Here is a 57,671-nt window from a genome sequence, read left to right as displayed (position 1 = left end):
ATTCGAATTCAGCTCAATTTACAAGCTGGATACCGTAGTCGTTCCGACCAACCGTCCGATGATTCGTAAAGATTTGCCAGACCTGGTCTACATGACCGAAGCAGAAAAAATTCAGGCGATCATTGAAGATATCAAAGAACGTACTGCGAAAGGTCAGCCGGTGCTGGTGGGTACTATCTCCATCGAAAAATCGGAACTGGTGTCAAATGAGCTGACCAAAGCCGGTATCAAACACAACGTCCTCAACGCCAAATTCCACGCCAACGAAGCGGCGATTGTTGCTCAGGCAGGTTATCCGGCAGCGGTGACCATCGCGACCAACATGGCAGGTCGTGGTACTGACATTGTGCTTGGTGGTAGCTGGCAGGCAGAAGTTGCCGCGCTGGAAAACCCGACCGCAGAGCAAATTGAAAAAATTAAAGCCGACTGGCAGGTACGTCACGATGCGGTACTGGCAGCAGGTGGCCTGCATATCATCGGCACCGAACGTCACGAATCTCGTCGTATCGATAACCAGTTGCGCGGTCGTTCTGGTCGTCAGGGGGATGCTGGTTCTTCCCGTTTCTACCTGTCGATGGAAGATGCGCTGATGCGTATTTTTGCTTCCGACCGAGTATCCGGCATGATGCGTAAACTGGGTATGAAACCAGGCGAAGCCATTGAGCACCCGTGGGTGACCAAAGCGATTGCCAACGCCCAGCGTAAAGTTGAAAGCCGTAACTTCGATATTCGTAAGCAACTGCTGGAATATGATGACGTGGCTAACGACCAGCGTCGCGCCATTTACTCCCAGCGTAACGAACTGCTGGATGTTAGCGATGTGAGCGAAACCATCAACAGCATTCGTGAAGATGTGTTCAAAGCGACCATCGATGCCTACATTCCGCCACAGTCACTGGAAGAAATGTGGGATATTCCGGGTCTGCAGGAACGTCTGAAAAACGATTTCGACCTCGATTTGCCGATTGCCGAGTGGCTGGACAAAGAGCCTGAACTGCATGAAGAGACGCTGCGTGAGCGTATTCTGGCGCAGTCCATCGAAGTGTATCAGCGTAAAGAAGAAGTGGTTGGTGCTGAGATGATGCGTCACTTCGAGAAAGGCGTCATGCTGCAAACGCTTGACTCCCTGTGGAAAGAGCACCTGGCAGCGATGGACTATCTGCGTCAGGGTATCCACCTACGTGGCTATGCACAGAAAGATCCGAAGCAGGAATACAAACGTGAATCGTTCTCCATGTTTGCAGCGATGCTGGAGTCGTTGAAATATGAAGTTATCAGCACGCTGAGCAAAGTCCAGGTACGTATGCCTGAAGAGGTTGAGGAGCTGGAACAACAGCGTCGTATGGAAGCCGAGCGTTTAGCGCAAATGCAGCAGCTTAGCCATCAGGATGACGACTCTGCAGCCGCAGCGGCACTGGCGGCGCAAACCGGTGAGCGCAAAGTAGGACGTAACGATCCTTGCCCGTGCGGTTCTGGTAAAAAATACAAGCAGTGCCATGGTCGCCTGCAATAAAAGCTAACTGTTGAAATAAAAGGCGCAGGATTCTGCGCCTTTTTTATAGGTTTAAGACAATGAAAAAACTGCAAATTGCGGTGGGTATTATTCGCAACGAGAACAATGAAATTTTTATTACTCGTCGTGCCGCAGATGCGCACATGGCGAATAAACTGGAGTTTCCAGGCGGTAAAATTGAAATGGGCGAAACACCGGAACGAGCGGTGGTGCGTGAACTTCAGGAAGAAGTCGGGATTACCCCGCAACATTTTTATCTATTTGAAAAGCTGGAATATGAATTCCCGGACAGGCATATAACACTGTGGTTCTGGCTGGTCGAAAGCTGGGAAGGGGAGCCGTGGGGTAAAGAAGGGCAGCCCGGAGAGTGGATGACGCTGGCCAGCCTCAATGCAGATGATTTTCCGCCAGCCAATGAACCGGTAATTGCGAAGCTTAAGCGTCTGTAGGTCGGACAAGGCGTTTACGCCGCATCCGACATTTGCGCAAGATGCCTGATGCGATGCTGACCGCGTCTAATCAGGCCTACGTGCGGCATCAGACAAAATGTCACTGCTTTGGCTCTTCGCTCCAGTCATCACTCTCAGAAAGATCACCGCTGCTGGGGATTCGTTTTTCTTCAGCAGCCCATTCTCCGAGGTCGATCAGTTGACAACGTTTGCAACAAAATGGCCGAAACGGGCTGACTTCACCCCAAACCACCGTTTTCCCGCAGGTAGGGCAATTCACCGTAATAGTTTCTGACATTTTTACTCCTTAGCAACAGGCCAGTTCGAAATCCAGACGTTCCGGTACTTGTCCATTTTCACTGTCCAGTGGCATAAAACGAATCGCAAAACGGCTTTTATGACCGGAAATTTGCGGATAAAGCTGTGAATCGAGCGCCAGATTCAGGCGCAGCAAATCGGCATCGTCACCGTTATCCTGATAAAAACCATTCAGGCTGGTTTGTTTGCGGAAGGGGGCAGACTGGCGAATTAAATCAAGCACCATGGTAAGTGCCTGGGTGAGCGGGTTCAGGCTGGCAATCCAGGTTTCTACCTGGCTGTCGCGTTGTGACTGGGGTAAATGCAGCCAGATATGCAAAGTGGGCAAATCAAAGCTACAACAGCCGCCAGGGATGCTCAGACGCTGACGCACTAAGGCAATCAGCCTGTCTTCACGTAGAAATTGCCCGATACGCGGCGCGGAAATCAACACGCTACCCGCTGTTTTTAACTGCTGAATTAATGCTTCAATACGGCTCTGATCAACGCCTGGCACGCCAATCCAGGTCTGGAGTTTACGTTGCTGGCGGTCAAGCTCTTTCAACAGCTCAGTGCGCACTTCTCCGCGCTCGAAAACATCCAGCAATTCGCTGACATTACGGAAGAAATGCAGGGCGCCAGCGTAGTCAACGATGGGTAAATTTACGGTGAGTTGTTGAATTAAAAACTCAATGCGCAGCCATGTACGCATTTTTTCATTTAGTGGATGTTCAAAAAGGACCTGGGTCTGCATTACGGTTTTTCCTGTGAGACAAACTGCGACGCAAGCTGCAAATAGTGTGCGTGCAGGCGGGCAACATCCGATGCAATAGCATCCGGTGCGCCGTTATTATCAATGACGTCATCTGCCACGGCAAGACGGGCTTCGCGCGTTGCTTGGGCAGCAAGAATTTGTTCGACATGCTCGCGAGTAACATCATCGCGCTGCATGGTGCGCTTAAGTTGCGTTTCTGGGCTGACATCCACCACCAGCACACGATTCGCTTTTTTATACAGTGAGTTTTCTACCAGCAATGGCACAACCCACAGTATATAGGGAGAAGTTGCCTGCTGGATCTGACGTTGCGTCTCCTGCTGAATCAGCGGATGCAGCAGGGCGTTAAGCCAGTTTTTCTCTTCCGGGTTAGCGAAGATCCGCTCGCGCAAGACCCTGCGCTGCAATGACCCATCAGCAGCAATCATGTCAGCGCCAAAGTGTTCAGCAATGGCACGTAGCGCAGGTGCACCTGGTTCAACCACCTGACGCGCAATAATATCGGCATCAATGACGTTAATTCCGAGGTCTGCAAACGCATTTGCAACGGTACTCTTGCCACTGCCAATGCCTCCCGTTAAGGCAACTATATACCTCATAATTTATATTCCCGGGAATTCATCATGATTATCAAAATGTTAAAAATGAGCGTACAAAAGCGAAATTGATGGAACATTCGCTCATTATTTACCAGGTAAATTTATGGGATTGTAGCGTAAAAAAAGACAATTTCGCAGTCTTGCGCCACATCGATTAGTGCGTATGATAGCGTCACTGGAGTTGCGCTCTTATCCTTATAGCCATTAACCCCAGGAATCCGCACATGCGTATTGAAGAAGATCTGAAGTTAGGTTTTAAAGACGTCCTCATCCGTCCTAAACGTTCTACTCTTAAAAGTCGTTCCGATGTTGAACTGGAACGTCAATTCACCTTCAAACATTCAGGTCAGAGCTGGTCCGGCGTGCCGATTATCGCCGCGAATATGGACACCGTAGGCACTTTTTCCATGGCCTCTGCGCTGGCTTCTTTTGATATTCTGACTGCTGTGCATAAACACTATTCTGTCGAAGAGTGGCAAGCGTTTATCAACAATTCTTCCGCTGATGTGCTGAAACATGTGATGGTTTCTACCGGCACGTCTGATGCGGATTTCGAAAAAACCAAACAAATTCTCGACCTGAACCCGGCATTAAACTTCGTTTGTATTGATGTGGCGAATGGTTATTCCGAACACTTCGTGCAGTTCGTTGCGAAAGCGCGTGAAGCGTGGCCGACCAAAACCATTTGTGCTGGCAACGTAGTGACTGGTGAAATGTGTGAGGAGCTTATCCTCTCCGGTGCTGATATCGTTAAAGTTGGTATTGGCCCAGGTTCTGTCTGTACAACTCGCGTCAAAACAGGCGTCGGTTATCCGCAACTTTCTGCGGTAATCGAATGTGCCGATGCCGCGCACGGTCTGGGCGGGATGATCGTCAGCGATGGTGGCTGCACCACACCGGGCGATGTCGCGAAAGCCTTTGGCGGCGGTGCTGATTTCGTGATGCTCGGTGGTATGCTGGCAGGCCACGAAGAGAGCGGTGGTCGCATTGTTGAAGAGAACGGCGAGAAATTTATGCTGTTCTACGGCATGAGCTCCGAGTCTGCGATGAAACGCCACGTTGGCGGCGTTGCGGAATACCGCGCAGCAGAAGGTAAAACTGTTAAGCTGCCGCTGCGAGGCCCGGTTGAAAATACCGCGCGTGATATTTTGGGCGGCCTGCGTTCAGCTTGTACATACGTTGGGGCTTCACGCCTGAAAGAACTGACCAAGCGCACCACGTTTATTCGTGTGCAGGAACAAGAAAACCGCATCTTCAACAACCTGTAATCTCCCAACGCTGGCGTGGAGCAACACGCCAGCGTTATCCCATCCCACTCATCGCATCGCCTAAATGGAAAATTGGCAGATACATTGCCACCACCAGCGTACCGATAATTCCTCCCGTTATGATCAGCAACGCCGGTTCCAGTAAGGCTGCGAGGTTATCCGCCAGCGCCATTGTGTTATCTCGATGATGATGGGCGAGGTTGTCTAGCATGAGATCCAGCGAGCCGGATGCCTCTCCTGTTCTCACTAATTGCAAACAGAGCTGGCTAAACTCACCGGTATTTTTTAGCGCCAGCCAGATGGGATGACCGTTACTGATATCGTGCTGGATTTGTGTCAGAAGTTGCGCCCAGTACGGGCAGCGCATTGTTTCTCTGACGCTCTCAATCCCTTGTAAAAAAGTAATCCCTGCACTTTGTGTCAGCGCCAGAATCGTAAAAATCTGCGTGAGTTTTTGTCCCCGCATCAGGGAACCCATAATCGGGATGCGTAACAGCAACTTCTGCCGCGTGATAAGCCAGGTCGGGCGGCGTATCAGCAACTTATTAGCTATTGCCAGCAGAAAGCCGAACAACACCAGCAGCCAGCCCCATTCACCACTAAAATCTGCCAGCGTCATGATCCCCTGCGTTAGCGCCGGTAACGGGGTATTAAAGGTCCTATAGATAGCGGCAAACTCCGGCAGAACAAAATGCAGCATTGCCACAACCACCATGATTGCCATCGCTAAAATGATGATGGGATAGCGCAATGCTGATTTCACTTTGTCGGCCAGCTGTCGCTGGGCTTTTTGCTGACGAGCCAGTTCAAAACAGCATTCATCCAGCTTACCGGTCAGTTCACCCGTGCGGATCATCGCCTGATAGAGCGGCGGAAATACCTCTGACCAGGGTAATAAGGCATAGGAAAAAGCAATGCCCTGTTCGAGATCGTGCGCCAGCGATTGCAGCAATGCTTGCCATTGCTTACTGGGATGCTGTTCCGCCAACAGTGCCAGCCCTTCAGAAAGCGTCAACCCGGCTTTGAGTAGCGTCGCCAGTTGATGAATGACTTCCGCGTTTTTATCTCCTCGCCACTGCGCAGAATTGATGGCGATTCGCTTCAGGCTTAGTGGGGTAACCATCTGTTGCTGTAGTGCAATAAGCAGCAAAGCACGGCTCTCTGCCCATAGCATCCCATCTTGCGTATTGCCGTCGCCGGTTATGCCATGCCAGCGCCAGAGTTGTTTACTCGCCATGCGGCATCCCCAATACGCGGATTAACTCTTCAAAGGTGGTTAAGCCTTGCTTCACGGCCAGGCTGCCGTTTTCAAAAAGCGTGCGCATTCCCGCCTGTCGGGCGTGCGTTTCAAGCGATTCAATGTCGGTATTAGCGGAAATAAGCTGGCGTATGACCGGTGTTATGGGCAGAACTTCAAATAAGGCCGTGCGACCATAAAAACCGTGGTAGCAATGTACACAACCGGGTGCCTGCCAGTGGGGCAGCGGCGACGGCCATACATTGTCTGGAATATGGATGGGCTCCCCTTGCTGTCGGCGACAATGTGGGCAAAGTTTACGTACCAGACGCTGGGCTATTACCAGCGTAAGTGCCGATGAGAGCATCCAGCGAGCAACGCCCATTTGCTGTAAACGCACCAGCGTTTCGCAGGTGGAATTAGTGTGTAGCGTGGACAATACCAGATGACCCGTTTGCGCGGCTTTAATAGCGATTTCTGCCGTTTCGCCATCGCGGATCTCTCCGATCATGATGACGTCAGGATCCTGGCGCAATAACGCACGCAAAACGCCCTGAAAGGTGAGCCCGGCACGCGGATGTATTTGCGTCTGGTTTAGCCCGGCGATGGGGATCTCAACCGGATCTTCGACGCTACAAATATTAATATCAGCGGTATTCAGCGTTTGCAGGGCACTATAAAGCGTGACCGTTTTGCCGCTTCCGGTAGGGCCAGTTACCAGCACCAGTCCCTGTGGTTGCTGTAGGGCATGAGCAAAGTCCGCCAGTTGTAACGGCTGCATTCCCAGCGTGTTGACATCCAGCGCCTGGTTCACCTGCTGTAACAACCGTAATACCACCTTTTCACCGCCCCGACATGGCAAGGTCGCAATACGAAATGAGACGGCGTTCCCTGCCAGTTCGACAGTGAATTGCCCGTCCTGCGGCAGGCGATGTTCCGCAATATCCAGGCTTCCCAGCACTTTTAATCTGGCGGTTAATGCGACTCCGGCATCCGGTGAAACATCCGGTAAAGGATGCAATACGCCGTCGATACGCAGGCGGATACGGTATCCATTGTCTGCTGGTTCGATATGAATATCAGACGCGCGTTGTTCCAGCGCAGATTGTAACGTTTGGGTCAGCAACTCTGCTCTGGGCTGATGCTTCTCCTGAACGGCTAAGGGCAACGTTTGTTGTACGCGACTGGCGTGACCTTCCATCTGCTGGCGCGTCCAGCAGGTGATCTCAATGCGTTTAGTGGTGGCAAAATGTAAGGCGTCGAGGAATTCATGCGAAGGCGCATCGACCACCGCCACATGAACCACCTCTTCGCTGGCATCCAGCAAGACTCCCTGATAACGCAGACACAGGGCGGTGAGCTGTGAAATATTCATGGCCGCTCCTTAGTTAGCGTCATCAAAGCGGAAGACATCTTCGCAGGCTTGCTGCAACGCGCTGTCACTTTGAATATTGCAGTTGCGCGTCCAGCCGGTGACGCCGTTTGCGTTATCCCAACTCGGCGTCATGACGACGCTTAGCCCATTGAGGCTCTCCTGCCCGGTCAGCGACACCACGCCCTTTGCCACACTCATGGCTGAAACATAGCGAGTGGTGGTGGGCGAGGGGATGCCATTGCTACCGCCGTCACAGGTATCTAATCCACCATGTTCCAGCGCGCACAATTCTACGGCAGTACGGTAAGGCACAAAGGTTTGTAGCATGTCGGTGAGTGCGGCTTTGCGCAGGTAGTTCTGATAAGCGGGAATGCCGATGGCGCTTAAAATGGCAATGATGCCAATAACCACCATCAGTTCGATAAGTGTAAAACCGCGTTGCTTGTCCATCTGTTTTGCTCCTTGATTTCGTTGGCGCTACTTTGGCAAACGCCATCGGCACAAGCGAGGGGCAAAAAACAAAACGGGAAAGCAGCTTCCGGGGTTTTTTATTACGTTGCAGTGAAAGACAAGAAATTTGCGAGGCGTTACGAAGAAAGATGGGGGAAGGGAAGATTATCCGCCCGCTACGGAGCGGATAAATCTGTCAGCAATTAGCGAAAACGCATTGAAAGGTCGAGTGCCTGTACGTGTTTAGTTAGCGCACCGACGGAGATAAAGTCCACGCCCGTTTCGGCAAATTCGCGCAGAGTTTTGTCGGTGACGTTGCCAGACACTTCCAGTAGCGCCTTGCCGTTGGTGCGTTTGACGGCTTCGCGCATCTGGTCTGTTTCGAAGTTATCCAGCATGATGATATCGGCACCTGCTTTCAGGGCTTCATCAAGTTCTTCCAGATTTTCTACTTCGACTTCTACTGGCGCATCCGGGTGCAACCAGGACGCTTTTTCGACCGCCTGACGCACTGAGCCGGAGGCAATAATATGGTTTTCTTTGATAAGGAAGGCATCAGAAAGCCCCAGACGGTGATTCGCTCCGCCGCCGCAAAGTACCGCGTATTTCAGAGCTGAACGCAGGCCGGGTAAGGTTTTGCGCGTATCCAACAACTGCGTGTTGGTGCCTTCCAGTAATTCGACATAGTGGCGTACCTTACTGGCAACCCCTGAAAGGGTTTGCACAAAATTGAGCGCAGTGCGTTCGCCCGTTAACAGCACGCGGGATGGGCCTTCAAGTTCGAACAAGGGTTGATTGGCGTTGATGACATCGCCGTCATCGACATGCCAGATGATGGTGACATCGTCGCCTGCCAGCTGAATAAACACCTCTTCAACCCAGCGTTTGCCGCAAAATACGCCATTCTCGCGGGTGATCACCGTGGCATGAGAGCGAGAATTTTCCGGTAAAAGTTTTGCCGTAATGTCATTGTTGGCATCGACTGTTCCGCCTAAATCTTCCCGCAGCGCCTGAGCCACCGCGCCGGGGATATCGAGATTAATGCGTTCCAGCAGCTCGTCACGTCGGGTGTCAGGGTTATAGCGGCGAGGCGGCATGTTAAAACTCCAGATAGCTAACGAATCATAAGGTAGAAACATGCTACTCTGAACCGGGTATTAGCACCACATATAAGGAGATCCTGCATGTTGTTAGAACAGGGGTGGCTGGTCGGCGCGCGCCGCGTTCCCTCACCACATTACGATTGTCGCCCGGATGACGAAACACCCACCCTGCTGGTGGTGCACAATATTAGCCTGCCGCCAGGCGAGTTTGGCGGTCCGTGGATCGACGCATTATTCACCGGAACTATTGATCCGCAGGCACATCCTTTCTTTGCTGAGATCGCCCATTTGCGCGTTTCCGCTCATTGTTTGATTCGCCGTGATGGTGAAATTGTCCAGTATGTTCCTTTCGATAAACGCGCCTGGCACGCGGGAGTCTCTCAGTATCAAGGTCGCGAACGCTGTAATGATTTTTCTATTGGGATTGAGCTGGAAGGTACTGACACGCTGGCGTACACCGATGCGCAGTATCAACAGCTTGCGGCGGTTACGCGGGCGCTGATTGATCGCTATCCAGATATCGCTAAAAACATGACGGGGCATTGCGATATTGCGCCGGAGCGGAAAACCGATCCCGGTCCTGCATTTGATTGGGCACGGTTTCGTGCGCTGGTTAGCAAGGAGACAACATGACGCTATTTACAACCTTACTGGTGCTAATTTTTGAGCGCCTGTTTAAGTTGGGCGAGCACTGGCAGCTTGATCACCGTCTTGAAGCGTTCTTTCGGCGGGTGAAACATTTTTCGCTGGGGCGCACGTTAGGTATGACCATTATTGCGATGGGAGTGACTTTTTTGCTGTTGCGCGCGTTGCATGGGTTATTGTTCAACGTCCCTACGCTGCTGGTATGGCTGTTGCTTGGTTTACTGTGTATTGGCGCGGGTAAAGTGCGTCTCCATTATCATGCATATCTGACAGCCGCTTCACGTAACGATAACCATGCCCGTTCCACGATGGCTGGCGAATTAACCATGATTCACGGTGTTCCTGCAGGTTGTGATGAACGTGAGTTCTTGCGTGAGCTGCAAAATGCACTGCTGTGGATCAATTTCCGTTTTTACCTGGCGCCGCTGTTCTGGTTGATTGTAGGGGGAACCTGGGGGCCAGTTACGCTGATGGGGTATGCGTTTTTGCGTGCATGGCAATACTGGCTGGCGCGTTACCAGACGCCGCATCATCGTTTACAGTCCGGCATTGATGCCGTGCTTCATGTGCTGGATTGGGTGCCGGTTCGTCTTGCGGGTGTGGTATATGCCTTGATCGGTCACGGTGAGAAAGCATTACCTGCCTGGTTTGCTTCGCTGGGTGATTTCCATACTTCGCAATATCAGGTGTTAACGCGTCTGGCGCAGTTCTCTCTGGCGCGTGAACCGCATGTTGATAAGGTGGAGACGCCGAAAGCAGCGGTTTCAATGGCGAAGAAAACTTCGTTCGTGGTTGTGGTGGTGATTGCGCTACTGACGATTTACGGAGCGTTAGTGTAAAGATTGTAGCCCTCACCCAGCGAGGGTGAGGGCGTAGAGAGATTAATGCGCTTTTATGGCTTTTGCGGTTTTCTCTTTAAACAGATAACCGATGCCTAACACGAGCAGCCATACCGGGATCAGGTAAACCGAAATCGCCATTCCCGGCGTCATCAGCATAATCACCAGTACCGCCGCCATAAATAGCAGGCAGATCCAGTTACCCAGTGGATAGAGCAGGGCAGGGAAACGAGTTATCACACCTTGTTCTTGCTTAGCGCGGCGGAACTTCATATGTGCCAGGCTAATCATCGCCCAGTTGATCACCAGAGCGGAAACCACCAGCGCCATTAACAGGCCGAATGCGGACTCTGGGGCAAGGTAGTTAATCAGTACGCACAATGCCGTAACCAGCGCAGAGACCAGAATGGTGTTTACCGGTACGCCGCGTTTATCGACGGAAGCGAGCATTTTCGGTGCGTTTCCTTGTTGTGCCAGACCGAAAAGCATACGGCTGTTGCAGTAGACGCAACTGTTATAAACCGAAAGCGCCGCCGTCAACACCACGATATTCAGGGCGTTAGCTACAAAAGTATCGCCCAACTCGTGGAAGATCAGCACAAACGGACTGGTATCGGCGGTAACGCGCGTCCACGGCATCAGGGAGAGCAGAACGGCTAAGGAACCAATGTAGAAAATCAGGATGCGGTAGATAACCTGATTAGTCGCTTTGGGAATACTTTGCTCCGGGTTATCTGCTTCTGCTGCGGTGATGCCCACCAGTTCCAGACCGCCGAACGAGAACATGATAATCGCCATCATCATCACCAGCCCGGTGAAGCCGTGCGGCAGGAAGCCACCTTGATCCCACAGGTTGCTAACGCTCGCCTGCGGGCCACCGTTGCCGCTAAACAGCAGCCAGCCACCGAAGATGATCATCGCCACCACCGCGATAACTTTGATAATGGCAAACCAGAACTCCATCTCGCCAAACACTTTAACGTTGGTCAGGTTGATGGCGTTGATCACCACAAAGAATACGGCGGCCGAAGCCCAGGTGGGGATTTCCGGATACCAGAACTGAATGTATTTGCCGACGGCAGTAAGCTCTGCCATGGCAACTAAAACGTACAGTACCCAGTAGTTCCAGCCAGAGGCGAAACCAGCAAAGCTGCCCCAGTATTTATAAGCAAAGTGGCTGAAGGAGCCTGCTACCGGTTCTTCGACCACCATTTCACCTAACTGACGCATGATCAGAAAGGCGATAAACCCGGCAATAGCGTAACCCAGGATAATCCCTGGCCCTGCGGACTGTATTACGGAGGCGCTTCCCAGGAATAGCCCGGTTCCTATCGCGCCACCCAGCGCGATAAGCTGGATATGGCGGTTTTTAAGGCCGCGCTTTAGCTGCTCGCCGTGCTGTTGACCTTCCATCATGAAACCTCGTGCGGTGATTGTTTTTTTGATCTACGCAGTAATGCGTGTGTAAGTTTGCAATTCCGTTTGTTGTATTAATTTGTTTACATCAAAGGCGTTTGAATTGTTACAAAGGGACTTCCGTCAGATCAAGAATAATGGTATGCGGCAGCGAATGCACTCGCTTTATGCCAGGTTGAAGATGAGTTGCCTAAAAAGAAATCGTTTGTAAAGGGAAGCCCCGAAACACCCCCACCGCAATAAATGAATATAAATTCGTTTTAATAGCATTAAAAATCGAAAAATTGGTAAGTGAATCGGTTCAATTCGGATTTTTATAGTTTAATAAACGTTAAAAAAACCATTGCTCACGTAAAGTCTACATTTGTGCATAGTTACAACTTTGAAACGTCATATGTGTCAAGTTGTTAAAATGTGCACAGTTTCATGATTTCAATCAAAACCTGTATGGACATGAGGTGAATACTTTGTTACTTTAGCGTCACAGACATGAAATTGGTAAGACCAATTGACTTCGGCAAGTGGCTTAAGACAGGAACTCATGGCCTACAGCAAAATCCGCCAACCAAAACTCTCCGATGTGATTGAGCAGCAACTGGAGTTTTTGATCCTCGAAGGCACACTTCGTCCGGGCGAAAAACTCCCACCGGAACGCGAACTGGCGAAACAGTTCGACGTCTCCCGTCCCTCCTTGCGTGAGGCGATTCAACGTCTCGAAGCGAAGGGCTTGTTGCTTCGTCGCCAGGGTGGCGGCACTTTTGTCCAGAGCAGCCTCTGGCAAAGTTTCAGCGATCCGCTGGTGGAGCTGCTCTCCGACCATCCTGAATCACAGTATGACTTGCTCGAAACACGACACGCCCTGGAAGGTATCGCCGCTTATTACGCCGCGCTGCGTAGTACCGATGAAGACAAGGAACGCATCCGTGAACTCCATCACGCCATAGAGCTGGCGCAGCAGTCTGGCGATCTGGACGCGGAATCAAACGCCGTACTCCAGTATCAGATTGCCGTCACCGAAGCGGCCCACAATGTGGTTCTGCTTCATCTGCTAAGGTGTATGGAGCCGATGTTGGCTCAGAATGTCCGTCAGAACTTCGAATTGCTCTATTCGCGTCGCGAGATGCTGCCGCTGGTGAGTAGTCACCGCACCCGCATATTCGAAGCGATTATGGCCGGTAAGCCGGAAGAAGCGCGCGAAGCATCACATCGCCATCTGGCCTTTATCGAAGAAATTTTGCTCGACAGAAGCCGTGAAGAGAGTCGCCGTGAGCGTTCTCTGCGCCGTCTGGAGCAACGAAAGAATTAGTGATTTTTCTGGTGAAAATTAGCCAGAAGATGTTGTAAATCAAGCGCATATAAAAGCGCGGCAACTAAACGTAGAACCTGTCTTATTGAGCTTTCCGGTGAGAGTTCAATGGGACAGGTTCCAGAAAACTCAACGTTATTAGATAGATAAGGAATAACCCATGTCAGAACGTTTCCCAAATGACGTGGATCCGATCGAAACTCGCGACTGGCTCCAGGCGATCGAATCGGTCATCCGTGAAGAAGGTGTTGAGCGTGCTCAGTATCTGATCGACCAACTGCTTGCTGAAGCCCGCAAAGGCGGAGTCAACGTAGCCGCAGGCACCGGCGTCAGCAACTACATCAACACCATCCCCGTTGAAGAACAACCGGAGTATCCGGGTAATCTGGAACTGGAACGCCGTATTCGTTCAGCTATCCGCTGGAACGCCATCATGACGGTTCTGCGTGCATCCAAAAAAGATCTGGAACTGGGCGGCCACATGGCATCCTTCCAGTCTTCCGCAACCATTTATGATGTGTGCTTTAACCACTTCTTCCGTGCACGCAACGAGCAGGATGGCGGCGACCTGGTTTACTTCCAGGGTCACATCTCCCCGGGCGTTTACGCTCGTGCTTTCCTGGAGGGTCGTCTGACTCAGGAGCAGCTCGATAACTTCCGTCAGGAAGTTCACGGCAATGGCCTCTCTTCCTATCCGCACCCGAAACTGATGCCGGAATTCTGGCAGTTCCCGACCGTATCTATGGGTCTGGGTCCGATTGGTGCTATTTACCAGGCTAAATTCCTGAAATATCTGGAACACCGTGGCCTGAAAGATACCTCTAAACAGACCGTTTACGCGTTCCTCGGCGACGGTGAAATGGACGAACCGGAATCCAAAGGTGCGATCACCATCGCTACCCGTGAAAAACTGGATAACCTGGTCTTCGTTATCAACTGTAACCTGCAGCGTCTTGACGGCCCGGTAACTGGTAACGGCAAGATCATCAACGAACTGGAAGGCATCTTCGAAGGTGCTGGCTGGAACGTGATCAAAGTGATGTGGGGTAGCCGTTGGGATGAACTGCTGCGTAAAGATACCAGCGGTAAACTGATCCAGCTGATGAACGAAACCGTTGACGGCGACTATCAGACCTTCAAATCGAAAGATGGTGCGTACGTTCGTGAACACTTCTTCGGTAAATATCCTGAAACCGCAGCACTGGTTGCAGACTGGACTGACGAGCAGATCTGGGCACTGAACCGTGGTGGTCACGATCCGAAGAAAATCTACGCTGCATTTAAGAAAGCGCAGGAAACCAAAGGCAAAGCGACAGTAATCCTTGCTCATACCATTAAAGGTTACGGCATGGGCGACGCGGCTGAAGGTAAAAACATCGCGCACCAGGTTAAGAAAATGAACATGGACGGCGTGCGTCACATCCGCGACCGTTTCAATGTGCCGGTGTCTGATGCAGATATCGAAAAACTGCCGTACATCACCTTCCCGGAAGGTTCTGAAGAGCATACCTATCTGCACGCTCAGCGTCAGAAACTGCACGGTTATCTGCCAAGCCGTCAGCCGAACTTCACCGAGAAGCTTGAGCTGCCGAGCCTGCAAGACTTCGGCGCGCTGCTGGAAGAGCAGAGCAAAGAGATTTCTACCACTATCGCTTTCGTTCGTGCCCTGAACGTGATGCTGAAGAACAAGTCGATCAAAGACCGCCTGGTGCCGATCATCGCCGATGAAGCTCGTACTTTCGGTATGGAAGGTCTGTTCCGTCAGATTGGTATTTACAGCCCGAACGGTCAGCAGTACACCCCGCAGGACCGCGAGCAGGTTGCTTACTATAAAGAAGACGAGAAAGGTCAGATTCTGCAGGAAGGGATCAACGAGCTGGGCGCAGGTTGTTCCTGGCTGGCAGCGGCGACCTCTTACAGCACCAACAATCTGCCGATGATTCCGTTCTACATCTATTACTCGATGTTCGGCTTCCAGCGTATCGGCGATCTGTGCTGGGCGGCTGGCGACCAGCAAGCGCGTGGCTTCCTGATCGGCGGTACTTCCGGTCGTACCACCCTGAACGGTGAAGGTCTGCAGCACGAAGATGGTCACAGCCATATTCAGTCGCTGACTATCCCGAACTGTATCTCTTACGACCCGGCTTACGCTTACGAAGTTGCTGTCATTATGCATGACGGTCTGGAGCGTATGTACGGTGAAAAACAAGAGAACGTTTACTACTACATCACCACGCTGAACGAAAACTACCACATGCCGGCAATGCCGGAAGGTGCTGAGGAAGGTATCCGTAAAGGTATCTACAAACTCGAAACCATTGAAGGTAGCAAAGGTAAAGTTCAGCTGCTGGGCTCCGGTTCTATCCTGCGTCACGTCCGTGAAGCAGCACAGATCCTGGCGAAAGATTACGGCGTAGGTTCTGACGTCTATAGCGTGACCTCCTTCACCGAACTGGCGCGTGATGGTCAGGATTGTGAACGCTGGAACATGCTGCACCCGCTGGAAACTCCGCGCGTTCCGTACATCGCTCAGGTGATGAACGACGCTCCGGCAGTGGCATCTACCGACTATATGAAACTGTTCGCTGAGCAGGTCCGTACTTACGTACCGGCTGACGACTACCGCGTCCTGGGTACTGATGGCTTCGGTCGTTCCGACAGCCGTGAGAACCTGCGTCACCACTTCGAAGTTGATGCTTCCTACGTAGTGGTTGCGGCGCTGGGCGAACTGGCTAAACGTGGCGAAATCGATAAGAAAGTGGTTGCTGACGCAATCGCCAAATTCAACATCGATGCAGAAAAAGTTAACCCGCGTCTGGCGTAAGAGGTAAAAGAATAATGGCTATCGAAATCAAAGTACCGGACATCGGGGCTGATGAAGTTGAAATCACCGAGATCCTGGTCAAAGTGGGCGACAAAGTTGAAGCCGAACAGTCGCTGATCACCGTAGAAGGCGACAAAGCCTCTATGGAAGTACCGTCTCCGCAGGCGGGTATCGTTAAAGAGATCAAAGTCTCTGTTGGCGACAAAACCCAGACCGGCGCACTGATTATGATTTTCGATTCCGCCGACGGTGCAGCTGACGCTGCACCTGCTCAGGCAGAAGAGAAGAAAGAAGCCGCTCCGGCAGCAGCACCAGCGGCAGCGGCGGCAAAAGATGTTAACGTTCCGGATATCGGCAGCGACGAAGTCGAAGTGACCGAAATCCTGGTGAAAGTGGGCGATAAAGTTGAAGCTGAACAGTCGCTGATCACCGTTGAAGGCGACAAGGCTTCTATGGAAGTTCCGGCGCCGTTTGCAGGCACCGTGAAAGAGATCAAAGTGAACGTTGGCGACAAAGTGTCTACCGGCTCGCTGATTATGATCTTCGAAGTTGCGGGTGAAGCAGGTGCGGCAGCTCCGGCTCCGGCGGCTAAACAGGAAGCGGCTCCGGCAGCAGCACCTGCACCAGCGGCTGGCGTGAAAGAAGTTAACGTTCCGGATATCGGCGGTGACGAAGTTGAAGTGACCGAAGTGATGGTGAAAGTGGGCGACAAAGTTGCCGCTGAACAGTCACTGATCACCGTAGAAGGCGACAAAGCCTCTATGGAAGTTCCGGCTCCGTTCGCGGGCGTCGTGAAGGAACTGAAAGTCAACGTTGGCGATAAAGTGAAAACTGGCTCGCTGATTATGATCTTCGAAGTTGAAGGCGCAGCGCCTGCGGCAGCTCCGGTGAAACAGGAAGCGGCAGCTCCGGCTCCAGCAGCAAAAGCTGAAGCCCCGGCAGTAGCACCGGCTGCGAAAGCGGAAGGCAAATCTGAATTTGCTGAAAACGACGCTTACGTTCACGCGACTCCGCTGATCCGCCGTCTGGCACGTGAGTTTGGCGTTAACCTGGCGAAAGTGAAGGGCACTGGCCGTAAAGGTCGTATCCTGCGCGAAGACGTTCAGGCTTACGTGAAAGAAGCTATCAAACGTGCAGAAGCGGCTCCGGCAGCGACTGGCGGCGGTATCCCTGGCATGTTGCCGTGGCCGAAGGTGGACTTCAGCAAGTTTGGTGAAATTGAAGAAGTGGAACTGGGCCGCATTCAGAAAATCTCTGGTGCTAACCTGAGCCGTAACTGGGTGATGATCCCGCATGTTACTCACTTCGACAAAACCGATATCACCGAGCTGGAAGCGTTCCGTAAACAGCAGAACGAAGAAGCAGCGAAACGTAAGCTGGATGTGAAGATAACCCCAGTTGTCTTCATCATGAAAGCCGTTGCTGCGGCACTTGAGCAGATGCCTCGCTTCAACAGTTCGCTGTCGGAGGACGGTCAGCGTCTGACCCTGAAGAAATACATCAACATCGGTGTGGCGGTGGATACCCCGAACGGTCTGGTTGTTCCGGTATTCAAAGACGTCAACAAGAAAGGCATCATCGAGCTGTCTCGCGAGCTGATGACTATTTCTAAGAAAGCGCGTGACGGTAAGCTGACTGCGGGCGAAATGCAGGGCGGTTGCTTCACCATCTCCAGCATCGGCGGCCTGGGTACTACCCACTTCGCGCCGATTGTGAACGCGCCGGAAGTGGCTATCCTCGGCGTTTCTAAGTCCGCGATGGAGCCGGTGTGGAATGGTAAAGAGTTCGTGCCGCGTCTGATGCTGCCGATCTCTCTCTCCTTCGACCACCGCGTGATCGACGGTGCTGATGGTGCCCGTTTCATTACCATCATTAACAACACGCTGTCTGACATTCGCCGTCTGGTGATGTAAATAAAAGAGCCGGCCCATCGGCCGGCTTTTTTCTGGTAATCTCATGAATGTATTGAGATTATTAGCGAATAGACAAATCGGTTGCCGTTTGTTGTTTAAAAATTGTTAACAATTTTGTAAAATACCGACGGATAGAACGACCCGGTGGTGGTTAGGGTATTACTTCACATACCCTATGGATTTCTGGGTGCAGCAAGGTAGCAAGCGCCAGAATCCCCTGGAGCTTACATAAGTAAGTGACTGGGGTGAGGGCGTGAAGCTAACGCCGCTGCGGCCTGAAAGACGACGGGTATGACCGCCGGAGATAAATAAATAGAGGTCATGATGAGTACTGAAATCAAAACTCAGGTCGTGGTACTTGGGGCAGGCCCCGCAGGTTATTCTGCTGCCTTCCGTTGCGCTGATTTAGGTCTGGAAACCGTAATCGTAGAACGCTACAACACCCTCGGCGGTGTTTGCCTGAACGTCGGCTGTATCCCTTCTAAAGCACTGCTGCACGTAGCGAAAGTTATCGAAGAAGCCAAAGCTCTGGCTGAACACGGTATCGTCTTCGGTGAACCGAAAACCGATATCGACAAGATTCGTACCTGGAAAGAGAAAGTGATCAATCAGCTGACCGGTGGTCTGGCTGGTATGGCGAAAGGCCGCAAAGTCAAAGTGGTCAACGGTCTGGGTAAATTCACCGGGGCGAACACCCTGGAAGTTGAAGGTGAGAACGGTAAAACCGTGATCAACTTCGATAACGCGATCATCGCAGCGGGTTCTCGCCCGATCCAACTGCCGTTTATTCCGCATGAAGATCCGCGTATCTGGGACTCCACTGACGCGCTGGAACTGAAAGAAGTACCAGAACGCCTGCTGGTTATGGGTGGTGGTATCATCGGTCTGGAAATGGGAACCGTATACCACGCGCTGGGTTCACAGATTGACGTGGTTGAAATGTTCGACCAGGTTATCCCTGCGGCTGACAAAGACATCGTTAAAGTCTTCACCAAGCGTATCAGCAAGAAATTCAACCTGATGCTGGAAACCAAAGTTACTGCCGTTGAAGCGAAAGAAGACGGTATTTATGTGACGATGGAAGGCAAAAAAGCACCGGCTGAACCGCAGCGTTACGATGCCGTGCTGGTAGCGATTGGTCGTGTGCCGAACGGTAAAAACCTCGACGCAGGTAAAGCAGGCGTGGAAGTGGACGACCGTGGCTTCATCCGCGTTGATAAACAACTGCGTACCAACGTACCGCACATCTTTGCTATCGGCGATATCGTCGGTCAGCCGATGCTGGCACACAAAGGTGTTCACGAAGGTCACGTTGCTGCTGAAGTTATCGCAGGTAAGAAACACTACTTCGATCCGAAAGTTATCCCGTCTATCGCTTATACCGAACCAGAAGTTGCATGGGTAGGTCTGACTGAGAAAGAAGCGAAAGAGAAAGGCATCAGCTACGAAACCGCCACCTTCCCGTGGGCTGCTTCTGGTCGTGCTATCGCTTCCGACTGCGCAGACGGTATGACCAAACTGATTTTCGACAAAGAATCTCACCGTGTGATCGGTGGTGCAATTGTCGGTACTAACGGCGGTGAGCTGCTGGGTGAAATCGGTCTGGCAATCGAAATGGGTTGTGACGCGGAAGACATCGCGCTGACCATCCACGCGCACCCGACTCTGCATGAGTCTGTGGGTCTGGCGGCAGAAATATTCGAAGGTAGCATCACTGACCTGCCGAACCCGAAAGCGAAGAAGAAGTAATTCTTCGTGTGCCGGAACATCCGGCAAATTAAGAAGCGGCTATTCTGGCCGCTTCAGATTGTTGACAAAGTGCTCGTTGTTGATGCCGGATGCGGCGTAAACGCCTTATCCGGCCTACAAAATCATGCAAATTCAATACATTGCAGGTGCCGTGTAGGCTCGATAAGCTTGCGCATCGGGCGATTCGATGTTTGTCATCAGTCTTAAGCGGCTAACAACGCCGCTTTTTTTACGCCTGCAATTTATCTTTCCAGTCTTCTTGCTCCACGCTCAGACAACCGTTCACGTACCGCAGACCGTTGCTCGTTATTCAGCCTGGCAGTACGGTTACTGTCGTTTAGACGTTGCGGGCGGTTCTCCTGAACTTTCTCCCGAAAAACCTGACGTTGTTCAGGAGATGCCGATTGAATACGCTGGCGGGCGTTATCACGTTGCTGTTGGTTGAGTGGGTGCTGCTCTGGTGATGCGGACTGAATACGCTCACGCGCTGCATCTCTTCGCTGCTGGTTCTTCGGGTTAGTCTGCATTTTCTCGCGGACTGCCTGGCGCTGCTCAGGTGAAGCGGACTGAATACGCTGACGCGCCGCCTCTCTTCGCTGCTGGTTCTGCGGGTTAGTCTGCATTCTCTCACGGAACGCCTGGCGCTGTTCAGGTGAGGCCGACTGATAACGCTGACGAGCGGCATCCTTTTGCTGCTGGGTCAGTGGTTGGCGACGGCTGAACTCGCGAAAATCTTCATAATTGCCATCGTGTTCCGCTTCATTAAACCGTTGTGCCGCAGCCTGACGTTGCGTATCTCGCGTAATGGCTGGTGCGGCGTGTGTTCGTTGCTGAAACTGACTTGCCGCTGCCTGACGCTGACTGTCGCGCGACGGTGCAGGAAGCGGCGTGGCGCTCATGCCGCCACTGACATCGGTTTGATGAAACCGCTTTGCCATATCCTGATCATGATAAGGCAAACCATTACGGTAGTTTGGATTGTGCCGCCATGCCATATTCTTATCAGTAAGATGCTCACCGGTGATACGGTTGAAATTGTTGACGTCAATATTGATGTTGTCACCGTTGTGTTGCCAGCCGTTGCCGTCACGATGACCGCCATCGTGGTGATGATAATCATCATCGTCATGATGATGGTCATGATCGTCGTCATCCCAGTCGATGCTGCTGAATAACGCGTATGTAGTAGCGACGCCCATGCTGTAGCCGAAACCGCGCACAAAGCTGTCAACAAACGGTTCTCCGGCTGGCGGCGGCAGGTAAACCGGCGGATACGCGGAATTGGCCCAGTTCCCGTAAACCACGGTCGGGTTATAGTTGGGAATATAAACCACATCCGGATTGGTTGGTTCGATGGTTATTACGGTCGGTGCAGGTTCTGTAATGACGGGGCTGGCTGTTGAAACGGTATTGGATTGTATGGCGGAAGGCGCGACAGCCGGTTTTACCGGTACAGCTTTCTTCGTTGTCGTAATGACTTTCTGTTCGGTTGATGACTTCAGCGACCCGGTTTGTTGCGCCAGTTGACGCAAACGCTGTACCGAGTCCATCACGTCCTGCGGCTGTGCCAGAAACGCATCGCCCAGGTTTTGCACCCACTGCGGGTTTTCGCCCATCAATGCCATCAACTGTGGAAACGCCACCAGTGATTTGACGCTGGCATCCCACGGCTGGTCAGATACCGCCTGAATAGCAGCATCGCCTTGTTTAAGTGGATTATCGTGCGACCATTGCACTGCTTGAGCAACGTTTGTCGGATAGGTTGATGCCATTAACACTTGTGAAAGCAGAGAATCGGGGTACAGTGCGACAGGCGCGACCCATTGATCAATTTGCGCAGTGCTGAATGTAGATTTAACGACGGCAGGTACTACTGGCGGCGCGGAAACCGTTGCTGGAAGCGTAGCTGTAGTGACAACAGGCACAGTTTGCGCTTCTATAGGCGTTTCCACAGTGCGGCTTTTTACATACAAAGCACCGGAAGCGGCACAAAGCCCGGCACTGCAAATTAGCGCCAGCACATGGGGTTTAAACGGCAAAGTCATTTTCATAATTCGGATCTCAAGGAAATCGCAATGGTCGGCGAACTGCCACCCGCAGGTGCTGTGAATCCGAGTATAAAGAGGCGGTAGTTTAAATTTTGACTAATCTTGGGATTCGTTGATAAAGGTGATTATCACTCTGCGAATTAACGAAGTTTTTACGAAGGGAAACAATCTCTAGACCATCCTTAACGATTCAGCCACTTTTTTATGTTGCTTTTTTGTAAACGGATTAACACATCGTCAAAATCCTGCTATTCTGCCCGTTGCGGTACTGGGCATTTACCCTACAAACTGCTGTCTCACAGGAGCGTGAAGAGAATCGCCTGCCGCACTATGACAATGAGAGCGAGGAGAACCGTCGTGCTAGAAGAATACCGTAAGCACGTAGCTGAGCGTGCCGCTGAGGGGATTGCGCCCAAGCCCCTGGATGCAAACCAAATGGCCGCGCTTGTAGAGCTGCTGAAAAACCCGCCTGCGGGCGAAGAAGAATTCCTGTTAGATCTGTTAACCAACCGTGTTCCCCCTGGCGTCGATGAAGCCGCCTATGTAAAAGCTGGTTTCCTTGCTGCTGTCGCGAAAGGCGAAGCCAAATCCCCACTGTTGACTCCAGAAAAAGCCATTGAACTGCTGGGCACCATGCAGGGTGGTTACAACATTCATCCGCTGATCGATGCGCTGGATGATGCCAAACTGGCGCCAATTGCCGCCAAAGCACTGTCTCATACGCTGCTGATGTTCGATAACTTCTATGATGTAGAAGAAAAAGCCAAAGCCGGCAACAAATATGCGAAGCAGGTTATGCAGTCCTGGGCAGATGCCGAATGGTTCCTGAATCGCCCGGCGCTGGCTGAAAAACTGACCGTTACCGTCTTCAAAGTGACCGGTGAAACCAACACCGATGACCTCTCTCCGGCACCGGATGCATGGTCGCGTCCGGATATCCCACTGCACGCCCTGGCGATGTTGAAAAACGCCCGTGAAGGCATCGAGCCAGACCAGCCAGGCGTTGTTGGACCGATCAAACAGATCGAAGCTCTGCAACAAAAAGGTTTCCCGCTGGCCTACGTGGGTGACGTTGTAGGGACTGGTTCTTCGCGTAAATCCGCCACTAACTCCGTACTGTGGTTTATGGGCGATGATATTCCACATGTGCCGAACAAACGCGGCGGTGGTTTGTGCCTCGGCGGTAAAATTGCACCAATCTTCTTTAACACGATGGAAGATGCCGGTGCGTTGCCAATTGAAGTGGACGTTTCCAGCCTGAACATGGGCGACGTGATTGACGTTTATCCGTACAAAGGTGAAGTGCGTAACCACGAAACCAACGAACTGCTGGCGACCTTCGAACTGAAAACCGACGTGCTGATTGATGAAGTGCGTGCGGGAGGCCGTATTCCGCTGATTATCGGTCGTGGCCTGACCACCAAAGCGCGTGAAGCACTTGGCCTGCCGCAGAGTGATGTTTTCCGTCAGGCGAAAGATGTCGCTGAGAGCGATCGCGGCTTCTCGCTGGCGCAGAAAATGGTGGGGCGTGCCTGTGGCGTTAAAGGCATTCGTCCGGGCGCTTACTGTGAGCCGAAAATGACTTCGGTCGGTTCTCAGGACACCACCGGCCCAATGACTCGTGATGAACTGAAAGACCTGGCGTGCCTGGGCTTCTCGGCTGACCTGGTGATGCAGTCTTTCTGTCACACTGCGGCTTATCCGAAGCCGGTTGACGTTAACACACACCACACACTGCCGGACTTCATTATGAACCGTGGCGGTGTGTCGCTGCGTCCGGGTGACGGCGTAATCCACTCCTGGCTGAACCGTATGCTGCTGCCAGATACCGTGGGTACGGGTGGTGACTCCCATACTCGTTTCCCGATTGGTATCTCCTTCCCGGCGGGTTCTGGTCTGGTGGCATTTGCTGCCGCAACTGGCGTGATGCCACTGGATATGCCGGAATCCGTTCTGGTGCGCTTCAAAGGCAAGATGCAGCCGGGAATCACCCTGCGCGATCTGGTACACGCCATTCCGCTGTATGCGATCAAACAAGGTCTGCTGACCGTTGAGAAGAAAGGCAAGAAAAACATCTTCTCTGGTCGCATCCTGGAAATTGAAGGTCTGCCGGATCTGAAAGTTGAGCAGGCATTTGAACTGACCGATGCGTCTGCCGAGCGTTCTGCTGCCGGTTGTACCATCAAGCTGAACAAAGAACCGATCATCGAATACCTGAACTCCAACATCGTCCTGCTGAAGTGGATGATCGCGGAAGGTTACGGCGATCGTCGTACCCTGGAACGTCGTATTCAGGGCATGGAAAAATGGCTGGCGAATCCTGAGCTGCTGGAAGCCGATGCGGATGCGGAATATGCAGCGGTGATTGACATCGATCTGGCTGATATCAAAGAACCTATCCTCTGTGCACCGAACGACCCGGATGACGCACGTCCGCTGTCTGCGGTACAGGGCGAGAAGATCGACGAAGTGTTTATCGGTTCTTGCATGACTAACATCGGTCACTTCCGTGCCGCTGGTAAACTGCTGGATGCGCACAAAGGTCAGTTGCCGACCCGCCTGTGGGTGGCACCGCCAACCCGTATGGACGCCGCGCAGTTGACCGAAGAAGGCTACTACAGCGTCTTCGGTAAGAGCGGTGCGCGTATAGAGATACCTGGCTGTTCCCTGTGTATGGGTAACCAGGCGCGTGTGGCAGACGGTGCGACGGTGGTTTCCACCTCTACCCGTAACTTCCCGAACCGTCTGGGTACTGGCGCGAACGTCTTCCTGGCTTCTGCGGAACTGGCTGCTGTCGCGGCACTTCTTGGCAAACTGCCAACGCCGGAAGAGTACCAGACCTATGTTGCGCAGGTAGATAAAACTGCCGTTGATACTTACCGTTATCTGAACTTCAACCAGCTTTCTCAGTACACCGAAAAAGCGGACGGGGTGATTTTCCAGACTGCGGTTTAATAAGTAAGCGCACGCGCTGCGCATAAACAACACAATGCCCGGTGAATGAGATTCCCGGGCATTTTTTATTTCTAAACCATCGCCGTTCCGCTGTTTTTCTCCGGTAAGGCTGCGATAATTACATCAATGGCGCAATGCGATTTCGGCGCATTGCCGGGAGCAGAGGAACACACTATGGATTATGAATTTCTGCGCGATATTACCGGAGTGGTAAAGGTGCGTATGTCCATGGGGCATGAAGTGGTCGGGCACTGGTTTAATGAAGAGGTGAAAGAAAACCTGGCCTTGCTTGATGAAGTGGAAGACGCCGCGCGCACGCTCAAAGGTAGCGAACGTTCCTGGCAGCGGGCAGGGCATGAGTACACGCTATGGATGGACGGCGAAGAGGTGATGATTCGCGCCAATCAACTGGAATTCGCTGGCGATGAAATGGAAGAGGGGATGAACTACTACGACGAAGAAAGCCTGTCGCTATGCGGCGTTGAGGATTTTCTGCAGGTGGTGGCGGCTTACCGTAATTTCGTGCAGCAGAAGTAAATAAATCTGGCGGAGCCTGGGAGCTCCGCCAGAGCCGTTAAACGGCTGGCATATTGCGCCCGTAATAAATCTCGCGCATTTCTTTCCACAGCGCAGCAGTAATTTCCTGGCGCTCGCTGTCGGTTAAATCTTCCGGTTTGGTGTGGAACATGTAGTGCTTAAGGTCGAACTCTTTAAGCAACATCTTGGTATGGAAGATATTTTCCTGATAGACGTTTACATCCACCATGTCATACAGCGCCTTCATATCGTCAGACATAAAGTTCTGAATCGAATTAATCTCATGGTCGATAAAGTGCTTCATACCGTTAATGTCGCGGGTAAAACCGCGCACGCGATAATCAATGGTTACGATATCGGACTCAAGCTGGTGGATCAGGTAATTCAGCGCCTTCAGCGGAGAAATCACGCCGCAGGTGGAAACTTCTATATCGGCGCGGAAGGTACATAAACCGCCTTCAGGATGACTTTCCGGGTAGGTATGTACGCAAATATGACTTTTATCGAGATGGGCAACCACGGCTTCTGGCAGCGGGCCGGGGTGTTCTGTTTTGTCGATAAGTTTCGGATCAACCGGCTCTTCGCTCACCAGAATAGTGACGCTGGCACCCTGTGGTTCGTAATCCTGGCGGGCGATGTTAAGAATATTGGCCCCGATAATGGAACAGGTTTCTGACAGGATTTCGGTCAGACGGTTGGCATTATAGAGTTCATCGATATAAGCAATATAACCGTCGCGCTCTTCGGCAGTTTTGGCGTAGCAGATATCGTAAATACAAAAACTCAGACTTTTGGTCAGATTATTAAAGCCATGCAGTTTCAGTTTTTTCAATTTCTTATCTTCTCCTTAGGACGGCTGTGAAGCCAGTGCGTCTTGCAGATACTGAGGTAAGGCAAAAGCTGCCGTATGGACTGCCGGGTTGTAATAACGGCATTTCAGGCCAGAGGCGAGAAAACGCGCCTGAATAATTTCGGTAGAGAGATGGCGTAAGGCGTCGTTATCTGTTGCCCATGCAAAGGTCATGATGCCGCCGTAATAGGTCGGGATCGCCGCCTGATAAAAGCCAACGTCGCTGAAGTAATGGCTGAGTTTGCGATGGCTGTCGATGGCCTCTTCCTGCTGTAAAAAGCAGACACCGTTCTGCGCGACGAAAATACCGCCAGGATTCAGGCAACGTTTGCAACCTTCATAAAATGCTGAGGTAAACAGGCTTTCGCCGGGACCGATAGGATCGGTGCAGTCGGAGATAATTACGTCGAAGGTCTGGCTGGTTTGATTAACGAAATTGACACCATCATCGATCACCAGTTTAAAGCGTGGATCGTCGTAGCTACCGGCATTATGGTTGGGCAGATACTGACGGCAGAACGACACGACACCCGCATCGATTTCCACCATCGTGATTGACTCAACGTTTTTATGTCGGGTCACTTCACGCAGCATGGCACCGTCGCCGCCGCCGATGATCAGCACATGTTTCGCGTGACCGTGAGCCAGTAGAGGAACGTGGGTCATCATCTCATGATAGATAAACTCGTCGCGCTCGGTGGTTTGTACTACACCATCCAGCGCCATCACGCGACCAAATGCGGCGTTCTCAAAAATGATCAGATCCTGGTGATCGGTCTTTTCATGATACAGAACATTATCTACAGCAAAGTACTGCCCAAACTGGTCGTGTAGCGTTTCATGCCACCGTTTTTTTTCGGCCATGGGTTGATACCTCCTTTGTTAACACCCGTAAAAAAAGGGCGCAACATAATAGCTAACATTGACCGCAGATGCACGGTCAATATTTCTACAAAAAGGTATCAGGGATTATTTGACGTAGGCAAGCAGGCTTAAGGAATCGCGAGCCAGGGCTTTGCACTTTTTAGCGACAGGAATGCCAATACCGCTGAGATCGCGATAGCTATCTTCACCGAGAGATTTCATATCGAAGGTGTCGTAATTGCTGAGATCCCACTGGTTTTGCTGGGCGAAAAAGACCAGTGCGCGACGAATTTGCCCGTTAGGTAAGTTCTGGTAACCGCAATCGTTCTTCAGAAAAACAAACACTGCCGTTAAATCGGCCATATCTTCGGCTTCAGACTCGCTGAGCGCGTAACTGTTTGCGCATACAGCCATCAGGCTGCCGAATAATACTGTTCTGAAAAACGTCTTCATTGCTTCTACCAGGACTTAAAGATGATAAACGTTAGCACACTGCGAGCGAGGCGACGACCATTATTGTGGATTAAATTGTGTCTGTGGCTTGACCTTCCTGTAAGGGGAAGGACTATGCTCAACGTTTGATTTTGTTTCGCCTGCTTAAGAATAAGGAAATAACTATGCAACGTCGTGATTTCTTAAAATATTCCGTCGCGCTGGGCGTGGCTTCGGCTTTGCCACTGTGGAGCCGCGCAGTATTTGCGGCGGATCGTCCAACGTTACCGATCCCTGATTTGCTCACGACCGATGCCCGTAATCGTATTCAGTTAACTATTGGTGAAGGCCAGTCCAGCTTTGCCGGGAAAACGGCGACCACTTGGGGTTACAACGGCAATCTGCTGGGGCCGGCGGTGAAATTACAGCGCGGCAAAGCGGTAACGGTTGATATCTATAACCAACTGGCGGAAGAGACGACGTTGCACTGGCACGGGCTGGAAGTGCCGGGTGAAGTGGACGGCGGCCCGCAGGGGATTATTCCGCCTGGCGGTAAACGCACGGTGACGCTGAACGTTGATCAACCTGCCGCCACTTGCTGGTTCCATCCGCATCAACACGGCAAAACCGGGCGTCAGGTGGCGATGGGGCTGGCAGGACTGGTAGTGATTGAAGATGACGAGATCCTGAAATTAATGCTGCCGAAACAGTGGGGTATCGATGATGTCCCGGTGATCGTTCAGGATAAAAAATTTAACGCCGACGGGCAGATTGATTATCAACTGGATGTGATGACCGCCGCCGTGGGCTGGTTTGGCGATACGCTGCTGACCAACGGCGCTATTTACCCGCAACACGCTGCACCGCGTGGCTGGCTGCGCCTGCGTTTGCTTAATGGCTGTAATGCCCGCTCGCTCAATTTCGCCACCAGCGACAATCGCCCGCTGTATGTGATTGCCAGCGATGGTGGTCTGCTGCCTGAACCGGTGAAGGTGAGCGAACTGCCGGTGCTGATGGGCGAGCGTTTTGAAGTGCTGGTGGAGGTTAACGACAACAAACCGTTTGATCTGGTGACGCTGCCGGTCAGCCAGATGGGAATGGCGATTGCGCCGTTTGATAAGCCGCATCCGGTAATGCGTATTCAGCCGATTGCCATTAGTGCTTCAGGTGCCTTACCTGACACATTAAGTAGCCTGCCTGCTTTACCTTCGCTGGACGGATTAACGGTACGCAAGCTGCAACTCTCTATGGATCCGATGCTCGATATGATGGGGATGCAGATGCTGATGGAGAAATATGGCGATCAGGCGATGGCCGGGATGGATCACAGCCAGATGATGGGGCATATGGGGCACGGTAATATGAATCATATGAGCCACGGCGGGAAGTTCGATTCCCACCATGCCAATAAAATCAACGGTCAGGCGTTTGATATGAACAAGCCGATGTTTGCGGCGGCGAAAGGACAGTACGAACGTTGGGTTATTTCTGGCGTGGGTGACATGATGCTGCATCCGTTCCATATCCACGGTACGCAGTTCCGTATCTTGTCAGAAAATGGCAAACCGCCAGCGACGCATCGCGCAGGCTGGAAAGATACCGTTAAAGTAGAAGGCAATGTCAGTGAAGTGCTGGTGAAGTTTAATCACGACGCACCGAAAGAACATGCTTATATGGCGCACTGCCATCTGCTGGAGCATGAAGATACGGGGATGATGTTAGGGTTTACGGTGTAAAAATACGTATTCGGAAATATGCCCGGATCTCTCCGGGCATTATGGTTATTTCACATCATCCGGCAGCGCATAAGCCACAATATAGTCGCCCATCTTCGTACCAAATGAACCGTGACCGCCTGCGGAGATCACCACATACTGCTTACCATTCACTTCATAGGTCATCGGTGTTGCCTGACCGCCCGCTGGTAGACGACCCTGCCACAGTTTTTCACCGTTGCTCATGTTGTAAGCGCGCAGGTAGTTATCTGCCGTAGCGGCAATAAACAGCACGTTACCCGCCGTGGAGATTGGTCCGCCGAGCATCGGCATACCCATATTAAACGGCACCGGAACGGGCATCGGGAACGGCATACTGTCCTGCGGCGTACCAATACGTTTCTTCCACACCACTTCATTGGTTTTCAGATCCAGTGCCGAGATGTAACCCCATGCTGGTTGTTTACACGGCAGACCAAACGGTGAAAGGAACGGGTTAAGCGTGACGCCATACGGCACGCCGTACTGCGGCTGAATACCGGATTCCGTACCCGTGCCTTTGGCATCTTTCGGCTGTTCCATCGGGTTGCCAGGACCGCGTGGGATCAGTTTCGAAACAAACGGCAGCGCCATTGGGTTGGCAATTGCCACTTCACGATTCGGATCAACGGAAATCCCGCCCCATTCGAACATCCCCAGGTTACCCGGGAAGACCAGCGTACCCTGTTCAGATGGTGGGGTGAAAATGCCTTCATAGCGCATCTGGTGGAACATTACGCGGCACACCAGCTGGTCAAACATGGTGGCGCCCCACATGTCCGCACCGCTTAAATCTTTCGTCGGACGGAAGCTCAGTTCAGAGAACGGTTGGGTAGGGGTGACGTAATCGCCTTTCGCTGCGCCTTGTGGAACCGGTTTTTCCGGTGCAGGAACCACCAGTTCACCATTACGACGATCGAGCACAAAAATGTTGCCAGTTTTCGCCGGAGCGTAAATGACCGGCACCTTTTGACCATTAACGGTGATATCCGCCAGCGTCGGCTGTGCCGGAAGATCCATATCCCACAGGTCGTGGTGAACGGTCTGGTAACTCCACGCCAGTTTCCCGGTAGTGGCATTCAGCGCCAGAATCGAGCTGGCATAACGTTCCTGTTCCGGTGTGCGGTTACCGCCCCAGATATCTGGCGTGGTCACGCCCATCGGCAGATACACCAGATCCAGCTTCGCGTCATAGGCCGCAGGTGCCCACGAGTTTGGCGAGTTAAAGGTAAAGGTGTGTTCGTCAGACGGGATCGCGTTCGGATCTTTCGCGCCCGGATCAAAGGCCCACAGCAGCTTCCCGGTGTTGACATCAAAACCACGGATCACGCCAGACGTTTCGCGGGTTGAGAAGTTATCGGTGACTGAACCAGCCATCACGATGGTTTTATCGGTGATAATCGGCGGCGAAGTCGGCTCATACAGACCCGGTTTGGTATCCGGCATATTGCTTTGCAGATTGAGCACGCCTTTATTGGCGAAGGTTTCGCACAGCTTGCCGTTTTCAGCGTTAATCGCAATCAGGCGACCATCATTGACCGGAAGAATGATACGACGCGGGCAATCCGCCATCACTTCCGGCGAAGCGGTTTCTGCTTTGGCTTCATGATAAGAGACGCCACGACAGGTTACGTGCTGGAAAGACTCGTTGGTTTTCAGCTCAGGATCGTAATGCCATTTCTCTTTGCCGCTGGCGGCATCGAGTGCAAACAGACGCTGGTGAGCAGTACACAGGTAAAGCGTATCGCCCACTTTAATTGGCGTCACTTCATTGGTGATTTCGCCCGGATCGTTCGGCTGTTTCACATCACCCGTGCGAAATACCCAGGCTTCTTTCAGGTTGTGGACGTTATCGGCGTTAATTTGCTTCAGAGGCGAAAAGCGTTGGCCTTCCTGATTGCGGCCATAGGCAGGCCAGTCCTGATCGGCAACGGGGGAGATAGCTTCTGCTGGCGTGGCATCGGCGCTTAAGGTGCCGTTGATTTCCTGCGGATCGTTAAATCCGGCCCAGGTGAGGATTCCGCCACTAATCAGCAGTGCGACCATCAGTGCGGCAACTGCGCCGCTGGCAGGAATGACCAGGCGACGCCAGACAAACGGCAGGATCAGCCAGATGCCGAAGAAGACCAGAATGTCGCTGCGCGGAGTCAGCGCCCAGAAGTCGAAACCAACTTCCCAGACGCCCCAAATCATAGTGCCGAGCAGCAGAGCCGCGTATAGCCAAAGCGCGGCGCGTTTACTGCGCCACAGCATCCAGGCGACGCCGAGCATCACAAGGCCTGCAATAGGGTAGTACCAGGAGCCGCCAATCGCGACCAGCCAGCCTCCGCCAATGAGAAGATACAGCCCGCAAAGAGCTGCAAAAAGGGCTGTTAGCGTGACGAGTAATCGTCGCAAGCCTGTATTGTTAATTGCCATAAAGAGACACCATTTCAATTCATTAATATTTTAGTAGCAATTAATTATAGGTTTTAACATGTGTGATCGTCATCACAATTCGAGCTTTATTAACAGATTCCGCGAATGAATCGTTTTACTGGTATACTGCGTGTCTTGCGCTTTGTTGCGGTGCCAAAACCTGCCCGTGCGAAGTGATTTGTTTTTAAATCATATGGTTAGAGATATGAAACATACTGTAGAAGTAATGATCCCCGAAGCGGAGATTAAAGCGCGTATCGCCGAACTGGGTCGTCAGATTACTGAGCGTTACAAAGACAGCGGCAGCGATATGGTGCTGGTGGGTCTGCTGCGTGGCTCATTTATGTTTATGGCGGACCTGTGCCGTGAAGTTCAGGTATCTCATGAAGTCGACTTTATGACCGCCTCCAGCTACGGTAGCGGCATGTCCACCACCCGTGATGTGAAAATCCTCAAAGATCTGGATGAAGATATCCGTGGCAAGGACGTGCTGATTGTTGAAGATATCATCGACTCGGGGAATACACTGTCGAAAGTGCGTGAAATCTTAAGCCTGCGCGAACCGAAGTCGCTGGCGATTTGTACGCTGCTGGATAAACCGTCCCGCCGTGAAGTGAACGTGCCGGTAGAATTTATCGGTTTCTCGATCCCGGATGAGTTTGTGGTGGGTTACGGTATTGATTACGCACAGCGTTACCGCCATCTGCCGTATATCGGCAAAGTGATTCTGCTGGACGAGTAAGTGCGGATTTGCCGGATGTGTTGCATCCGGCATGGCGAATTTATTTGTGATTGATGTGCTTCAGCTTGAGGTTGGAAATCCCGTGACGGTAACGTTGCTCCAGGGTTTCGCGGTTGGTGGCTGTGACATCCAGGTCACGCAATAAGCCGTCGTGAATGCCGTAAGCCCAGCCGTGAATGGTGACTTTCTGCCCGCGTTTCCACGCTGATTGCATAATGGTGGAGTGACCCAGGTTATATACCTGTTCCATTACGTTCAGTTCGCACAGGGTATCCAGACGACGCTCTGGCGGCATTTCGCCGAGCAATGAGCTATGTTTGAACCAGATATCGCGGATGTGCAGCAGCCAGTTGTTGATAAGCCCCAGTTCCGGGTTTTCAACAGCAGCTTGCACGCCGCCGCAACCATAGTGGCCACAGATAATAATATGTTCAACTTCGAGAACATCCACTGCATACTGAACCACGGAGAGGCAGTTTAGATCGGTGTGAATGACCAGGTTAGCAACATTACGGTGAACAAAGAGTTCGCCCGGCTCAAGACCGGTTAAACGTTCTGCAGGAACGCGACTGTCGGAACATCCAATCCATAGAAAGCGCGGTTTTTGCGCTTGTGCCAGTTTCTCAAAAAACCCGGGATCCTCTTCCACCAGCATTTTTGACCATAGTGCATTATTGCTGATGAGTGTATCTATGTCTTTCATGGAGGTTAACGACCTGTAACCAAATAATTACGTTTGGCTAATATAGGGCAACTCCGGGACGATTTAAACCACAGATAAAGTGTAAGAACGTAAGGTAAGTAAAAATTTATGACCATTGCACTGGAACTTCAACAGCTTAAAAAAACCTATCCAGGCGGCGTTCAGGCGCTTCGTGGAATAGATTTGCAGGTCGAGGCGGGTGATTTTTATGCGCTTCTGGGGCCGAATGGGGCCGGGAAATCGACCACTATCGGTATTATCAGCTCGCTGGTAAATAAGACCTCTGGGCGCGTCAGCGTATTTGGTTACGATCTTGAAAAAGATGTCGTTAATGCCAAACGCCAGTTGGGGCTGGTGCCGCAGGAATTTAACTTCAACCCGTTTGAAACCGTGCAGCAAATTGTGGTAAATCAGGCGGGGTACTACGGTGTAGAGCGCAAAGAAGCGTACATCCGTAGCGAAAAGTATCTTAAACAGCTCGATCTATGGGGAAAGCGTAACGAACGTGCGCGCATGTTATCTGGCGGGATGAAGCGCCGTTTAATGATTGCCCGTGCGTTAATGCATGAACCTAAACTACTGATTCTCGACGAACCGACCGCAGGCGTGGATATTGAACTTCGCCGCTCAATGTGGGGCTTTTTGAAGGATTTAAACGACAAAGGCACCACCATCATTCTCACCACACACTACCTGGAAGAAGCAGAAATGCTGTGCCGCAATATCGGCATTATTCAGCACGGTGAGCTGGTGGAAAATACCTCGATGAAGGCGCTGCTGGCGAAGCTGAAATCGGAAACCTTTATTCTCGATCTCGCACCGAAAAGCCCGTTACCGAAGCTCGATGGCTATCAGTATCGACTGGTCGATACCGCGACGCTGGAAGTTGAAGTGCTGCGTGAGCAGGGGATCAACAGTGTGTTTACGCAGTTAAGCGAGCAGGGCATTCAGGTATTAAGTATGCGTAACAAAGCTAACCGTCTGGAAGAGCTGTTTGTTTCACTGGTTAATGAAAAACAAGGAGATCGCGCATGATGCATCTTTACTGGGTGGCGTTAAAAAGCATCTGGGCGAAAGAAATTCATCGCTTTATGCGTATCTGGGTGCAGACGCTGGTGCCGCCGGTCATCACCATGACCCTTTATTTTATTATCTTCGGCAACCTGATTGGTTCGCGCATTGGTGATATGCATGGCTTCAGCTATATGCAGTTCATCGTGCCGGGGCTGATCATGATGTCGGTGATCACCAATGCCTACGCCAACGTCGCTTCATCATTTTTTGGTGCAAAGTTCCAGCGTAATATTGAAGAGTTGCTGGTCGCTCCGGTTCCAACGCACGTGATTATCGCCGGATATGTCGGCGGCGGCGTGGCGCGTGGGCTGTTTGTTGGCATTCTGGTGACGGCGATTTCGCTGTTCTTTGTGCCGTTTCAGGTGCATTCGTGGGTATTCGTTGCCTTAACACTGGTGCTCACGGCGGTGTTGTTCTCCCTTGCGGGTTTGCTGAACGGTGTGTTTGCCAAAACGTTCGATGACATCAGTCTGGTGCCAACCTTTGTATTAACGCCACTCACGTATTTGGGCGGGGTCTTTTACTCCCTGACTTTGCTGCCGCCGTTCTGGCAGGGACTGTCGCACCTGAACCCAATCGTTTATATGATCAGTGGATTCCGCTACGGCTTCCTCGGCATTAATGATGTGCCGCTGGTCACGACTTTTGGCGTGCTGGTTGTTTTTATTATTGCGTTTTATCTGATCTGCTGGTCGCTGATCCAGCGTGGGCGCGGCTTGCGTAGCTAAGTCGCTCTCCTCTCCTCCGGATACGGGGGAGGGGAGTTTTGACGGCTATCACCCTTTATCAATACTGGTCAGGGTAGACTGATTTTCGGCTAAGGAGGAAAGCGATGTTAGGTTGGGTTATTACCTGTCACGACGATAGGGCGCAAGAGATACTGGATGCGCTGGAAAAAAAACATGGCGCACTTATCCAGTGTCGGGCAGTGAATTTCTGGCGCGGGTTAAGTTCAAATATGCTCAGCCGCATGATGTGCGATGCTCTGCATGAAACTGATTCTGGCGATGGGGTGATTTTTTTAACCGATATAGCAGGCGCTGCACCTTATCGTGTTGCGTCGTTATTAAGCCACAAGCATTCTCGTTGTGAAGTCATTTCTGGGGTGACGTTACCGTTAATTGAGCAGATGCTCCCCTGTCGGGAGACAATGTCCAGTGCGGCATTTCGAGAGCATATCGTGGCATCAGGAGCACCTGAAGTCAGTAGCCTCTGGCATCAGCAACAAAAGAATCCCCCTTTTGTCCTCAAGCACAATTGGTTCGAGTATTAAATCGCATTCTGATTTTGCTACACTAACGGCGTTGTTTCTCGCCTGGTAGTTTCCTCATGATTAAAAAGATAATTTTCCTGGTGCTGCTGGTTTCATCTGCTGTCAGCGCAGCACTTCCCACGCGTTATATGCAAACCACTCAGGATGCGACTATCTGGGGAAAAATTGGCGACAACACGGTAACCGTCGGTAACATTCGTGCCGGGCAGATTATTTCGGTCATCCCAACCACAGCCGACTATTATGAATTCAATTTTGGTTTTGCTACGGGGTATATTGATAAAGGTCATCTTGAACCTGTACAAGGGCGGCAAAAAGTTGAAGATGGTCTGGGTGATCTGAATAAACCACTGAGCAACCAAAATCTTATTACCTGGAAAGATACGCCGGTATATAACGCGCCCGATGCAAGCAGTGCGCCATTTGGCGTGCTGGCCGATAACTTGCGTTATCCCATTATCAGTAAATTGAAAGATCGCCTGAATCAAACCTGGTATCAAATTCGTATTGGCGAACGACTGGCCTATATCAGCGCGCTGGATGCGCAGCAGGATAACGGTATTCCTGTATTGACCTACCATCATATTTTACGCGATGAAGAGAATACCCGTTTTCGCCATACGTCGACCACAACGTCGGTACGTGCATTCAATAACCAGATGACCTGGTTGCGTGACAGGGGATATACCACGTTGACCTTGTATCAACTGGAAGGATATCTGCGTAATTCGATGAATCTCCCCGCTCGCGCGGTTGTGCTAACGTTTGATGATGGTTTGAAATCGGTGAGTCGTTATGCATACCCCATTCTGAAACAATACGGTATGAAGGCGACGGCATTTATTATTACCTCGCGTATTAAACGCCATCCACAAAAATGGAATCCACAGTCATTACAGTTTATGAGTATTTCTGAACTGCATGATGTCAGCGATGTTTTTGATTTCCAGTCACATACCCATTTTTTACATCGGGTTGATGGTTATCGCCGACCCATATTACTTAGCCGCAGTGAGCATAATATTTTGTTTGATTTTGAACGTTCACGTCGGGCGCTGACGCAATTTAATCCGCATGTATTGTATCTTTCTTATCCGTTTGGCGGATTTAATGACAAAGCGGTTAAAGCGGCAAATGATGCCGGGTTTCATCTGGCGGTGACGACCATGAAAGGTAAAGTAAAACCGGGGGATAATCCCTTGTTGCTAAAACGGCTTTATATCTTAAGAACGGATTCGCTGGAGACGATGTCGCGGCTGGTGAGTAACCAGCCGCAGGGATGATTATCAGGCAACCTGAACCGGGATCGCTTTCGCGGTACGTTTCATTTCGTTGTCGCCTTCAAAGTAGGCAACGTTGGGGCGCCAGGTGCGGGCTTCGGCATCTGGCATAGTGACGAAGCTGGCGATGATGACAATATCGCCGACGCTGGCGCAGTGAGCCGCCGCGCCGTTGACAGAAATAATTCTCGAACCGCGCTCTGCCGCGATGGCGTAGGTGGAGAAACGCTTGCCGTTGGTGACATTCCAGATATCAATGGCTTCGTTTTCGAGAATACCGGCTGCGTCAAGAAAATCCTGGTCAATGGCGCAAGAACCTTCATAGTGCAGGTCCGCATGAGTCACTTTCACGCGGTGGAGTTTGCCCTGCAGCATCGTGCGAATCATAACTTCTACCTTTCTACCCTGTCGTTAACGAAGCAGGCGGAGCCTGCTTTGAGAAAATTCTCACGCAGTATTGCCCGATTTTTGTTTAGTGTCTACTCATCTGACGGCATTTGCATCAGCAGTTTGCGTACCGCGCCGAAGCCCGCCATGCAACGCCTGTAACCGATTGAAATTTCTCTGAACGCAGCTCGGTAAACAACAAAGAGGCGGCTGACGACTGCGCGCCTTGACTGGATACTGCCTTCACGCAAGACAACACGGAAGGCAGGTAAGATGGACGCACCAAGTACCACGCCGCATGACGCGGTGTTTAAACAATTTTTAATGCATGCGGATACCGCTCGCGACTTCCTCGACATACACCTGCCTGAGGAATTGCGTGAGATCTGCGATCTCAACACGCTGCATCTGGAGTCGGGGAGTTTCATCGAAGAAAGCCTGAAAGGGCACAGCACCGACGTGCTCTATTCTGTGCAAATGCTGGGTAATCCCGGCTATCTGTATGTCGTGATTGAACATCAAAGCAAGCCGGACAAAAAAATGGCCTTTCGCATGATGCGCTACTCTATTGCCGCCATGCACCGACATCTGGAGGCTGACCACGATAAGCTGCCGCTGGTGGTGCCGATTCTGTTTTATCAGGGCGAGTCCACGCCTTACCCGCTGGTGGATATCACCATCACGCCGGATGACGAGATCATGCAACATCGGCGGATTGCGATCCTCGAACTGCTGCAAAAACATATTCGCCAGCGTGACTTAATGTTATTGCTGGAGCAACTGGTCACGCTGATTGACGAAGGGTACACTAGCGGAAGTCAGTTAGTTGCCATGCAAAACTATATGCTGCAACGCGGTCATACTGAACAAGCGGATTTGTTTTACGGTGTGGTGAGAGACAGGGAATCGGGAGGGGAGTCTATGATGACGTTGGCGCAGTGGTTTGAAGAGAAGGGGATTGAGAAGGGAATTGAGAAGGGGATTCAGCAGGGAATTGAGAAGATGGCCCATCGTCTTCTGAGTAAAGGAATGTCTCGGGAAGACGTTGCAGAGATGGCAAATTTACCTCTTGCCGAGATTGATAAGCTGATTAACTAAGTTGCCTGCGATATGAATAATCGCTTACAGACGTCATCGCCATGACGTGGGCAAATGAATAACTGGCGCCATCAGCCGTAGCGCCAGTTAAGTATTACGCCAGTTCGACCATTTTATTGTCGATCAGGCGAGCGTCGCCAAGCCAGGCGGCTACCAGAATCACGGCGCGTTTACTGTTTTCAGTGACTTCCAGCAACGTGTCAGCATCACGAATCTGAATATCATCGGCGCGGAAACCTTTTTCATTCAGTTCTTGCCCGGCAATGGCAATAATTTCATCGAGATCCCGCTCTCCAGCCTGCAATTTGTCGGCAATCGAACTTAAAACCTTGTACAGGCCTGGCGCAATTTTGCGTTGTTCTGCCGTCAGATAACCATTACGGGAACTGAGCGCCAGACCGTCTTTCGCGCGCATAATCGGCACACCGACAATCTCAATATCAAAGCCCATATCGGCAACCATTTTGCGGATCAGCGCCAGTTGCTGAAAATCTTTTTCACCGAAGCAGGCGATGTCCGGCTGGACAAGGTTGAACAGTTTGCTGACGATGGTCGAAACGCCACGGAAATGCCCTGGGCGGCTGGCACCTTCCAGCATGGTGGAAAGACCGGGAACATCAACATAGGTGTGGGTTTCTGTACCGTTCGGGTAGATCTCTTTTACTGATGGAGCGAAAACCAGATCCACTTTACGTTTATTCAACTTCTCGCAGTCTTCCTGCAAGGTGCGTGGATAGCGAGCCAGATCTTCCGGGCGATCGAACTGCATCGGGTTAACGAAAATACTGACGACGACCACATCGGCGCGGGCTTTCGCTTCATCGACCAGCTTCATATGACCATCGTGCAGGTTACCCATGGTAGGCACCAGCGCCACACGCTTGCCTTCCATACGCAGGCGGCGGATTTGCTGACGCAGCAGCGGCAGAGTTTCGATAATTAACACAACGTGACTCCTTAATGGAAACTGTGTTCTTCGCCCGGATAAGCGCCGGACTCCACTTCAGCCATATACTGCCGTACAGCAGCGCGGATGTCGCCCGCTTCGGCAAGGAAATTTTTGGCGAATTTAGGTATGTGACCACCGGTTATGCCGAATGCGTCGTGCATCACGAGGATTTGTCCGTCGGTTACATTCCCCGCGCCAATACCGATAACCGGAATCGCCAGCGCCTCGGTAATACGTTTTGCCAGCTCAACCGGTACGCATTCCAGCACCAGCAACTGTGCCCCAGCGGCTTCTAAGGCTAAGGCGTCATTAAGTAAACGGTCGCCTGCATCGCCACGCCCTTGCACTTTATAACCACCGAAAATATTCACTGACTGTGGCGTTAAGCCCAAATGCCCACAAACAGGAACTGCGCGTTCGGTCAGCATTTGAACTGTTTCTACCAGCCAGGCACCGCCTTCGATTTTGACCATATTCGCACCCGCGCGCATGACAGTTGCGGCGTTTTCAAATGCTTGTTCAGGAGTGGCATAAGCCATAAATGGCAGGTCAGCCAGCAGCAGACAGTTTGGCGCACCGCGACGAACGGCGGCAGTGTGGTAGGCGATATCTTCCACAGTGACAGGGAGGGTGGAGTCATGGCCCTGAACCGTCATTCCAAGGGAATCCCCCACCAGCATGACGTTAATTCCTTCGTCGGCAAACAATTTTGCAAAGCTATAGTCGTAAGCAGTGATGGTGGCGAAGCGTTTTTTTTCCTGTTTACATTTTTGCAGCAGGGAAATGGTAGTTGGTTTCATAACGTGTCCTGATGGCTAATGTCAGATCTGTTGGCATTCTATCAGTCGTATTAAGGGGGGCAATCGTTTTAGTGGGTCACATCGTCAGTTGCCTGACGATGTGTTTGGCTTGTCAAGGGTAGGTAATCTGGAATCTGCCGGTGGCTTCGAAATCGCCTGCTTTTATCGTACTATTCCCGTCTTGCTTCAATGTCGCCTGAAATTCAAGGGGCTGTGTTGTGCCTTGACCTTTTCCGGGGTAAATCCCCCCTGATGAATCAATCTCGCTTTCATACGCTTTATAAACAGACGTTCCTACATTAGGCTCAAGAACCATTTTTCCATTAACACTGTTTTTTAAGCCTTCAATAAGTACGCCGACGCCCTCTGCTGCACCGTTACCTTGCAGAGTATTGGCGAGTAACTTTTTATTCTGTTGCCCTATTTTTGCAGAGGTCATTTTGGTTTCAATATTTTGTACTCGAATACAGTTTTGCAATGTTATCTGAAAGGGCACAGGCGTTGCGCCATTTTTAATTTGACTGACTTCGTAGCTCCCCAATGCGACAGTTGAGTTCTGGACGGTATCACCTGTTACAACTGAAGAAAAACATGTAGGAAGCGATAGTTTTACATTACTTAAATTAAAGTTGATATAGATAGGTCCGCTGTATCCCTGGATCGCTGAGCCGGCGTCTTCGGCTTTAAAACGATAAATATAATCACTTGTGCTCAGTAATGTGATATTTTGGGTTGCTGTAGGCGCAAACGTGGCATCTGTATAAAATTCAACGGTAAAAGTCTGGAATATTCCTCCTAATCCCCAAAATTGTGGATAGTTATTATCCATGTCTTTACATCTTCTTTCCATATCGGCGTCATGGAATACAAAGTGAAATTTTTGCGCTTCTGTATCCCCGATATATATTTCAGAAACATCTGCTCTTGTATTATAAGCTGACCATATAGCTGAAATTTTTAATGTGTAATAAAGTCCGGTAACAGATGTTTTGAATAATTTATGTCCGCCATAAGAGAGTCCGGAGTCGACCATTGCATTTCGTATCGTCATCGGGCCACCAGAGGCGCTCTTATGTGCTGTACAATAAAGAACACCATTAGAAGCAGTATCCTGCCCCTCCCAGTATAATTGTACCCCAGTAGGCCCCAACGATTTCGGGCGATAAAACACCAGACTATTATTTCCCGGATACATAAAATTTACGCGACCATCTCTGTCTGGTGGAGTCGCGCCGGCACCCACAATAAAATCAATTTTTGCGTAACAAACAGAACTAAACAAAAAAAGAATACTAAAAAAAATAATATGTGAAGATGTTTTCATATTCACTCCTTTAAATATGTTTGTTGTATGAGTGCATAATAAATTGTCTTACTAAAGAATAGCTGGCATAGCTAACCTGAGGCGTTCGTCCAGGCGATAGTGAAATTGTGCTTGTCAATTGCACCTGCTCATTGAGAATTTCTAATTGTGTTAAAATCATAGGTTCCATCCTGATTTTTCCATTTCCTTACGCTGGTTATTCGTACCATGCATCGACCAGTACGCTGGTTGTCACTTTGCCACTACCAACGCTGGCAGCGTTATTGACTTTTTGCATTCTGGTATAAAAATTCCAGCGTGAGTCATTCATTTTATCGGCGTCGATAGTGTATACAGACCGGGAAACTCCTGCAGGAGACCAGACATTAAACTTATTATTACTGTCATTAACCGAAAAAATGACTATTCCGATATTACTGGCTCCGTTGATGTCCTCGTTTGGGAATATCTGCGATGAGCCAGGTGCAAAAGAGCCCGTTCTGGGTTTAAAGTCCAAGTGCAACTGTTTTGTTCCGGTTAATGCTGTACCGGAACAACCAGATAACAGAATGGAGAAGTTTTTGCCGCCCGTATAATATTGTTCCGCTGTCGTGCTGTTGGCGAAATAATCCAGCCCTACAGTGGCTAAATTAATGATACCGTTATTGTCGATTTCCATTTTGCAAGTTGAGCTGAGAACTTTAGCATTAAAATCAACATTAAGCTCCGCATAGGCGGCGGAACACATCAAGGCTATGTTTATCGTTAAAGCGGCAAATAAATTATGTCTTTTCATAACATCACTTTTGCACTGGCTACGTCAAAATTTACTGGTAAGTGATGTTAAACACCGCAGGGGTGTTAAAATCACCGGCTCTGACGTCAGTATCTGCTTTGCCACTATCGCGTACCAACCGTGCGCTAAGCGGAAACACTTTGGCATTATTCGTCATGTTCACAGTGGTCGAGTTTTTAGCTTTACACTCGATTTGCTTACCACTGTCTGGTGTCGCAGAGTCCCAAACTTCGACGGCTACCGCTTCCGCTTTGTTGGTCGATGCGGCGTTAGCAAATGCTTTCCCATTGCCGTTGCCATCACAAGTTGCGCCATTTCCCGGGCTTAGGGTAAATACCGCCTGATTCTGTGGCAGACCATCACAGCCGCTAAATGCCAACTGGAATTTTTGCACCTTTGCTTTGCTGATCACTTCGGGAATATAGACGTTCTGGAAATTGACGGTGTCAATCTTTGCACTACCCGTGTCCTGCAGCTCAACTTTACAGGTCCCGGCGGTGATATTGGTAACAATAGTCAAATCTAATGCGTCAACGGTCGCTTGCACTGGGTTGATACCAAGAGTAGCGCAGGTCAAAACACTCGCGACACACCAGGCTAATTTTACTCTTTTCATTAGATTACCCCGTTACTCATAGGTGAAATTAAACGTGACTTTGGCATCAAATGGGCCGATCGTGCCAGTATTTGGCGTAACTTCACGCATCGCTGCGCTTAAGTTTAATCCTTTACTCATTTCATCGGCCGTCCATACAATGGTGGTGTTATTATTTAAGCCAAAGTAGACATCGTCCGATGATGACTGGCGGCGGAAAGCAACGCCAATGTTTGAGGCCTTGCCAGTGGCTGAAGACGGTATGGCTAACACGGGTTGTTCGGTAGATGTTTTTTCCGCTTTTATTGTCGTTTTCAGTCCTGTAAGCCCATTACAGTTAGCAGGCTTCAATGTAAAGTTTGCCTGGCTCTCGGCACCTTTAGCACGCAATTGATCGAGACGAATATCGGGAATAGTTAGCTTATAGGCGTTCGTTCCTGCATTACTGATGTTTGAACCGCCATAGGGGATCACCGACATATCACAGGTTGGCTGTACGATTGTGGCGATGAACTTTACATCGACATCAACAGCGAACACCGGAGCGGTTAGCATAAGTGCGCCTAAAGCAAAGGGAATACTTTTCCGTCTCATAGCTTTTCCAAAATTTGCGGATTTAGCGAGTCACAGATACCGTACACAGTACGTTATCCAACAACAGGGACCGGTTGCCACTTTCTTCAGTAGCTGTCATCGGAACCTGATAATGAGCAAGGCAATGCTGAGCTTGTCTGTTCTCATCGAACCAGTTCACCCGCAACACCCCTTTATCTTCTATACCTCTGATAAAGGCCCGGTTACCCTGGCCGATATAACCAAGGACATTACCTTGTTCATCGGTGACATCTGCGGCAAACGGCAATGGCTGGCCGTCATTGCGGTGTAGGGTCACCATTGCTGAGCGCCCCTGGTCAGTTTCAAAGTTGGTCAGTGTGATAGCACCGTAGCGCGGTACGGTGCGGGAACTGGTACTTTTTAGCTCGACATCGTTTTCCAGCCCTTTAATATCCAGGCTGATGTTATTTTCCTTGTAAGGCGATGCGGATGAGGAGATGCCATATCCCCAGCGATCGATGGTATTGTTACCATAGTTTATTCGTGCGCCTGCAGCGCCAGGGGCTTTTACCAGAACCAATGTATCGCTGTCGCTGAAGCTGTCGCCAGAAAACGTAACCCCTCCCTGATGCAGAACAAAACCGCCGTCAGTGCTTAATGACATCTGACGGTTACTGTCAGTATCTGCACTTGCGGAAGCAGACAACGTTCCCCAGGGAGATTCGTAACTTATGTAGCCCCCGATATCAGCCAGATCGGTACTGTTTTTATTGATGATGTAATCAGTACTCACGCTGTAGCTGTATTTACCATCACCGCTGGCACCGTTGGTGCTGGCGCTGAAAGCGTGGCTGCCGTTAAAGTCGGTGTTCATTCGTGCGTCAACGTACTGGAAGCCACTTTCACGTCGTTTACCACCAAACAATTTTTCGATAGGAAGGCTGACGCTCAGATAGAAACTATCATCCTGCTCGCCATCTTCATTCCAGGTACGCTGAATGGAAGCACTCCAGGAGCCCCAATCCGTCCCTTTGCTGTAGCCCATTGAGTAGTAGCTCCGGCTGCTGCTTCCGCCCCAGTAATCTGTCCAGCTACCGTTCAGATAAAAAGAACCATAATCTATCTCTTTAAATTTCAACGGTTGGTTGAGGCTGATCGTAAACTGGTTGCGTAGACGCTGGTACGTGTTCATCGTTTGCCGTTCATTGGCGGGTAGATGTTTGGCATCATCCTGTAGATTCAGTGCGTCATTGAGCCCCAGGTAGTTGCTGGTGGAGTAGCGATAAGCGGCAAGATTTAAAGACGTATTGGTTTCATTAAACATTTTGTTCCATGAAACACGGTAGCTCTGCCCTGTGTAGGTCTTGTCCTCATATATCCTGGCCTGAGATTGCGTCACATCAAACGACACGGCGCCAATTGACGTGTTTACCCCGACCCCTAACAGGAAGGCCTGGTAGTCAGCATCGGTGAGTTGAATGCCGGTGTAGCCAGTAAAGGTGTTGTTAATGCCGTAATACCATGTACCTTGTAGAAGATTGTAATCATCGCGAAGATCGTCGCGATCAATCTGCCCGCCGCTGATATCCCAGCGACCCACGCCAGGGCGCAGCATCTGAATAACGGACGAGAAGGGTTGAGAGAAAGTGCGACGCGAACCATCTGCTTCCTCGATAGTGACTAACAGGTCGTTGCCGTAGCCGGAAGGGGAAATATCGTCGATGGCGAACTCACCCGGAGGAACGGTGCCTTCATAAATTTTGTAGCCGCCCTGTGTTACGGTAACCTTAGCGTTGCTGTTAGCAACACCACGGATAACAGGCGCAAATCCGGTCATTGACGGTGGCAACATGCGGTCGTCGCTATACAGGCGTACCCCTTTTATACTAACGGAGTCGAAAGTTTCCCCGGTTGTATAGGTTTCCCCGACCACTAATTGTGAGCGAATAAATGGCAGTTCACGCTGAAGATAGCTGTTCTGGAAATCCAGATTGCTGCCAATATCCTGCTGCCAACTGTAGTTACCGTTGCTTCTCAGATGCCAGTTTCCGAGGTTAATACCGGTATTGAAGGCGGTATAAAAAGTCTGGTTTTCGTCGTTATGCTGCGTGTTGCGCCAGGCATTCATACGATAGGAGAGCATGGCTGCATTTATACCATCCTCCCATAGTGAAGGATCAACATAGCCCTGATAATTACGCATGATCCAGACTTGCGGAACTGTCAGTTCCAGTTTTTGATCGTTAGTATCGAAATAAACCTGTGACTGTGGAATAGCTTTTGCGATATCAAGGCAATCATCTGCGCTTTCATTGCGTTTTTGTAATACTGCTTCTCCGTCCCGGAGATCAGGTTGTTTTATATGAAGCTGACTCAGTATTTTTCGCGAAATACAGGCTTCGGCGTTTCTCTTGCCCACATCAATCATTTCGATGTTCTGGCTGCTGGCGGAAATATTATTGACGTAAACTTTTACGTCATAATTTCCAGGCATTGCCGGGTTGCCATCAGAATAGCGCGATAAGTCTATTCCTCTGGCGGAAGAGCCCATGAGAAAGCTTGGGTCGTACTCAATCGTCTCTGTTGCATTCGTGCTTTGGGCATAAATGCAGGAGAAGATAATAGCGATCCTTGTTAATTTACAATGAGCCATCTTTTTTTTTATACTCGCATCGCAAAAAAATCATCAATAAAATCAGGTTTAAAGATTGCTTTCACCTTTAATTTCACTGCCATAATCACTAATTGCTGAATAGCGTAATTTTGCGCCGCCTATAGATGTTTGTAGCCCTTGCACACTAAAATCGCTATTGCTATTTGGAGCTATCATAGAAGTATTTACAACATAAGACTTTGTGCCTGATACAACATCAACGGCTGAAAATGAGACATAGTATGGAGTAGGGTTAGTTACTTTGATTTTATTACCGCTCCATTGCCATTTTAATTGGGATGGCGCCGTAAATGGATCACCACTTAACCCCTCCGGTCGGTAAAATAATTTAATGCGCGTACGGAAAGCCAGTTGCAGAAGATTTTTATTTTCAGCTTCTTTATCTTTTACTTTAGGCGGTACTTCCAGCACATTAAACCAAAAGACACTTTCGCGATCTTTTGGTAACGTCTGGCTATTCGTATAGGTGATTGTCACTGTCTGACCGCGTTTCGGGTCGATGCGTGAAACCGGGGGGGTAGCGTTAAACGGAACTTTAATGGTCGCCGGATCGGCATTATCGTCACCCGTATCCAGCCATGACTGGACCAGTAATGGGTGCGAGCCTTTATTTTCCAGGCGCATAGTGACATTCTTGTCTTTTTCTTTATAAATAACACGTGTTCCGTTAATGACAATATCAGCCTGCGCAACTGATGCGAAAACAGATAAAGTACTTGCAAGTAATAGCGGAATAATTTTCTGATAAATCTGCATCTCTTCTCTCCTTGAAAAACGCAAAATCATAAATAAGAGGCTGCAAGCACAGCCTCTTAATACAATTAATTCAACTCTAATAAAAATTAATTGTAAGTTAAGGTATAGGTGCTGTTAGTTTTCACATGACCAGAGGTCACGGTGGCATTAGCATCAGACTTCACATAAGATGCTTTTAAATGGAAGTTCGCAACATGAGTGGTGGTGTCGAATGCTTCAGTGATCTGGTTGCTCGGGTTATTCACTTCGACCAGATTCAGTGCTCCAGTATTATTTACATGGTGCAGAGCGATATCGACATTACCTGCTGGATCCTGAACTGAGCCGTCATTACTCAAAGTACCCTGGTTAGAGTTATGGTACATAGAACTGAAACTCATGACTGCGTTTTGAGCCGTTGCATTACCTGTCGCACAATCAACTTTAATATTAATATCTTCCGGGAACCCACCTGCAGCAGTTTTGCTCATTGCCGGGACATCAGCAATTTGTGCAGTCTGTAGCATAACCGTAACGTCTTTACCGCCACCATTTATTGTCGTTACACAAGTACCAGCGGTAACAAAACCACCGATATTCAACTGCCCACCGTCAACACCAGCCATTACTGAACCGGCTGAAAGGGAAGATGCTGCTAATACGATGGCAAGTAGCTTTTTGTTCATTAAAATTCTCCATAAAAAAAGAGAGACGAATCAATAACAAATATTAATTTATTGTTATTCTACGTCTTCCAAAAACGCGGCAGAGACTAGCAATATAAGGATGAAAATAAAAATTGATGGTGTGAATGATTTGGGGTGATTTATTGATTTACCTTCACTTGCATTCATCATTTGAATAGCTATTTATTTTAGAGCAAGCGGTTAGGTGAGTATAAGAGTGTTTATAAGGGGGGGCTTGATTGTTAACTCATTGATTTTTTAATTTTATTATTTTTCTTGTGATTGATTGTGGTGTGTCATTTTTATTATATATATATTTTAGTGTGTCATTTTGTATGCATTAGTTTTTCTGTATTTACATATTAGATTATCTTAATATAAAGTTTAATATTATTAATATATACGTTAATTTTCATGTGTTTTTTTTGCCCATTTGTGCCTTTCTTGGGGGGATCTCACTTTTTTTTGATCTTAATTATCTAAAAGAAGAAAGGAATTTTAACCATAAAGATTATGACTGGCATATCAGAGGCAAGAACCAGATTACTGATGCGTATTTCACTACGCATACTAGCTTGAATAATTAGAAAGGGGAGGGTGATTACCAGCGTGGTAAGGGACAAGAAGCATTGCTCGTTAATAAACTTTGCAATGTCTCTCCATCAGGGAAAATTAATTCCGGCGCAATCTCAAACAGCGGCCACAGCATAAATCCACGATTTTTCATATCGTAGTGCGGAACGGTCAGGCGCTCGGTGTTAATCACCTGATTGCCAAACAACATAATGTCTAAATCGAGCGTGCGCGGCCCCCAGCGTTCGGCTTTACGGACGCGACCTTGCTGCAATTCAATACGCTGTGTGTGATTGAGTAACTCTTCGGGCGCGAGTGCGGTTTCCAGCGCCACGGCGGCGTTGAGGTAATCAGGTTGATCCTGCGGCCCCAGCGGAGGGGTGCGGTAAAACGAAGAAACGGCAAGAATGCAGCTTTCAGGGATATCACCGATTGCTTTCACGGCAGCATTGACCTGCTCCAGTGGAGAGGCCAGATTGCTGCCTATGGCAATATACGCCACTGTCATGCGGTGCCCTCACGACGCGGCGCGCGTTTGCGTGGGCGACGAGTACGACGACGCGTTGACGGTTCCTCGTCCAGTTCGTTAAGCATCCCTTTTTGATCCGGCGGCGCGGAAACCTGGAACTCACCCCACCATTTCACCAGACGTTGCAGTTCAGCGTTACGCTCAACTTCAGCTCGCAAGGCCAACAGGTCGTAAGCCGCACGGAACTTAGGATGCTCCAGCAGCTTCCACGCACGTTTACCCTGACGACGAGACATACGCAACTGTAGCTGCCAGATGTCGCGCGTTAAGGTAGTAAGACGTTTCGGGATCGCCAGTGAACGGCAGGCTTCGTCCAGCACATCGTTCATCGCCAGTGCGAAAGCGTCGTGATAGGTCAGGCCACTCTCCTGAGCGATCTTCTGTGCCGTCTCCAGCAGCGGATACCAGAACATGGCGGCAAACAAGAACGCCGGGTTCACACGCATATCGTTATGGATACGCGTGTCGGTATTCTTCAGTACCTGCTCAATAATGCGCTCCATCGGACTGTCGCCATTTTCCGTGAAGTAACGGGTAATGGTCGGGAACAGCGGCTGGAACAGATGATATTCACACAGCAGTTTATAGGTTTCGTAACCGTATCCCGCTTGTAGCAGTTTAAGAGACTCTTCAAACAGGCGTGCCGGAGGAATATCGTTCAATAAGGTAGCGAGGCGGGGGATCGGTTCTGCGGTTTCTGGGCTGATGCGCATCCCCAGTTTTGCAGCAAAACGTACCGCGCGCAGCATCCGTACCGGATCTTCACGGTAGCGCGTTTCCGGATTACCAATCAGACGGATAACGCCGTCTTTCAGATCCTTCATGCCGCCAACGTAATCGCGAACGGTAAAATCCGCGACGCTGTAATACAGGCTGTTGATAGTGAAATCGCGGCGCTGGGCGTCTTCTTCGATGGAACCGAAAATGTTGTCGCGTAGCAACATGCCGTTTTGCCCGCGTTGGGAGGTTGTGCGGTCGCTGACGTTACCTTCGTGGTGTCCACGGAAGGTTGCGACTTCGATAATCTCCGGGCCAAACATCACATGAGCAAGACGGAAACGGCGACCCACCAGGCGGCAGTTACGGAATAGTTTACGCACCTGCTCAGGCGTAGCGTTGGTGGTCACGTCAAAATCTTTCGGCTTTTTGCCAAGTAACAGGTCGCGCACGCCGCCGCCAACCAGCCAGGCTTCGTATCCCGCTTTATTGAGCCTGTACATTACCTTCAGGGCATTTTCACTGATATCTTTGCGGGAGATAGCATGTTGCTCACGCGGGATCACCGTTACCTGGGGACGGGCGGCAGCCTGTTCAGCTTCGCTTTCCTCGCGGCTTAGCACCTTGCGGCAAAAATTAGCGACTCGGGTAAAAATAGTACACCTCGGTAGTGTCAAACATCATTCAGGACAAAAAAATAGCGGCTAATCATAGCTCAGCATGACGCATTTGAGAATGTTGAATTTACAATTGCCGACTCAGGCACGGCGGTAAGCCGCCAGTTTTTGACGGCTGACTGAAGGATTTGCTCGACGCTGAAATCCTGCCAGTGTGTTTCTGTCTGCTGACCCAAAAATTGAAGCGCGGCGATTAACACCGGGCGCGGATCGCCTTTCGGTAACGCAGGCGCATGATTCTGCTTGGAAAGTTTAGCGCCTTGTGCGTTAAGTGCCAGCGGCAAATGAATGTAATCTGGCACTTGCCAGTCAAAAAGCTGGTACAGCGAGATTTGTCGCACCGTCGGTTCGATCAAATCTGCGCCACGGACAATTTCTGTCACGCCCTGGAAGTGATCGTCAACCACCACCGCCAGGTTATAGGCGAACAAACCATCACGGCGATGAATAATAAAATCTTCCCGCGCCAGTTTTTCGTCGGCGTGAATAATACCGCGCAACTGATCGGTAAACTGGGTGACCGGATGCTGCTGGCGGATGCGTACTGCGGCGTTTTCTGAACCATGATGTAATTCACGGCAATGACCGTCGTAAATACCGCCAATGCTGTGAATACGCGCACGCGTACAGGTGCAGTAATAACTTAGCCCTTGCTCACGTAACCAGGCGAGTGCTTCGTGATAGGCGTCATGACGTTGCGATTGCCAGAGAACATCGCCGTCCCAGTGCAGACCGTAATGTTCCAGCTGGCGCAGGATTGTCTCTGCGGCACCGGGAACTTCACGAGGCGGGTCGATATCTTCAATACGAACCAGCCAGCGACCTTGCCGGGCGCGTGCCTGTAGATAACTGCCAAGCGCGGCAATCAGAGAGCCAAAATGAAGCTCGCCGGAAGGAGAGGGGGCGAAGCGACCAATATAGTGTGTGTCTGTCATCTCGTTGAACAAAAAATAAGGCGGGAGCATTTCCCGCCTGTGGTAAACGTGATGGAACGGCTGTAATTAGCCAGCCATCTGTTTTTCGCGAATTTCAGCCAGCGTTTTGCAGTCGATGCACAGATCGGCTGTCGGGCGCGCTTCCAGACGACGAATACCAATTTCAACACCGCAGGATTCGCAGTAGCCGAAATCTTCGTCTTCCACTTTTTTCAGCGTCTTCTCGATCTTTTTGATCAGCTTACGCTCGCGATCGCGGTTACGCAGTTCGAGGCTGAACTCTTCTTCTTGGGCTGCACGGTCTACCGGATCCGGGAAGTTGGCTGCTTCATCCTGCATATGTGTAACGGTGCGATCGACTTCATCCCTGAGTTGATTACGCCATGCTTCCAGAATACGACGGAAGTGCGCCAGCTGGGCTTCATTCATATACTCTTCGCCCGGCTTCTCCTGATATGGTTCCACCCCAGCGATGGCGAGAATACTCAGGGACGATGTTTTACGGTTTTGCCCTTCTTGCATGTTGCTTCTCCTTAACACGCACTATCGATCCCCATGTTCGGGGGAAAAATGAGGCCGCTATAAATAGCAGATGCTTTTCCGGATAGCAATTATCTAAACGTAACACTTGACAACTGTGTGAGGAAAAGCGTATTTGCGCACGCGACCAGAATGTAAATTAACCAGTTACTTACTTTACTACAATGTAACCGGCAGTGATTTTTTAAGAGCCATGCCTTCAGCAGAAAGTTCCGCTTTATAAGCCAGAATTTCCACCCCCTTTTGTTGAGCCTCTGACAATAGTTGCGCGTATTTCTCATCGATGTGGCGCGCGGGTGAAAACCGTGTAATGGCTGAATGCAGCACGGCAAAAAAAATCACTGCACGCTGACCTTCAGCTGCTACGCTCATCAACTCCCGAAGATGTTTCTGACCTCGTTCAGTGACTGCATCGGGAAAGTATCCCTGTTCATTTTCCGCTAACGTAACCGATTTCACTTCAATATAGCAGTCAGGTCGAAACCTCGCCTGTAACATGAAGTCAATACGACTGCGCTCGGCGCCGTATTTTACTTCGCTTTTCAGCGAGCTATAGCCTGACAGTTCCGAAATATCCCCATTGAGGATAGCCTCTTTCGTCAATCTGTTTGCCCAAAGTGTATTGACGCAAATAAATGCACCGCTTTGGCTTTGGGTCAATTCCCAGGTGTGCGGATATTTCCGTTTTGTGTTGTCGGAAGTGGAATACCAGACGGTATCGCCAGGCGTTGCACAACCGGTCATCGCACCAGTATTAGGGCAGTGTAGCGTTAATTCGCGACCATCGGGTGTGATCACATCAGCTAAAAAGCGTTTATAACGCTGAACCAGCGTGGCGCGTTGTAGAGGGGGTGAAAATTTCATTGTGACAACCCTTGTTATTGCGTCAGTGTCCAGCGTTTTAGCGGCGTGTAGCGTGTACGCCCACGGGCAAACGAGGAGGCGTAAAGAGTGAACTCCGTCACCGTATATGACCAGTTAAAACCTGGCGGCGGGATTGTCACCGCCTCGCTGGCGTCGCGCAATAAGGTGATATGCGGATGAAACGGTCGATTGCTTTGAAAACAACCACTGCGGGCGGCCTGCGAACGGAGCATATTGGCTAACTGGATTAAGCCGCGCGGTGGCTGGCGCATCCCTAACCACACCACGCGCGAACGCAGCCACTGACCGGCGTCATCAAGCGTCAGAGTGAATCCCGGTTGACGAATCCGTCCGGCTAAAAGAGAAAGCGCCTTCTCTTTCTCTGCGCTCACTTCGCCTAAAAACGCCAGCGTCAGATGCAAATTTTCGGCGGCAACCGGACGCCCGGCTTCAGGCGGAAATTGTGCGGCGCGCCAGTGGATAATCTGCTCGCGAATTTCTGCGGGTAAGTCGATGGCAAAGAACAGCCGTTGCGGTTCAGACATGTGAGGTACTCGGTTATGAATTACCGCGATGCTACAATGTGGCGCGAAGAATGTTAACCCTCAGGAGCGTTTTGTGTCGTCGTTGCCCGTTGCTGCCGTCTTACCTGAATTACTTGCTGCTCTCGATACCGCACCGCAGGTGTTATTAAGCGCGCCGACCGGAGCCGGGAAATCGACCTGGTTGCCGCTGCAACTGCTGGCGCATCCAGGCATTAACGGAAAAATTATCCTGCTGGAGCCACGGCGTCTGGCGGCACGTAACGTTGCGCAACGACTGGCGGAGCTGCTTAACGAAAAGCCTGGTGACACGGTTGGCTACCGGATGCGTGCGCAAAACTGCGTGGGGCCGAATACCCGACTGGAAGTGGTTACGGAAGGCGTGCTGACGCGCATGATCCAACGCGACCCAGAGCTGAGCGGCGTCGGTATGGTGATCCTCGATGAATTTCACGAGCGTAGCTTGCAGGCGGATTTGGCGCTGGCACTATTGCTGGACGTGCAACAAGGGCTGCGCGATGACTTAAAACTGCTCATTATGTCGGCCACGCTGGATAACGATCGTTTGCAACAAATGCTGCCGCAAGCGCCGGTTATTGTTTCCGAAGGACGTTCGTATCCAGTAGAACGTCGCTATTTGCCGTTGTCCACACATCAACGCTTTGACGAGGCTGTCGCGGTTGCTACCGCCGAATTGCTGCGTCAGGAAAGCGGATCATTACTCTTATTTTTACCCGGCGTCGGAGAAATTCAGCGCGTTCAGGAACAACTGTCTTCGCGCATCGGCAGTGATGTGTTGCTCTGCCCGCTGTATGGCGCGTTGTCGCTGAACGATCAGCGAAAAGCGATCCTTCCGGCACCGCAAGGAATGCGTAAAGTGGTGCTGGCAACCAATATCGCTGAAACCAGTTTAACCATCGAAGGTATTCGCCTGGTGGTGGATTGTGCCCAGGAGCGTGTAGCGCGCTTTGATCCGCGCACGGGGCTTACGCGATTGATTACTCAACGCGTTAGTCAGGCATCAATGACGCAACGCGCCGGGCGTGCCGGGCGTCTGGAACCGGGTATCTGTCTGCATTTAATCGCCAAAGAACAAGCAGAACGCGCTGCCGCGCAAAGTGAACCGGAGATCTTACAAAGCGATCTCTCCGGCTTGCTGATGGAATTACTGCAATGGGGATGCAGCGATCCGGCGCAGATGAGTTGGCTTGATCAACCGCCAGCGGTGAATCTACAGGCCGCGAAACGCCTGTTAGGGATGCTGGGGGCACTGGACGGCGAACGGCTTAGTGCGCAAGGGCAAAAAATGGCGACACTGGGTAACGATCCACGTTTAGCGGCAATGCTGGTGAGCGCGAAGAGCGACGACGAAGCCGCAACCGCCGCAAAAATTGCTGCCATTCTCGAAGAGCCGCCACGGATGGGGAATAGCGATCTGGGTGTGGCGTTTTCGTGCAATCAACCGGCCTGGCAGCAACGCAGTCAACAGCTATTAAAACGCTTAAATGTGCGTGGCGGCGAGGCAGACAGTTCGCTTATCGCGCCGTTACTTGCTGAGGCGTTTGCCGATCGCATTGCTCGTCGTCGTGGGCAAGAAGGGCGCTATCAGCTGGCGAACGGCATGGGAGCGATGCTGGACACCGATGATGCCTTAAGCCGCCATGAATGGCTGGTCGCACCGTTATTATTGCAGGGCAGCGCCTCGCCGGATGCGCGAATTTTACTGGCGCTACCGGTCGATATCGATGAGTTAATACAGCGTTGTCCGCAGCTATTACGGCAGTCTGATACCGTTGAATGGGACGATGTGCAAGGCACACTAAAAGCCTGGCGTCGGTTGCAGATTGGTCAGCTCACAGTAAAAGTACAGCCGCTGGCGAAACCGTCGGAAGATGAATTACATCATGCAATGCTCAACGGTATTCGCGATAAAGGTCTCAGTGTACTTAACTGGACACCGGAAGCGGAACAGCTACGTTTGCGTTTGCTGTGTGCTGCGAAGTGGCTACCGGAATATGACTGGCCAGCGGTTGATGAGGCAAATTTGCTGGCGACGCTGGAAGCGTGGTTGTTGCCACATATGAGCGGTGTACATTCACTGCGTGGCCTGAAATCACTCGATATTTACCAGGCGCTGCGCGGATTACTTGATTGGGGAATGCAGCAACGGCTGGATAGTGAACTTCCTGCGCATTACACTGTGCCGACGGGAAGCCGGATCGCCATTCGTTATCATGAAGATAACCCTCCTGCGCTGGCGGTGAGAATGCAGGAGATGTTTGGCGAGGCCACCAATCCGACGATTGCCCAGGGGCGCGTGCCGCTGGTGCTGGAGTTGCTTTCACCCGCCCAAAGGCCGCTGCAAATCACGCGTGATTTAAGCGCCTTCTGGCAGGGGGCGTATCGCGAAGTGCAAAAAGAGATGAAAGGGCGTTATCCCAAACATGTCTGGCCGGATGACCCCGCCAACACCGCGCCGACGCGCCGGACGAAAAAGTATTCGTAAAACGGGTATGGGCAGTCCCCTCGCCCCTATGGGGAGAGGGATAGGGTGAGGGGTAATGTGCGCGCTGATGCCCTCACCCCGGCCCTCTCCCACAGGGAGAGGGAGAAAAGCAATTTTGAGAGATATCTTCTTCTGTCTTGCAACGGAAGAACAGAAAATCGGGCTTTTGCGCCTGAATATTGCGGAGAAAAAGTATGGCCGGGAATGACCGCGAGCCAATTGGACGCAAAGGGAAACCGACGCGTCCTGTCAAACAAAAGGTAAGCCGTCGTCGTTACGAAGATGACGATGATTATGATGACTATGAGGATGAAGAACCGATGCCGCGCAAAGGTAAGGGCAAAGGGCGTAAGCCTCGTGGTAAACGCGGCTGGCTCTGGCTGCTACTGAAACTGGGCATCGTATTTGCGGTGTTAATCGCCGTTTACGGGGTTTATCTCGATCAAAAAATTCGCAGCCGTATTGATGGCAAGGTCTGGCAATTGCCAGCGGCAGTTTATGGTCGGATGGTAAACCTTGAGCCAGACATGACTATCAGCAAGAACGAGATGGTGAAACTGTTAGAGGCGACCCAATATCGTCAGGTGTCGAAGATGACCCGTCCTGGCGAATTTACCGTGCAGGCTAACAGCATTGAGATGATCCGCCGTCCGTTTGATTTCCCGGATAGTAAAGAAGGGCAGGTGCGTGCGCGTCTGACCTTTGATGGCGATCATCTGGCGACGATCGTCAATATGGAGAACAACCGTCAGTTCGGTTTCTTCCGTCTTGATCCGCGTCTGATCACCATGATCTCCTCGCCAAACGGTGAGCAGCGTTTGTTTGTGCCGCGCAGTGGTTTCCCTGATTTGCTGGTGGATACTTTGCTGGCGACAGAAGACCGCCATTTCTACGAGCATGATGGGATCAGTCTCTACTCCATCGGACGTGCGGTGCTGGCAAATCTGACCGCAGGTCGCACGGTGCAGGGTGCGAGTACGCTGACGCAACAGTTGGTGAAAAACTTGTTCCTTTCCAGTGAGCGTTCTTACTGGCGTAAAGCGAACGAAGCTTATATGGCGCTGATCATGGATGCGCGTTACAGCAAAGACCGCATTCTTGAGCTGTATATGAACGAGGTGTATCTCGGTCAGAGCGGTGACAACGAAATCCGTGGTTTCCCGCTGGCGAGCCTGTACTACTTTGGTCGTCCGGTGGAAGAGTTGAGCCTTGACCAGCAGGCGCTGTTAGTCGGTATGGTGAAAGGCGCGTCAATTTACAACCCGTGGCGTAACCCAAAACTGGCACTGGAGCGACGTAATCTGGTGCTGCGATTGCTGCAACAACAGCAGATTATTGATCAAGAACTCTACGACATGTTGAGCGCGCGTCCGCTGGGCGTTCAGCCGCGCGGTGGGGTAATCTCTCCACAGCCTGCTTTTATGCAACTGGTACGTCAGGAGCTGCAGGCGAAACTGGGCGATAAAGTGAAAGATCTCTCCGGCGTGAAGATCTTCACAACCTTTGACTCGGTGGCTCAGGACGCGGCAGAAAAAGCTGCCGTGGAAGGTATTCCGGCACTGAAGAAACAGCGTAAGTTAAGTGATCTGGAAACGGCGATTGTGGTTGTTGACCGCTTTAGCGGTGAGGTTCGTGCCATGGTCGGTGGTTCGGAACCGCAGTTTGCGGGTTATAACCGTGCGATGCAGGCGCGTCGTTCGATTGGTTCACTGGCAAAACCAGCGACTTATCTGACGGCCTTAAGCCAGCCGAAAATCTATCGTCTGAACACGTGGATTGCCGACGCCCCCATCGCGCTGCGCCAGCCGAACGGTCAGGTCTGGTCACCGCAGAACGATGATCGTCGCTATAGCGAAAGCGGCAGAGTGATGCTGGTGGATGCGTTGACCCGTTCTATGAACGTGCCAACGGTAAATCTGGGGATGGCGCTGGGGCTGCCTGCGGTTACGGACACCTGGATTAAGCTGGGCGTGCCGAAAGATCAGCTGAATCCGGTTCCGGCTATGTTACTGGGGGCGTTGAACTTAACGCCAATCGAAGTGGCGCAGGCATTCCAGACTATCGCCAGCGGAGGTAACCGCGCACCGCTTTCTGCACTGCGTTCAGTGATTGCTGAAGATGGTAAAGTGCTCTATCAGAGTTTCCCGCAGGCGGAACGCGCTGTTCCGGCGCAGGCGGCGTATCTGACATTGTGGACCATGCAGCAGGTTGTACAACGCGGTACGGGTCGTCAGCTTGGGGCGAAATATCCAAATCTGCATCTGGCAGGGAAAACAGGGACTACCAACAACAACGTTGATACCTGGTTTGCGGGCATTGACGGCAGCACGGTGACCATCACCTGGGTTGGCCGCGATAACAACCAGCCAACTAAACTGTATGGCGCCAGTGGGGCGATGTCGATTTACCAGCGTTATCTGGCGAACCAGACGCCAACGCCGCTGAATCTTGTACCGCCGGAAGATATTGTGGATATGGGCGTGGACTACGACGGTAACTTTGTTTGCAGCGGTGGTATGAGA

50 protein-coding genes (2 of these 50 cut by a window edge) are annotated in these 57,671 nt (G+C 51.0%); 20 read left to right on the top strand and 30 right to left on the bottom strand.

The genetic code is table 11. From position 1 onward, the window contains the following. Together secA and mutT are read left to right on the top strand one after the other, a co-directional pair. Window positions 1-1,513 carry the 3' portion of a preprotein translocase subunit SecA gene (gene secA / locus LG381_RS00520; RefSeq protein ID WP_000905801.1) on the top strand. 1,193 nt of this gene lie to the left of the window's left edge, so the window shows 1,513 of its 2,706 coding nt (coding positions 1,194-2,706); the start codon falls outside the window, past its left edge; it ends in the stop codon at window positions 1,511-1,513. 59 nt (window positions 1,514-1,572) lie between these two features. Continuing rightward, a complete protein-coding gene (gene mutT / locus LG381_RS00515) occupies window positions 1,573-1,962 on the top strand; it encodes an 8-oxo-dGTP diphosphatase MutT (protein ID WP_032224426.1) in 390 nt (129 codons plus the stop codon). 100 nt (window positions 1,963-2,062) lie between these two features. Here mutT and yacG read toward each other — a convergent pair whose 3' ends face one another. Genes yacG through coaE form a run of 3 tightly spaced genes read right to left on the bottom strand, consistent with a single transcriptional unit; the run spans window position 2,063 to window position 3,633 of the window. Continuing rightward, window positions 2,063-2,260 carry a DNA gyrase inhibitor YacG gene (gene yacG, locus LG381_RS00510; RefSeq protein WP_000005045.1) on the bottom strand — a complete coding sequence of 66 codons (198 nt, stop codon included), beginning with the start codon at window positions 2,258-2,260 and terminating at the stop codon, window positions 2,063-2,065. 9 nt (window positions 2,261-2,269) lie between these two features. After that, complete coding sequence (gene zapD / locus LG381_RS00505) at window positions 2,270-3,013, bottom strand: cell division protein ZapD (RefSeq protein WP_001194742.1); 744 nt, start codon at window positions 3,011-3,013, stop codon at window positions 2,270-2,272. Then, window positions 3,013-3,633 carry a dephospho-CoA kinase gene (coaE, locus tag LG381_RS00500; RefSeq protein ID WP_001269534.1) on the bottom strand — a complete coding sequence of 207 codons (621 nt, stop codon included), beginning with the start codon at window positions 3,631-3,633 and terminating at the stop codon, window positions 3,013-3,015. Before coaE ends, zapD begins: the two co-directional genes overlap by 1 nt. Window positions 3,634-3,857: 224 nt before the next feature. Here coaE and guaC point away from each other — a divergent pair, with 224 nt between their 5' ends. Beyond that, entirely contained in the window at window positions 3,858-4,901 is a 1,044-nt protein-coding gene (gene guaC, locus LG381_RS00495; RefSeq protein WP_001217338.1) for a GMP reductase, read from the top strand. A 34-nt stretch (window positions 4,902-4,935) separates the two neighbouring features. Here the strand turns inward: guaC and hofC are convergent, their stop codons facing one another. The 4 genes from hofC to nadC form a co-directional block, all read right to left on the bottom strand. Continuing rightward, a complete protein-coding gene (gene hofC / locus LG381_RS00490; RefSeq protein ID WP_225761902.1) occupies window positions 4,936-6,138 on the bottom strand; it encodes a protein transport protein HofC in 1,203 nt (400 codons plus the stop codon). Then, on the bottom strand, window positions 6,128-7,513 hold the full coding sequence (gspE, locus tag LG381_RS00485; RefSeq protein ID WP_225761901.1) for a type II secretion system protein GspE: 1,386 nt from the start codon (window positions 7,511-7,513) through the stop codon (window positions 6,128-6,130). Before gspE ends, hofC begins: the two co-directional genes overlap by 11 nt. A gap of 9 nt (window positions 7,514-7,522) precedes the next feature. Continuing rightward, window positions 7,523-7,963 carry a prepilin peptidase-dependent pilin gene (gene ppdD / locus LG381_RS00480; RefSeq protein ID WP_112029454.1) on the bottom strand — a complete coding sequence of 147 codons (441 nt, stop codon included), beginning with the start codon at window positions 7,961-7,963 and terminating at the stop codon, window positions 7,523-7,525. A gap of 203 nt (window positions 7,964-8,166) precedes the next feature. Continuing rightward, window positions 8,167-9,060, bottom strand: a complete 894-nt coding sequence (nadC, locus tag LG381_RS00475; protein WP_001135165.1) for a carboxylating nicotinate-nucleotide diphosphorylase — start codon at window positions 9,058-9,060, stop codon at window positions 8,167-8,169. An 87-nt stretch (window positions 9,061-9,147) separates the two neighbouring features. Here nadC and ampD point away from each other — a divergent pair, with 87 nt between their 5' ends. Both ampD and ampE read left to right on the top strand, forming a co-directional pair. Beyond that, window positions 9,148-9,699 (top strand): 1,6-anhydro-N-acetylmuramyl-L-alanine amidase AmpD, encoded by a 552-nt coding sequence (gene ampD / locus LG381_RS00470; protein ID WP_000923724.1) that lies wholly within the window; start codon window positions 9,148-9,150, stop codon window positions 9,697-9,699. Then, window positions 9,696-10,550, top strand: a complete 855-nt coding sequence (ampE, locus tag LG381_RS00465; protein ID WP_000171991.1) for a beta-lactamase regulator AmpE — start codon at window positions 9,696-9,698, stop codon at window positions 10,548-10,550. The genes ampD and ampE overlap by 4 nt, the downstream gene beginning before the upstream one ends. 42 nt (window positions 10,551-10,592) lie before the next feature. Here the strand turns inward: ampE and aroP are convergent, their stop codons facing one another. Next, entirely contained in the window at window positions 10,593-11,966 is a 1,374-nt protein-coding gene (gene aroP, locus LG381_RS00460; RefSeq protein WP_225761900.1) for an aromatic amino acid transporter AroP, read from the bottom strand. 541 nt (window positions 11,967-12,507) lie between these two features. On the opposite strand from aroP, the gene pdhR reads away from it, so the two are divergent. From pdhR to lpdA, 4 genes are all read left to right on the top strand, one after another. Continuing rightward, window positions 12,508-13,272, top strand: coding sequence for a pyruvate dehydrogenase complex transcriptional repressor PdhR (pdhR, locus tag LG381_RS00455; RefSeq protein ID WP_000331776.1), 765 nt, complete (start codon window positions 12,508-12,510; stop codon window positions 13,270-13,272). Between the two features lie 160 nt (window positions 13,273-13,432). Further along, the gene (aceE, locus tag LG381_RS00450; RefSeq protein ID WP_000003836.1) at window positions 13,433-16,096 is read left to right on the top strand and encodes a pyruvate dehydrogenase (acetyl-transferring), homodimeric type; all 2,664 of its coding nucleotides are present in this window, start codon (window positions 13,433-13,435) and stop codon (window positions 16,094-16,096) included. A gap of 14 nt (window positions 16,097-16,110) precedes the next feature. Next, complete coding sequence (aceF, locus tag LG381_RS00445; protein ID WP_225761899.1) at window positions 16,111-18,009, top strand: pyruvate dehydrogenase complex dihydrolipoyllysine-residue acetyltransferase; 1,899 nt, start codon at window positions 16,111-16,113, stop codon at window positions 18,007-18,009. Between the two features lie 324 nt (window positions 18,010-18,333). Then, window positions 18,334-19,758, top strand: coding sequence for a dihydrolipoyl dehydrogenase (lpdA, locus tag LG381_RS00440; RefSeq protein WP_000102484.1), 1,425 nt, complete (start codon window positions 18,334-18,336; stop codon window positions 19,756-19,758). 242 nt (window positions 19,759-20,000) lie between these two features. Here the strand turns inward: lpdA and LG381_RS00435 are convergent, their stop codons facing one another. Beyond that, window positions 20,001-21,809 (bottom strand): DUF3300 domain-containing protein, encoded by a 1,809-nt coding sequence (locus LG381_RS00435; RefSeq protein WP_225761898.1) that lies wholly within the window; start codon window positions 21,807-21,809, stop codon window positions 20,001-20,003. Between the two features lie 354 nt (window positions 21,810-22,163). Between LG381_RS00435 and acnB the strand changes: the two genes are divergently transcribed. Further along, window positions 22,164-24,761 carry a bifunctional aconitate hydratase 2/2-methylisocitrate dehydratase gene (acnB, locus tag LG381_RS00430; RefSeq protein ID WP_010345366.1) on the top strand — a complete coding sequence of 866 codons (2,598 nt, stop codon included), beginning with the start codon at window positions 22,164-22,166 and terminating at the stop codon, window positions 24,759-24,761. Window positions 24,762-24,935: 174 nt separating this feature from the next. Next, complete coding sequence (gene yacL, locus LG381_RS00425) at window positions 24,936-25,298, top strand: protein YacL (protein ID WP_010350025.1); 363 nt, start codon at window positions 24,936-24,938, stop codon at window positions 25,296-25,298. Between the two features lie 37 nt (window positions 25,299-25,335). On the opposite strand, the gene speD is transcribed toward yacL, so the two are convergent. The 3 genes from speD to LG381_RS00410 all read right to left on the bottom strand — a co-directional run bounded on the left by speD (window position 25,336) and on the right by LG381_RS00410 (window position 27,465). Next, entirely contained in the window at window positions 25,336-26,130 is a 795-nt protein-coding gene (gene speD / locus LG381_RS00420; RefSeq protein WP_194154610.1) for an adenosylmethionine decarboxylase, read from the bottom strand. Between the two features lie 15 nt (window positions 26,131-26,145). Continuing rightward, window positions 26,146-27,012 (bottom strand): polyamine aminopropyltransferase, encoded by an 867-nt coding sequence (gene speE, locus LG381_RS00415; protein ID WP_000818482.1) that lies wholly within the window; start codon window positions 27,010-27,012, stop codon window positions 26,146-26,148. Between the two features lie 105 nt (window positions 27,013-27,117). Continuing rightward, window positions 27,118-27,465: a YacC family pilotin-like protein gene (locus LG381_RS00410; protein WP_000846617.1), complete on the bottom strand. Its 348-nt coding sequence runs from the start codon at window positions 27,463-27,465 to the stop codon at window positions 27,118-27,120. Window positions 27,466-27,629: 164 nt separating this feature from the next. Between LG381_RS00410 and cueO the strand changes: the two genes are divergently transcribed. Further along, window positions 27,630-29,180 carry a multicopper oxidase CueO gene (cueO, locus tag LG381_RS00405; protein WP_225761897.1) on the top strand — a complete coding sequence of 517 codons (1,551 nt, stop codon included), beginning with the start codon at window positions 27,630-27,632 and terminating at the stop codon, window positions 29,178-29,180. Between the two features lie 45 nt (window positions 29,181-29,225). Here the strand turns inward: cueO and gcd are convergent, their stop codons facing one another. Continuing rightward, window positions 29,226-31,616, bottom strand: coding sequence for a quinoprotein glucose dehydrogenase (gene gcd, locus LG381_RS00400; protein WP_225761896.1), 2,391 nt, complete (start codon window positions 31,614-31,616; stop codon window positions 29,226-29,228). Window positions 31,617-31,821: 205 nt separating this feature from the next. Between gcd and hpt the strand changes: the two genes are divergently transcribed. Further along, window positions 31,822-32,358: a hypoxanthine phosphoribosyltransferase gene (gene hpt / locus LG381_RS00395; protein ID WP_000683335.1), complete on the top strand. Its 537-nt coding sequence runs from the start codon at window positions 31,822-31,824 to the stop codon at window positions 32,356-32,358. 40 nt (window positions 32,359-32,398) lie between these two features. Here hpt and can read toward each other — a convergent pair whose 3' ends face one another. Then, complete coding sequence (can, locus tag LG381_RS00390) at window positions 32,399-33,061, bottom strand: carbonate dehydratase (protein ID WP_000651596.1); 663 nt, start codon at window positions 33,059-33,061, stop codon at window positions 32,399-32,401. A 108-nt stretch (window positions 33,062-33,169) separates the two neighbouring features. On the opposite strand from can, the gene LG381_RS00385 reads away from it, so the two are divergent. The 4 genes from LG381_RS00385 to LG381_RS00370 all read left to right on the top strand — a co-directional run bounded on the left by LG381_RS00385 (window position 33,170) and on the right by LG381_RS00370 (window position 36,691). Further along, window positions 33,170-34,096 (top strand): ABC transporter ATP-binding protein, encoded by a 927-nt coding sequence (locus LG381_RS00385; RefSeq protein ID WP_000150637.1) that lies wholly within the window; start codon window positions 33,170-33,172, stop codon window positions 34,094-34,096. Continuing rightward, the gene (locus LG381_RS00380; protein ID WP_000972201.1) at window positions 34,093-34,863 is read left to right on the top strand and encodes an ABC transporter permease; all 771 of its coding nucleotides are present in this window, start codon (window positions 34,093-34,095) and stop codon (window positions 34,861-34,863) included. The genes LG381_RS00385 and LG381_RS00380 overlap by 4 nt, the downstream gene beginning before the upstream one ends. A 104-nt stretch (window positions 34,864-34,967) precedes the next feature. Then, a complete protein-coding gene (locus tag LG381_RS00375; protein ID WP_000901973.1) occupies window positions 34,968-35,408 on the top strand; it encodes a PTS sugar transporter subunit IIA in 441 nt (146 codons plus the stop codon). Between the two features lie 56 nt (window positions 35,409-35,464). After that, window positions 35,465-36,691 (top strand): polysaccharide deacetylase family protein, encoded by a 1,227-nt coding sequence (locus tag LG381_RS00370; protein ID WP_225761895.1) that lies wholly within the window; start codon window positions 35,465-35,467, stop codon window positions 36,689-36,691. Window positions 36,692-36,694: 3 nt separating this feature from the next. Here the strand turns inward: LG381_RS00370 and panD are convergent, their stop codons facing one another. Further along, window positions 36,695-37,075, bottom strand: coding sequence for an aspartate 1-decarboxylase (gene panD / locus LG381_RS00365; RefSeq protein ID WP_000621508.1), 381 nt, complete (start codon window positions 37,073-37,075; stop codon window positions 36,695-36,697). 273 nt (window positions 37,076-37,348) lie between these two features. Between panD and LG381_RS00360 the strand changes: the two genes are divergently transcribed. Next, a complete protein-coding gene (locus LG381_RS00360) occupies window positions 37,349-38,173 on the top strand; it encodes an Rpn family recombination-promoting nuclease/putative transposase (protein WP_225761894.1) in 825 nt (274 codons plus the stop codon). Between the two features lie 94 nt (window positions 38,174-38,267). Here LG381_RS00360 and panC read toward each other — a convergent pair whose 3' ends face one another. From panC to thpR, 15 genes are all read right to left on the bottom strand, one after another. Further along, a complete protein-coding gene (panC, locus tag LG381_RS00355; protein WP_222680662.1) occupies window positions 38,268-39,119 on the bottom strand; it encodes a pantoate--beta-alanine ligase in 852 nt (283 codons plus the stop codon). Between the two features lie 11 nt (window positions 39,120-39,130). Beyond that, window positions 39,131-39,922: a 3-methyl-2-oxobutanoate hydroxymethyltransferase gene (gene panB / locus LG381_RS00350; protein WP_000805494.1), complete on the bottom strand. Its 792-nt coding sequence runs from the start codon at window positions 39,920-39,922 to the stop codon at window positions 39,131-39,133. Window positions 39,923-40,034: 112 nt separating this feature from the next. Continuing rightward, window positions 40,035-41,246, bottom strand: a complete 1,212-nt coding sequence (locus LG381_RS00345) for a fimbrial-like adhesin (RefSeq protein WP_085460334.1) — start codon at window positions 41,244-41,246, stop codon at window positions 40,035-40,037. Window positions 41,247-41,442: 196 nt separating this feature from the next. Then, window positions 41,443-42,021 carry a fimbrial-like protein gene (locus tag LG381_RS00340; RefSeq protein ID WP_024165103.1) on the bottom strand — a complete coding sequence of 193 codons (579 nt, stop codon included), beginning with the start codon at window positions 42,019-42,021 and terminating at the stop codon, window positions 41,443-41,445. 31 nt (window positions 42,022-42,052) lie between these two features. After that, window positions 42,053-42,637, bottom strand: a complete 585-nt coding sequence (locus LG381_RS00335) for a hypothetical protein (RefSeq protein ID WP_000832274.1) — start codon at window positions 42,635-42,637, stop codon at window positions 42,053-42,055. Window positions 42,638-42,649: 12 nt separating this feature from the next. Further along, window positions 42,650-43,210 (bottom strand): fimbrial protein, encoded by a 561-nt coding sequence (locus LG381_RS00330; protein ID WP_024165102.1) that lies wholly within the window; start codon window positions 43,208-43,210, stop codon window positions 42,650-42,652. A gap of 22 nt (window positions 43,211-43,232) precedes the next feature. Beyond that, entirely contained in the window at window positions 43,233-45,824 is a 2,592-nt protein-coding gene (locus tag LG381_RS00325; protein WP_225761893.1) for an outer membrane usher protein, read from the bottom strand. Window positions 45,825-45,872: 48 nt separating this feature from the next. Next, window positions 45,873-46,601 (bottom strand): fimbrial chaperone, encoded by a 729-nt coding sequence (locus LG381_RS00320; protein ID WP_225761892.1) that lies wholly within the window; start codon window positions 46,599-46,601, stop codon window positions 45,873-45,875. Between the two features lie 86 nt (window positions 46,602-46,687). Continuing rightward, window positions 46,688-47,266, bottom strand: a complete 579-nt coding sequence (locus LG381_RS00315) for a fimbrial protein (protein ID WP_001035567.1) — start codon at window positions 47,264-47,266, stop codon at window positions 46,688-46,690. A 601-nt stretch (window positions 47,267-47,867) separates the two neighbouring features. Further along, complete coding sequence (gene folK / locus LG381_RS00310) at window positions 47,868-48,347, bottom strand: 2-amino-4-hydroxy-6-hydroxymethyldihydropteridine diphosphokinase (protein ID WP_000215154.1); 480 nt, start codon at window positions 48,345-48,347, stop codon at window positions 47,868-47,870. Then, entirely contained in the window at window positions 48,344-49,741 is a 1,398-nt protein-coding gene (gene pcnB / locus LG381_RS00305) for a polynucleotide adenylyltransferase PcnB (protein ID WP_204116109.1), read from the bottom strand. Before pcnB ends, folK begins: the two co-directional genes overlap by 4 nt. A 59-nt stretch (window positions 49,742-49,800) precedes the next feature. Beyond that, window positions 49,801-50,697 (bottom strand): tRNA glutamyl-Q(34) synthetase GluQRS, encoded by an 897-nt coding sequence (gene gluQRS, locus LG381_RS00300; protein ID WP_225761891.1) that lies wholly within the window; start codon window positions 50,695-50,697, stop codon window positions 49,801-49,803. A 66-nt stretch (window positions 50,698-50,763) separates the two neighbouring features. After that, window positions 50,764-51,219, bottom strand: coding sequence for an RNA polymerase-binding protein DksA (dksA, locus tag LG381_RS00295; RefSeq protein ID WP_001155227.1), 456 nt, complete (start codon window positions 51,217-51,219; stop codon window positions 50,764-50,766). Window positions 51,220-51,396: 177 nt separating this feature from the next. Further along, on the bottom strand, window positions 51,397-52,101 hold the full coding sequence (gene sfsA, locus LG381_RS00290; protein ID WP_000672746.1) for a DNA/RNA nuclease SfsA: 705 nt from the start codon (window positions 52,099-52,101) through the stop codon (window positions 51,397-51,399). Between the two features lie 14 nt (window positions 52,102-52,115). Next, the gene (thpR, locus tag LG381_RS00285) at window positions 52,116-52,646 is read right to left on the bottom strand and encodes an RNA 2',3'-cyclic phosphodiesterase (protein ID WP_001294672.1); all 531 of its coding nucleotides are present in this window, start codon (window positions 52,644-52,646) and stop codon (window positions 52,116-52,118) included. 73 nt (window positions 52,647-52,719) lie between these two features. Here thpR and hrpB point away from each other — a divergent pair, with 73 nt between their 5' ends. Continuing rightward, complete coding sequence (hrpB, locus tag LG381_RS00280; RefSeq protein WP_225761890.1) at window positions 52,720-55,149, top strand: ATP-dependent helicase HrpB; 2,430 nt, start codon at window positions 52,720-52,722, stop codon at window positions 55,147-55,149. Window positions 55,150-55,343: 194 nt separating this feature from the next. Then, window positions 55,344-57,671, top strand: partial view of a bifunctional glycosyl transferase/transpeptidase gene (gene mrcB, locus LG381_RS00275; protein ID WP_000918200.1) — the 5' portion only. It continues 177 nt past the right edge of the window; the window shows 2,328 of its 2,505 coding nt (coding positions 1-2,328); it begins with the start codon at window positions 55,344-55,346; the stop codon falls past the right edge of the window.

Source organism: Escherichia sp. Marseille-Q3837 (genome assembly GCF_916618735.1).
In the GTDB taxonomy this organism is placed as follows: domain Bacteria; phylum Pseudomonadota; class Gammaproteobacteria; order Enterobacterales; family Enterobacteriaceae; genus Escherichia; species Escherichia ruysiae.
This window is presented reverse-complemented; position numbering and strand designations above follow the sequence as displayed.

What these genes read in the sequence shown, in the direction of transcription:
- ppdD (WP_112029454.1), bottom strand. Translation starts at nt 7,963, where the DNA reads ATGGACAAGCAACGCGGTTTTACACTTATCGAACTGATGGTGGTTATT.
- panD (WP_000621508.1), bottom strand. Translation starts at nt 37,075, where the DNA reads ATGATTCGCACGATGCTGCAGGGCAAACTCCACCGCGTGAAAGTGACT.
- LG381_RS00380 (WP_000972201.1), top strand. Translation starts at nt 34,093, where the DNA reads ATGATGCATCTTTACTGGGTGGCGTTAAAAAGCATCTGGGCGAAAGAA.
- gspE (WP_225761901.1), bottom strand. Translation starts at nt 7,513, where the DNA reads ATGAATATTTCACAGCTCACCGCCCTGTGTCTGCGTTATCAGGGAGTC.
- sfsA (WP_000672746.1), bottom strand. Translation starts at nt 52,101, where the DNA reads ATGAAATTTTCACCCCCTCTACAACGCGCCACGCTGGTTCAGCGTTAT.
- ampE (WP_000171991.1), top strand. Translation starts at nt 9,696, where the DNA reads ATGACGCTATTTACAACCTTACTGGTGCTAATTTTTGAGCGCCTGTTT.
- LG381_RS00320 (WP_225761892.1), bottom strand. Translation starts at nt 46,601, where the DNA reads ATGCAGATTTATCAGAAAATTATTCCGCTATTACTTGCAAGTACTTTA.
- ampD (WP_000923724.1), top strand. Translation starts at nt 9,148, where the DNA reads ATGTTGTTAGAACAGGGGTGGCTGGTCGGCGCGCGCCGCGTTCCCTCA.
- LG381_RS00345 (WP_085460334.1), bottom strand. Translation starts at nt 41,246, where the DNA reads ATGAAAACATCTTCACATATTATTTTTTTTAGTATTCTTTTTTTGTTT.
- cueO (WP_225761897.1), top strand. Translation starts at nt 27,630, where the DNA reads ATGCAACGTCGTGATTTCTTAAAATATTCCGTCGCGCTGGGCGTGGCT.
- LG381_RS00360 (WP_225761894.1), top strand. Translation starts at nt 37,349, where the DNA reads ATGGACGCACCAAGTACCACGCCGCATGACGCGGTGTTTAAACAATTT.
- hpt (WP_000683335.1), top strand. Translation starts at nt 31,822, where the DNA reads ATGAAACATACTGTAGAAGTAATGATCCCCGAAGCGGAGATTAAAGCG.
- can (WP_000651596.1), bottom strand. Translation starts at nt 33,061, where the DNA reads ATGAAAGACATAGATACACTCATCAGCAATAATGCACTATGGTCAAAA.
- coaE (WP_001269534.1), bottom strand. Translation starts at nt 3,633, where the DNA reads ATGAGGTATATAGTTGCCTTAACGGGAGGCATTGGCAGTGGCAAGAGT.
- mutT (WP_032224426.1), top strand. Translation starts at nt 1,573, where the DNA reads ATGAAAAAACTGCAAATTGCGGTGGGTATTATTCGCAACGAGAACAAT.
- LG381_RS00335 (WP_000832274.1), bottom strand. Translation starts at nt 42,637, where the DNA reads ATGAAAAGAGTAAAATTAGCCTGGTGTGTCGCGAGTGTTTTGACCTGC.
- yacL (WP_010350025.1), top strand. Translation starts at nt 24,936, where the DNA reads ATGGATTATGAATTTCTGCGCGATATTACCGGAGTGGTAAAGGTGCGT.
- gcd (WP_225761896.1), bottom strand. Translation starts at nt 31,616, where the DNA reads ATGGCAATTAACAATACAGGCTTGCGACGATTACTCGTCACGCTAACA.
- LG381_RS00330 (WP_024165102.1), bottom strand. Translation starts at nt 43,210, where the DNA reads ATGAGACGGAAAAGTATTCCCTTTGCTTTAGGCGCACTTATGCTAACC.
- LG381_RS00370 (WP_225761895.1), top strand. Translation starts at nt 35,465, where the DNA reads ATGATTAAAAAGATAATTTTCCTGGTGCTGCTGGTTTCATCTGCTGTC.
- aceE (WP_000003836.1), top strand. Translation starts at nt 13,433, where the DNA reads ATGTCAGAACGTTTCCCAAATGACGTGGATCCGATCGAAACTCGCGAC.
- LG381_RS00410 (WP_000846617.1), bottom strand. Translation starts at nt 27,465, where the DNA reads ATGAAGACGTTTTTCAGAACAGTATTATTCGGCAGCCTGATGGCTGTA.
- yacG (WP_000005045.1), bottom strand. Translation starts at nt 2,260, where the DNA reads ATGTCAGAAACTATTACGGTGAATTGCCCTACCTGCGGGAAAACGGTG.
- LG381_RS00340 (WP_024165103.1), bottom strand. Translation starts at nt 42,021, where the DNA reads ATGAAAAGACATAATTTATTTGCCGCTTTAACGATAAACATAGCCTTG.
- guaC (WP_001217338.1), top strand. Translation starts at nt 3,858, where the DNA reads ATGCGTATTGAAGAAGATCTGAAGTTAGGTTTTAAAGACGTCCTCATC.
- aceF (WP_225761899.1), top strand. Translation starts at nt 16,111, where the DNA reads ATGGCTATCGAAATCAAAGTACCGGACATCGGGGCTGATGAAGTTGAA.
- zapD (WP_001194742.1), bottom strand. Translation starts at nt 3,013, where the DNA reads ATGCAGACCCAGGTCCTTTTTGAACATCCACTAAATGAAAAAATGCGT.
- LG381_RS00385 (WP_000150637.1), top strand. Translation starts at nt 33,170, where the DNA reads ATGACCATTGCACTGGAACTTCAACAGCTTAAAAAAACCTATCCAGGC.
- panB (WP_000805494.1), bottom strand. Translation starts at nt 39,922, where the DNA reads ATGAAACCAACTACCATTTCCCTGCTGCAAAAATGTAAACAGGAAAAA.
- aroP (WP_225761900.1), bottom strand. Translation starts at nt 11,966, where the DNA reads ATGATGGAAGGTCAACAGCACGGCGAGCAGCTAAAGCGCGGCCTTAAA.
- dksA (WP_001155227.1), bottom strand. Translation starts at nt 51,219, where the DNA reads ATGCAAGAAGGGCAAAACCGTAAAACATCGTCCCTGAGTATTCTCGCC.
- LG381_RS00325 (WP_225761893.1), bottom strand. Translation starts at nt 45,824, where the DNA reads ATGGCTCATTGTAAATTAACAAGGATCGCTATTATCTTCTCCTGCATT.
- nadC (WP_001135165.1), bottom strand. Translation starts at nt 9,060, where the DNA reads ATGCCGCCTCGCCGCTATAACCCTGACACCCGACGTGACGAGCTGCTG.
- speE (WP_000818482.1), bottom strand. Translation starts at nt 27,012, where the DNA reads ATGGCCGAAAAAAAACGGTGGCATGAAACGCTACACGACCAGTTTGGG.
- LG381_RS00375 (WP_000901973.1), top strand. Translation starts at nt 34,968, where the DNA reads ATGTTAGGTTGGGTTATTACCTGTCACGACGATAGGGCGCAAGAGATA.
- LG381_RS00435 (WP_225761898.1), bottom strand. Translation starts at nt 21,809, where the DNA reads ATGAAAATGACTTTGCCGTTTAAACCCCATGTGCTGGCGCTAATTTGC.
- lpdA (WP_000102484.1), top strand. Translation starts at nt 18,334, where the DNA reads ATGAGTACTGAAATCAAAACTCAGGTCGTGGTACTTGGGGCAGGCCCC.
- hofC (WP_225761902.1), bottom strand. Translation starts at nt 6,138, where the DNA reads ATGGCGAGTAAACAACTCTGGCGCTGGCATGGCATAACCGGCGACGGC.
- thpR (WP_001294672.1), bottom strand. Translation starts at nt 52,646, where the DNA reads ATGTCTGAACCGCAACGGCTGTTCTTTGCCATCGACTTACCCGCAGAA.
- gluQRS (WP_225761891.1), bottom strand. Translation starts at nt 50,697, where the DNA reads ATGACAGACACACACTATATTGGTCGCTTCGCCCCCTCTCCTTCCGGC.
- folK (WP_000215154.1), bottom strand. Translation starts at nt 48,347, where the DNA reads ATGACAGTGGCGTATATTGCCATAGGCAGCAATCTGGCCTCTCCACTG.
- pdhR (WP_000331776.1), top strand. Translation starts at nt 12,508, where the DNA reads ATGGCCTACAGCAAAATCCGCCAACCAAAACTCTCCGATGTGATTGAG.
- LG381_RS00315 (WP_001035567.1), bottom strand. Translation starts at nt 47,266, where the DNA reads ATGAACAAAAAGCTACTTGCCATCGTATTAGCAGCATCTTCCCTTTCA.